Consider the following 57,671-nt stretch of genomic DNA (forward strand, 5'->3'; position numbering starts at 1 on the left):
TTCGGTCGCAGACGATTCCCGTCGCAACGCGCCTGCGCCTCGACCGCACGGTAATCCCACGATCCACCGTTCCGCGCGATCTCCCGAGCGATCGTCGAATGGTGCCGCCCGAGCAACCTTCCGATCGTCCGAGCTGACACCGAATCACCGCCCCGGCTCAACTCCCGCGAGATCGTTTCTCGCTCCTCAACCGTCAACGGAGAAGACCCGCTCATCTACCACCCAATCACTCGACACCCAAGATCATTTTACCGGGTGTCGCCATGACCGTTTGACTCCGCCCATCTACTCATCAGAAGGCACAATAATTAGCACCCATACCGCGTTCTAAAATTGTTTATGAAGGTTTCAATTTGCTCAACAACGAAAGGCGGCTCCTTGCGAGCAAGACTTTCGAGTTTTCGAATATACTCCGATGCCGATCTCAGATCACCACACTCGACATCTATGACAGCCAATCGACCTAAGTCAAAGTGTGTGCTCGTCTTCTTTGTCCGAATTTCACGAGCGACATCGCGAATATCCTCGTATGCCTCCATGTAAGGAACCGCATGCGCATCCAGGTCCGCCTTGACCAAGTCGACAACCATGTCGATTCTGTCGCTGGGAAGAACAACCCAGCGCGGAAGCTGGCCTCCTTCGCGCCCTTCTGCATCGAATAGGTCAGCCAGGGTTGCGCCAACGAGCCAACCACCGTCAGAAAGTCCATAGAGTTCACCGACTAGGTGTGAGATTTGGTCATGGCGGATTCCAACAGAAGGATTTAAGGAAAGGCCATATTTTCTAACTGAAAGATCGAACCCTACCAGGAAGCTCAGACCACCGCGCTTCCGCTTCTCAAAAACAATATACTCTTCGTCGCCGGAAGATGACTCGACCCAGCCCGATTGAGCGAGCATTTGGCCGACGCCACGCTTAACTTCTTCCGCTAGGATCCGCATGCAGGACACTTCCAAACATCAAACTGGACACCCATTGTCACCCTTGCTCCCTTGGGTATGCCGTGCGCCGACAATTTAGTTGTATCTACAACCGCGCCAGTCGACTCCAGCTCTGGATAGCCGGTCCGCTGTGCCGGACTAATTGTAGCGCCTCGCCCCGTCTTGGCCTCCACGGCAACCCATGCTCCACTCTTGTCTTTGCCAACGAAGTCGGCGATAAATACATCGCCGTTCCCATTCAAGAACCGAACTTGGCTCTCAATGTTCGTGAATCCATCTGCCAACATCCTACGGTAACTCGCGGCCTCACCCATTGCACCGTGAGGCAGCCCAGTTACTGGGCAGGCCCCGACACTTGTATTGTGAGCGAGGACTGGGGTGTTGCCAGCGAGTACATAGTACGTGTGGATGTCGGCGATGGTGAGGTTGTGGACCGTACGGGTCTCGGACCACTGACGCACGGCGGTGACCTGGACCCACGTACCAGCGGAGGTTCGCAGCCACTGCCCGGCCTCAAGCTCGGCAGCGTCGAGCCACTCACCCACCTCCGGCACCCAGAACGGGTGACCTTCGGTCGCGACCACAACACCTTCGGCGTCACCCCGGCCACCGTCGGTGTCGACCGTGATCTCGACCAGATCCTTGACCCCGTGCCCGACGATCGTGGCAACCACCGGCTTGACAGCCGTCTCACCGGACTCCGGATCAGACGCCACCACCAGATCACCCACGTCGAGATCCTCGATCGGCTTCGACGAACCATCCGCCAACAGCACCAACGTTCCCGGTACGAAACTGTTGCAACCAGGCGCCGCCGCCTCAGCCTTGTCCAGAGTCTTACGACTCCGCATCCACGTACCGACTGCGTCCTTCAACTTGCCGCCCAGGTTCCACAACCGCTCCCCGAGCGCCTTCAGCCTCATCGGCTTCAACCCGTAACGGGCCAACAACTTCCCCGCGGCGCCACCAACCGCCGTCAACACCACGTTCAACGCCGTCATCGCACAAGCGCCCATGTCGCCGTTGATGAAACAGTCGACCGCGTCGGTGATCCCCAACTCGTCCATCAAAATCTGGCCGAGCTCCTTCGCCACCGCCACCACGACCTGCTTCGCGTCCTCCACATCCCGACGCGCCTGCGCCACCTCCGGCGGCACCGTCGACACCGGCGGCGGCCGGGGCACCACCGTCCAACGGTTCGACGACATCGAGTACACCAACTGCTCACCGCGCTTCTTCCAGTACGCGTCCTCCTCCGCACCACCACCCGTCGCCAACGGGCGCAACCCATCCGGATCCGTAAACGACACCGGCGAATTGTTCGCATACGCGTACCCGTGCATCTGCTGCGGATCACTCACATCGATGATCGGATCCACCGAGATGAACCGACCAGTCTGCGGGTCATACTCCCGCGCACCCAGATGCGTCAACCCCGTCGACACATCCTGCGTACCACCGACGAAGCCCTTCTCACCCAACCACTGACCAACCCCCGGCTGAGTGCCACGCGCAGTGCCGAACGGCGCCATCCGCCGATGCGTGATCTGCCCCGTCGCCCCGTCCACCGCGGCCTGCCCGGAACCGTGATGATCCGCAGCCTGCACCTGCACACCCGCGACCGTTCGCACCACCGTCAACTGACCGCCGACCGGGTAGTAGCGCGTCCCATCGACCACCGAGTTGGAGCGGTTCAGCTTCAACTCCATGTTCGGCAGATACACCGTGATCGAATCCGGATCCTTCCGGACCAACCGACCGCCATCGGCGTCGTAGACGAAACTGGTGGTCTTCCCGTCCTCGGTGACCGACTCCAGCCGACCCTCGGCGTTCCAGACCAGGTCCTGCTCCTCGCCGACCCGGACCCGCTTCGTCGTGTTGCCCGCCGCGTCGTACTCGTACGAGTACAACCGGTCACCGGCCGACGTCTCCTCGACCACCTGCGACAACGTGTGCGGCTGTGCCTGACCCGGCGGTGGGTACGAATACGTCCGCTCGACCTCGTCGGCCCCACCCGCAGCGTGGATCGTCTCGCTCAGCCGGTTACCAGCCAGGTCGTAGCTGTAGGAGTGGTGGTACGGCGCCGGCCCGCCCACCCCGCTGGTGCCCGGCCCACCCGCACACGGGTCACTCGCCGTGGTCGCCGTGCTCCACGCCCGCGTCATCCGCCGCAGATAGTCGTACTGGAAACACTGGATGTCCCGCACTCCGGAGCCCGGCCGGTCAGCGATCGACAGCACATTACCGGCGTCGTCGTACTCGTAGTGCTGGTCGATGTCGCTGGTCGGCATTGCCGGGTTGTCACCCTCAATCGGCTGCCGGCGCAGCATCGATCGGATCAGCCGGTTGGTGCCCTCCTCGTAGGTGTAGGTGCCGAAGACCTTACGGCTACCGGCGCTGACCTGCGCCCTCTGAAGCTCACCGGTCGACGTGTAGGTAGCGTCGCTGAGATATGACTCGTCACCAGTAATCCTTGTGACCCGCTGTAGGCTGTCGTAGGTGTAACTGACACCTTCGACCGACAGACCGCCCCCCTCTGGGAATGTCGTACCCTTAACAGTGCCGTCGTCGTTGTAAACGGTGAGGAATTTGTAGAATCCGCCGAGCTCGGCATCCGTGTCGCCTGCGGGAATGCTGTATCGCACTTCGGTCACTCGATAGTGGGCATCTCGAGCAACGTAGACGGTGTGATACTTGTGGCCGCCGTCTACGATGCGGGTGGCGAAGTAAAGCTGTCCCTTGGCGACGGTGTCGTATCCCCACTCCGCAAGCTTCGTACCGGTCTCGACCGAGCCCTGGTAGGTGCCGGTCTTTCGGCCGAGCACGTCGTAGGTGTGGCTGACAGTGACGCCCCGACCGTCCGTGGTGGAGGTCAACTGGTCGTAGTCGTTGTAGGTGAAGGTGCTGGTTCCGCTGTCCGGGTCGACCGCTTCGATCTTGCGACCCCGTTGGTCGTACTCGTAGGTCCACACGTTGCCGGCCGGGTCGGTGACGCTGGCCTGCTGACCGGCAGGGGTATAGGTGTACGTGGTGCTGTCGAAGCTGCCACTCGGCCCGGCACCGTGGTACTGCCGTAGCTCGACGACCTGACCACGGGCATCGGTGATGGTGGTCGTCGGGGTGCCGCCCGTCGGCGGGTCGACATGTACCCGGTCGCCACCGTAGGTGGTGACCGTTCGCCACTTCTCGTCCAAGGCGACCAGGGTGATGGTGTCGGTGACCCGGTCCACGCCGTCGTACTGATACACCGTCTGCAGGTCGACGTCGCCGTTGACCGTCTTCAGCAGCGTGCCTGACGGGGCACCGGAGGCGTGGAACTTGTCGTTGAACTTCGCCACCTTGCCGGTGGCGGTGTAGAAGGTTTCCGAGACGAGCCGTCCACCATCCGGTCCGGGCACCTGAATCTGCCGGGGGCGGAGGAAGCCGTCGTAGATGGTGTATTCGGCGTTCGATACGCCGTTGACGATCTGCTCCTTCTTCACTGATACAGGCGCGTTGTCCTGGTTCTGGTACGTATACCGGACACTCGGCTCGTTGGGGTTACTCGCCTTGGTCTTGTCCGGTAGCCAGACCCGCACGGTGCGGCCCAGCTTGTCGTACTCGACGTCGGTGCGCTTGCCGTTCCAGTCGATCTGGGTGACCGGCTGTCCCCATGCCGGGTGGTAGTCGGTGGTCGCGATGAACCGGGTGTCGGCGGTGCCGACCCGGATCTGCGGCCCGGTCTCCATCTTGCGGGTGGTCAGACCGTTCGTCTCGGTGTAGGCGATGTTGGTGACCGCGCCGGAGCCGTCCTGCGCCGTCAGCGGCCGGCCGTACATGTCGAAGGTGCCTTCACCGACGGTGACATAGCTCGCGGCGGAACCGCTGTGGCTGGCGAGCTTCTCGATCCGGGTGGCGTTGCCCTTGGTCGGCGTCGCACCGTATGCCTGGCCGTCGTACGAGGTCCGGTTGTCGGTCAGCAGTTGGGTGGCCAGGTCGGGGTTGGTGACCGAGCAGGCGACCGACACGGTCTCCTCCCGGGCGACCAGGGTCCGTAGCCGCAGGCTGTGGTTGTCGGCGTAGGTGGTCCGGGTGCACTGGTCGTCGGCGGCGGTGCTGACGTCGCCGAAATCTTCGACCTGAGTGACCCGCCCGACCGGGTCGGTGTATCCGCTGGTCGCCGGGTCGTAGGTGGTGATCGACTTCGTTTCCCGCCAGCCGCCGCCAGCCAGCGCGGTGAAGCCCCGACTGACCCGCGGCTTGACGAAGAACGCCCGATCGGTGCCCCACGGCCGGCTGTAGCTGGCGGTCTCGTAGCGCCACGGGCTGGTCACCGATTTGCTGCTGACCTGGGAGCCGTTGTAGACGGCGGTCTCGATCTCGAAGCCGGCGAGTTCGTCGTAGTCGGTGTGGGAAGTGCCGACCGAGTCGGTACGGGCGACCGTGCGGGTGCCGCCGGCCGGGTTCTTGTCGCCGTGCATGCCGCGCAGATAGGTGTGCTCGGTGCGGGTGGTGAAGGTCTCGCCGTCGCCGCGCCGGACGCGCACCTTCTCGTAGCCGCGCCACTGGTTCCAGGTCAGCAACTCGGTGTCACCGATGCCGTCCGGGTCGGCGTGCCGCCAGGCCGCGTCGCCCAGATACTCGTAGCTGGTCACCATGTCCGGGGCCAGGGCGGTGCCGGGCTCGACGTTCGTGCGGTCCGTTTCGGTGACCGACTCGACGACGTACTTGTGGAACCAGTCGGTGATCGGATTCACCTCGCCGCTCGGCGACCACTTCACGGGGTAGCAGCGGCGGGTGCTGTTGCCGGGGGTCGGCAGCGAGTTGGCCGAGCAGTCCGGCGACTTGTAGGTGACATCGACCTGACCGCCGGAGTCGGTGTAGACGGTGGTCAGTCGAGGCCGGATCAGTGGGGCGACGTTGTCGCCAGGGATGTCGATCCGGTTGGGCAGCTGCAGCGGGCCCAACTCGACCGAGGGCACGGTCAGCGGGTCGCCGCCACCGTAGCGGCCCTGGTGGTCGATCTTGTGCAGCCACAGCGACCGGCTGCCGTCGGCGTTGTTGGTGAACAGGTGGGTCAGGTTCCACGAGTCGACCGGCGTCCATCCGCTGGTGGTGCGGATCTCGGTGGTGATCTGGCTGACCCGCTTGCGGGTCCAGAAGCTGGGTGACGACTGGCCGGCTGTGCAGTGCGTGCCGGCAGCGCAGTTGCGGTCCCACGGCACGTCCGGCCAGGAGTTGGCCGTGCTGTTGTTCAACTGACCCGGCGCGCAGGTGATACTGCCGCTCGGGATGCACCGTTCGGCGTCGGTGAACACCACCCGGGCCGGTGCCGGGGTGGAGTAGACCGCGTTGTGCCGCTGGCCGTAGTCGATCCGCTTGAGCCAACCACCCCGGTGGTATGCGGTGCCGTTGACGGTGGTCTGCGCCCGCAGCGCGTAGTGGTTCGTCTCCCGCTCGTAGAAGTACGAGGTGACGTTGCCGTGCCGGTCCTTGACGTAGTCGAGGTTCCACCGCCAGGCCTGGTGGCACCAGGCGTTCGCCAGTGTCGAGTTGTAGCAGGGTTCGCCGCTGTCGTCGCCGAAGACCGGCACCGTCCACACCGAGTTGGTTTCGGCGTTTCCGGACGCCCATCCGGGCAGCCGGTTCAGCCCGAAGTAGTGCTCGGTGCCGTCGATCGTGGTGACCTTCCAGAACTCGCGGTCGTTGTCACCATTGACGGCGCCGTCGACCGTCCCGCTGTACCGCTCGATCTTCGACCCGTCGTCGTTGGCGAACCGCCAGGTGCTGCCGGTCCGCACCAGCGTGCTGGACCGCCCGTTGAGCATCAGTACGGCGTTGTCGTGCGCCCAGCACAGGTCGCCCATGCCGTCGCGGCCGTCGTCGAGGCAGGTGTTGTAGCGGCGTTCGACGTACCCGGGGTCGTAGCTGAAGCCCTCGCCCAGCCAGGAGCCCTGGTTGTTGGTGGTCGCAGTCCGCCCGTCGGTGGCCTGCGAGTTGTAGCCGAGCACCACCGACGGGGTCAGCCCGCCCGGCACCGGCGGCACCCGCATCGGGTACGACCAGTTGAACGCACCCGATGACGGTGACACGTTCCACTTCGACGACGGCGCGAACTCGGTCGTGCCGAAGCTGCCCTGCGCCGAAGCCTCCGAAGCGACCATTGCGAACAGCGCCGAGCCGGCACCGACGTCGATCGTGGCGGTAAGGGTGTCGGTTCCCGCGTTGTTGACCGCCGGTACCGGCTCCGGCGCACACGCCGACGCGTCCGGCGTGGTCAACGCGCAGTCGGGCAACCGGACCAGCCGCAGTCGGGCACCGAAATCGCCGCCGTACGCATCGGCGATCCCGGCGTAGCTCAACGCCACCCGGACGGTGCCGGCACCGGTCTCGCCGGCAGCCCGCCCGATCCGGGTGACCGGTCCGTCGACCTTCGCTTTCGTCGACACCGCGCGGTCGAGGGTCTGCACCCGCACTCTGCTCGGCGGCGCGGTGCCGGCCGCACGGCCCGCCCCGCTGGTCGGGCTGGCCACCGGCGTCGCCGGCACCTCCACCGTCCCGGCCGCCGGCCAGGCAACCTCCGGTGCGGTACGCAGCGCCGCCTGCACCACCGGGTTCGGCTCACGGGGCGGCACCGGAGCCGCCGGGCGGTCCGGAGCCGGTTCGTCATGTTGCTGGACCGGGGGTGCCGCGGAGGACGGCTCGGCCCGGGCCGGGCTCTCCACCCCCTGCAGCAGCCCGGCTGCGACGACGACCGCCGTCGCCCAGGTGACAGCGGCGGTCAGCCGTCGACGGCGGTCCGGGGTCGTAGCCAGAATCCGGGAACTCATCACCACTCCAAGGGGGGAAGGAGGCGAAGCGGACGGGAAATCGGCGATTCACAGGTACGGATTCGGCTCAGGAAGGACAAGCCGCTGAATCGACCCGTCGTCAGCGACCCCGGTATAGGCGCGTACCTCGTCGACGACACCGCCGAGGTACTGGCCGAAGGCGCCGTTGTGCAGCGCCCGGCCCACCTGCAGCGGTCCGCCCGCCCGCCAGCCGGCGGTGTAGGTGGCGGCGGCGGTCACAGCGACCTCGCCGTTGATGTAGAGCCGCACCTCGTTGCGGAATGCGTCGTAGACCACCGCCAGGTGCTGGCCGTGCTGGTCTGCGCTCGGCAGCAGATCGACGTCGAAGACCACCGTGGCCTGCGGGTCGTTGGTATCGCTGTGCGGTAGCACCAACTCCCAGCGGTTGGCGCTGCCACAGCGGATCACGAATCCGCTCGCCGCAGTGCCAGCCTGGGAGAGCACCGCCTGGTCCCGGTCGCCACAGGTCGGGCTGGGCAACCGGACCCGGGCGGCGACGGTGAAGCTGCCGTCGGTCACCGCCACCGGCGCGTCGGTGCGGGCCCGGCCGTCGACCCCGTCGAGCACCAGATGTCCGCCGCCGACCAGCGGCAACTCGACGAAAGGATCCTCGTCGACGTCCGGTGCGTACAGGTGGGCACCGCCTTCCAACAGCAGCTCCTGGCCGTTTTCGTCGTAGGCGGGGCTGCGGTCGCCGGAGACGTCGTCCAGCGGCCAGTAGCCGAGGCGGATCGGCCGCAGTGTGGACAGTTCGCTGACCTCCCGGTGCACCAGCACCCGGTCGTAGACGGCGATGTCGGCCAGCTCACCGGCCCAGCCGGCGGTGTGGCCGCTGCGGGCGTACACCCGACCGATCTGCACCGCGCCCCGGGACTTCCACGCCGACCGACGCTGCACCGTCGGCTGGACGTCTCCGTTGACGTACAGCGTCATCGTCTTGAGCTCGGGGTCGTACGCGGCCGCCAGATGAGTCCATTCGTCGCGAATCGCCGGGGCGGTGCTGGTCACCGACCAGCCGCCCAGCGACAGCACGTCCGTCGACGGGATCGCGAACTCCCACTTGCCGGTGGCGGCGTCGAAGCCGAGGGTGAAGCCGGGCTCGCCGCTGCCGTCCTGGCTGACCGCGACCCGGTCGGTGGTGTCGTCGGTGAGCCGCACCCAGGCGCTGGCTCCGAACCCGGTCGACGTGTCGATCAACGCCGAGCTGGTGGTGGCCAGGTAGCTGTCGGCGGCGTCGCCGGTGAACTGGATTGCCCGGTCGAACTGGCACTCGGAGCCGGAGTCACCGCAGCCCGGCCCGGACACTCCGAACGTCACCCCGGCTCCGGCGACCGCCGGATGGTTGCCCCGGGCGTCCTCGGCCGACGCGGCACCGGCTGCCTCGCCGAGCCCCCATTCGCCTGCCGCCAGCCGGGTCGGCACGGAGAACACGCAGGTGGCGATCGCCGACCGCAGGCCGGACTGGTCGACTGCCTGCACCGTGACGATGTTCGGGGCGTCGTCGCCTGGCATCCAGCGCAGTGACACCGGGCCGCCAGGGCTGGTCGGCACCAGTTCGTTGTCCGGCAACGGGTTGGTGTTGAATCCGTACAGGTAGCGGACGGTGTCGGTGGAGACCGAGTCAAAGGTGAAGGTGCCGTAGATGCCGACCCCGCCCCGGTGCTGGTCGTCCTCGACGCAGGCGCTGGTGTGCTCTCCGGCGTCGAGTGGCAGATACTCCGGAGAGTCGATGTCCGGCGCGGCCGGCGCGGTGGAGTCGTAGACGAACTGGCAGGCGGTCTGAGTGCTGCCTTCCCAGCTCCACGGCCCCCAGACCTCCGAGTCGCCGGCCCGGACCTCCCAGGTGATCGGCGTGTTCTGCGGGATACTCGATGGCAGGGTGTGCTGGAAGCGGGAACCGCTGGCCTTCCACCCGGTGGTGACGTAGTTGTTGACCCGGGTGCCGGCCGAGTCGTACCAGTAGTAGAGGATCTGGCCCCGGACATCCTCGGTGTGCGACGAGCTGTGGTCCGGGTCGCGTAGCACCATGAACAGCGTCGGCGGGGTGTCCACGTACGGTCGGTTGGTGCCGGTGACGCACTGGCCACCGGGTGACATGGTCAACTCGGACTGCTTCGGTTGGCTCGGTGTCCGGTTGTAGTGCACAGCCAGGAGCGCGTTTCCGCAGAACCGCTTGAACGCCGTCTGGTCGTTCTCGTCCGTGGCGGCGAGCCCGAACGTGGTCGTCGACCAGCCCTTGGTCACAGCTTCCCGCACCGCCGCGGTGGCGGTGAAGCCGACGTTCTGGTTCGTCGAGGTGCAGGAGTTCTTCTTCGCGGTCGGTGCCTTCGTCTGCAGCAGGACGCCGAGCGCCGGTTTGTTGTTCCAGTTCGTGCCGGAGCTGATACCGGACGACGCCCGGTACAACGAGACGTTCTTCGGGGTCGAGTTGTACGTGTGGGTCATCGTCACCCGGAACTCCGCGCTCAGGATGGTCCGCCCCGCGTACGGCGTGGGCAGCGCATAGTAGATCCGCTTCTTCCCGACGTTGTTGCACTGCCCGGAGTTGACCGGGCAGTTGCCGACGCCTTCGGTGCCGGAGAACTTGTGGTACGACATGTGCGGGTAGCCGCTGGCAACCATCGCCCAGTCGCTCCTGCGGGTGTCCTGCCAGACCGGGTCGATGTAGACCGGCCAGCGGGTGTCGGGGTCGGTGAGCATCGCCTGGTCGGGCAGCAGGGTGAGGGTGTCGCCGTCGATCCGCCAGCCGATCGGTGCCTGGCTGGCACCCGGCGGGGCGGACTCGGTGGCGTCGACACCGGTCGCGTCTCCGGCGTCGGGAGCGGTCCGGCCCGGCGTCGCGGCGTCGGTGCCGGCGGGGTCGTCACCCGAGTCCCACATCGCCGGTGCGGCGGCCTCCAGCACCGGCGCGCCGGACACCGTGTCGACGGCGGCCAGCCCACCTTCGAGGCCGTCCTGCACGGTCAGCCCGGCAGTGGCCAGGCCGAACTCCAGCTCGGCCAGTTCTGGATGCTGTGCCGCCTCCGGGGTCTTGACCACGAGTACGTGTGAGAAGCCGGTGACCTCGACATCGACCACCAGGTCCACGTCGGGCAGCACCTCGGCGTAGACGGCCTGGTCACCGTCGACCGTCGGCTCCGGCAGGGCACCGGGCCAGTCGAGGGTCATGCTGCGGCCGGCGCGCTCCACCCGTACCAGCGGGGTGTCGCCGCCGCCGGAGAGCCGCAGCCCGAGGGTGGCGGCCCGGGGGCCGATGCTGCCGTCGGCGGCGGTGACCAGGGTCGCGTCGGTCGGCACCCATTGGCCGTCGCGGACCACCCGGAACGGCTGGGCGTGCTGCACCGAAGTCAGCGTGCCGTCCGGGTTGGCGAACGTCTGGGAGCTCTCACCCTGCAGGGCGCCGATCTCGACCCGCTCACCGATGTCGACGGCGTGGGCGAACGCCTCGGCTTCGGTCTGCCGGACCGGCTCCGCGCCGTCCACAGCCGTTGCCGGTGCCGGTTCGTCCAACTCCGCCGCCGGTTCGGGGGCGGCCTGCTCCGTCCGGTCCGGGGCCGCCGTCGCCGGGCTGGCCACCACCGCGTACGCGGTCAGCAGCCCGGCCAGGCCGAGGCTCAGCCCGAGCCGGCGTCGGCCACTGAGCTTCGTGTTGCCACCGATCATGTCGCGGTCCTCCCCCGTCACGCCGTTCCACCTGTCGATGGCCATCAGTCGACCGCCGCCCCGAAGGCGACCGCTCCGGCGGGGAAGCCGTCTTCACCGGCCCGCCACACGTGCTCGGGCGTCGCCGACCCGGCGGCCAGCATCGACCAGGGGATGGCGTAGACCGCCTGGTCGGAGTACGGGCTGGCGACGTACAGATGGGTCTGGTTGCCGGCGATCGCCAGGCCGAGTAGTTCCTGCGCGGCCGGCGCCCCGGGCAGGGCACCGGACACCCGTTCCACGGTCGCGTAGCCGGTGATCGGGTCCGCGGCCGCACCGAACACCCGGATCACGCCGGCGTCGGCGGCCGACCCGGTGTCCTCACCGGGGGCGCCGACGGCCAGCAGCAGATTCTGCGCGGTCGCGGCCGATCCGGGTGCCAGGTTGACGAGGTGGACCCGCTCACCGAAGTAGTCGCCCTCCTCGTCGCCGCTGGGTACGCCGACGATGTGCTGGGCGAGGACCGGCAGTTCGGTGAATCCGCTGTCGGTGACGTGGAACCGCTGTACGACGCCGGTGTCGGCGATGTCGGCGGCACCGTACTCCTTACCGGGAGCGCCGACGGCAAGGAACGAGTCGGTCCCGCCGGCGGGCGCACCGGCCGCCCGGTAGTCGACCATGGACAGCGACTTGCCGAACGTGTCGTTCGCGGTCGAGGTGCCCCACACGCCGGCTCGGTCCTGGTCGATCGCGCCGACCAGGGTGGGGCGGCCGGAGGTGTACTGGTGGCGGAAGACGTTGACCGCGCCGGCGAAGACCTCGGCGCCGATCGCCTCGCCCGGCGAGCCGATGGCGAAGTGGTGGCTTGACGCGGCCAGCGCATAGCCGGTTCTGTCGTCGTTCTCCAGCGCGCCGACCACACCGTTGCCGCCCTGGCTGAGCAGAATGTTCGCGGTGCCCCGCAGATAGTGCACCACGCCGGTGTCGACTGCGGTGCCGACGTCCTCACCGGGCGCGCCGATCAGCAGAAACGGCTCACCGACCACGGTGTGCCCGGCGGCGAGGGAGAACCCGAACCAGTCGCCGGCCTCGGTTGTCTCCGGGAACTCCGACTGACTCTGGTGCAGCATGATCGACGACGGGCCACCGGCGAGCCCGTCCGTGGAGCCGAGCAGCAGGTACACCAGGCCGCCGTCGGCCTGGCCGCCGAGATCGTCGTACGGCACCCCGACGGCCAGGTCGGTGCAGCCGTCGTTGTTCACGTCGTAACTGGCCAACGCCGCGCCGAACTGGTCGCCGGCCCCGGCGGCCCCGGATCCCTGGATGTTGTTCTCGTGCAGGGTGTCGACGGCGCCGCTGCCGCCGTAGCGCACGTGCACCTGGCCGGCCTCGGCCTGCCCGGCGACGGTGGCTTCCGGGTCGGCGATCGCCACGTCGGCCACTCCGTCGCCGTCGTAATCGTTGGCGACTCCGCCGACGCAGCCTTCCGCTGGTGGCACGGTCACGTAGACGGTCATCTCGCAGAAGTCGGACCATACGGCGCTGCCGGTGACGCCGTCGTCGGCCCGCACCCGCCACTGGTAGCGGCCGCCGTCGAGGAACGCGCCGGCCGGCACGGTGACGCTCGCGGTGGCACCGGAGGGGACGGTGCCGACTGTCTGGCCGCCGAGCGGCGCCGAGGCACCGACCGCCCACCATTCAAACTCGACCGACATCGCGGTGCCGTCGTCGTCGGCGACGCTGGCCTGGAGCTGCGGGGTCAAGGTGTTGACCAGTGGCCGGTTGGTGCCGGTGGCGCAGGCGGTGGCCGGCACCGTCGACCGGGCGGTCACCGTCGGCCACGAGTTGTACGTAACGACGGCGTACGGCACCTGTGAGGAAGCGGAGGTGTCCCGGGAGCGGAACTGCTTGAAGGTGGCGGTGTCGGTTTCGTCGGTGGCCCGGATGCCCATGTGGGCCTGGCTCGCCCCGGCGGTCGCGGCCCGCTGGAAGAACCCGGTGCCGCTGATCGTCGACCAGCCGTCGTCGCAGCTGGAGTCGTAGCCCTTGGTCATGGTGGAGCTGGCTTCGTGGTGCAGCCACTGCGGCTGGTTGGTCCACCGGGTGGCGGTGCTGGCCGCGCCGGTGGACCAGATCTCCCATGCCTTCGGGGTGCAGGTGTGCGACCACCAGTTCCAGAAGTGGACGGTCGCCGAGTTGATCTGCTTGCCGGCGAGCACCGCCGCATCCCAGGTGACGAACGACCGGGTGATCGTCGGTGGACTGGTGGCAAGCAGCCCGATCTGCAGGTCGTCGGTGCCGCTCTGGTTCGTGGTGACGCTTTCCCGGACGTACGCGTCGAAGGTGGTGGACAGTGGGTCGACCGTCGGGTCGAGGGTGACCGGGTAGACGGTGTCGGGCGAGTCCAGCCAATCGGTGGCGGGGCGCAGCACCAGGTCGACGCCGTCGGCGCGGGCGGTGACCGTGGTGTCGATCGGTGCCGTGCGAGCTGGTGTGCCGGCCGGGGTGGTCTGCGCGTCCCACATAGCGGGTGCCGGGACGGTGGCGATGGGGTCACCGTCGGCACCGGTCAGGGTGATGCCACCGAGTTCGTCGTGGCGGTGCCCGGCGATGCCCGGTCCGGTCAGCGTGAGGGGGATCTCGCGGACCCAGTCAGCCGCGTCGCGGTGGCGCACAGTGAGTAGTTGCTCGAACCCGGTCCGGGTGGCCCGCACCACAAGGTCCACATCGGGCAGTACGTCGGGGTAGGTGGCGACGGGCCCGTCGAGCCGCGGCTCCGGCAGTGCGCCGGTCCAGCTCATCGCGATTCGGGCGTCGTCGTGGCCGACGGCTGCCAGCTCGTGGGTGCCGGCTGGGCGGGCACCGGAGATCCGCAGGTCGTTCGGGTGTGCGGCGGGCGCGATGCTGCCGTCGGCGGCCCGGCTCAGCCGCAGGTCGACCGGCAGCCAGGCACCGTCGCGGCGAACCCGGACGACGTCGGCGGCGATCCGTGCCTCGAGGTGGCCCTCCGGACGGGCCCACACCTCGGTGGTCTCCGAGGTCTGCCCGTCGACGCGGACCGGCTTACCGCTGTTCCGGGCGGCCTGCAGTGCCTGCCCCTGTGCCGTGGTGGGTGCGGCGAGCACGGTATCTGACCGCACTGGATCCTCGGCGGTGACGGTCGCCGCCACAGCCAGCAGTACCGCTGCAGCGGTCAGCGCTGCGGTCCATCGTGGCGCATCGTTGGACGCGCGCCATCGACCCACGGCCATGCGGCCCTCCCCCGTGCGAGACCCTCAAGTTGAGTGGTCTGTGACGCTACGGGGTCAATTCCTGACTGTCAATGAAAGTCGATGGGGCAGCAGCTCGACACAGCGACCAGCAGCTATAGTCCACGATAGACGTATGTAGTCAGATCGTCGTCGCTTGGACCGTAGTCCTCGAAGTCCATGTTGGCCAGTGTCAGGTTGCCGTGCACGCTCAGCACCGTCTCAGGGAGCAGCCGAAACGGCTGGTCGCGGGTCGGCTCCACGAACCCGTCGTCGTCCTCGTCGCCCTCGTCCGGAGCGTCGTCCTCGTCGTCCGGGACCTTGACGGCGAGCAGCGGCTGCTCGCCGCGCATGGTCACAGCATCGGCGACGAAGAACACCGCCGGGCTGTCGTCCGCCGCGATCGCCGCCAGGACCTCCTCGACAGTGGCGCCGTCGAAGGCCGGGTCGTCGACGACCGTCGCCGCAGGGAGGTCCGTAGAACGTACCGGGTCGTTGTTCAGCCGACGCAGAATTTGCTGCCAGGCCGCCTCATCGGAGAAGTCAGTCCGCACCACGCACGGCTCGAACTCGAGGTCATCGGTCCGGACGATCAGCGGACGGGTAGGCATCTCGGTTTGGCTCCCTCGGATCGGCGGCATGGTAGCGGAATCGGTCCGATCGGTCGGGCGTGCGCTTCACCCCCACACCACGCTTCGCAAGTGGACGTACGGACGGCCGTCCGGGTCGTCGTCGACCTGTGCGTGGACCTCGTAGACCTCGGCGATCCGGGCCGGTGTGAGCACCTGTGCCGGTGAGCCGGCGGCCACCACCCTGCCGCCGTTCAGCAGCACGATCCGATCGCAGAACCGCGCCGCCAGGTTGATGTCGTGCAGGGCTGCTATCACCGTCGGCGGGCCGGCCGCCAGCCGTTCCAGCAAGTCCAGCTGGTAGCGGACGTCCAGGTGGTTGGTCGGCTCGTCGAGCAGCAGCACCTGCGGTTGCTGCAGCAGGGCACGGGCGATGTCGACCCGCTGCCGCTCCCCGCCGGACAGCGTCGACCAGCGCCGGTCGGCGAAGCCGGCCAACCCGGCGTCGACCAGTGCCTGCTCGGCGGCGGCGACGTCCCCGGCCGAGCCGGCCGCCAACAGCGGCCGGTGCGGGATCCGGGCCAGCAGCAGCACGTCCAGCACCGACATGTCCGCGTCGGAGGCGTGATGCTGGGTGACCACGGCGAGCCGCCGGGCCAGCACCCGGCGCGGCATGGACCGGGTGTCGACCCCGTCGAGCAGCACCCGCCCGGCGTCGGGTCGCTGCAGGCCGGCGAGCACCCGCAGCAGGCTGGACTTGCCGGAGCCGTTCGGGCCGAGCAGCCCGATCAGGGTGCCGTCGGGCGCGTCGAGGGTGACGTCGGCGAGCAGCGGCTTTCCGCGTACCGCCCAGGTGATCTTCTCGGCGCGGATTCTCATGTCGGCGCCTGCCGGCGGCGGATGAGCAGCGCGAACGCCGGCACCCCGAGCAGCGCGGTGACCACCCCGACCGGCACCTCCTGCGGCGCGAACACCGTTCGGGCGGCGGTGTCCGCCCAGATCAGGAAGGTGGCACCGATGACGGCGCAGGTGGGCAGCAGGATCCGGTGCCGGGAACCGACCAGGTAACGGGCGGCGTGTGGCACGGTCAGCCCGACGAAGCCGATCGCGCCGCTGGCCGCGACCAGCACCGCGGCCAGTAACGCGGTGGTGCCGAACAGCAGCGCCCGCACGATGACCGGGGAGAATCCCAGCGACTGGGCGACGTCGGTGCCGAACGCGAACGCGTCCAGCGCCGGGGTGGCCGCCCAGCAGATCAGCAGCGCCCCGGCGGCCACGGCTGCGGCCAGCGCCACCGTCGACCAGCCGGCCATGGTCAGCGAACCGAGCAGCCAGAAGGTGACCCCCCGGGTCTGCTGCGGTGACGCGGCGGAGACCACGATCAGGCTGGTGACGGCGGCGAACAGTTGGCCGACGGCGACCCCGGCGAGCAGGATCCGGGACGGTTCGGTCCACCGTCGACCGGCCAGGGCCAGGGTGGCGAGGAACGCGGCGACCGCACCGGCGAACGCGCCGCCGGTGAGCGCACCGGCGCCGACGCCGAGCCCGAGGACCAGCACCGACACCGCGCCGGTCGAGGCACCGGCGGAGATGCCCAGCAGGTACGGGTCGGCGAGCGGGTTGCGGGTCAACGCCTGCAGCACCGCGCCGCAGACCGCCAGCCCGCCGCCGACCAGCCCGGCGAGCAGCACCCGGGGCGTCCGCAGGTTCCACACGATGCTGTCGGCCAGTGCGGGTAGCGGTTCCAGTGGCAGCCCGAGGTGTACGCCGTGGGTGCGGAACACGTCGGTGACGGTCAGGTCGGCGGTGCCGATGGTGGTCGCCCCGGCGACGCTGAGTGCCAGCACCGCGAGGGCGAGGACGAACACCGGTGTCCAGGTGGTCGGCGGTGTCCGCCAGGGGGTGCGGGTCATCGTCGGGCGAACACCACGTGGTCGTCGAGGTACTGCCAGACCGTGCCGACCTCGGTGAACCCGGCGGTACGCAGCGCGGCGAGGTGAAACTCCAGTGGCGCGTCGGGCGGCTTCGGGCGGTCGGCGAACCGCCGTTGCCGTTCGGCGACCAGCGCGGCGAGGGCCGGTACCCGGGCCGCTTCGGTGTGCCAGTCCTGGTAGCGCAGCGCCCCGGCGGCGAAGCCGGCCTGCTGGGTGCGTTCGTCGTGCCGCTGTGCGACCGCCGCCAGCGTCGGATGCTCCGGCCCGAAGTGCAGGTGGTCGGCGTTGAGCAGGATGCCGCCGGGACGCAGCAGCCCGGCGGCGGTGGTGTAGACGGCGAGCAGTTGTGTCGGGGTGAGCCAGTGCAGGGCGGTGGAGCTGAGCACCGCGTCGACCTGGTCGACGCCGAGCCGGTCGGCCCAGTCGTCGGCGACCAGGTCGACGTCGCGTACGTCGATCCGGTCGCCGTGACCGGCGAGTGCCCCGGCGGCGATGCGCAGCAGAACCGGGTCGTAGTCGACGGCGACGCACCGGGCCCGGGGCAGCGCGGCGAGCACCCGGGCGGAGATCGCTCCGGGCCCGCAGGCCAGGTCGAGCACGGTGATCGGCCGGTCACCGAGGTGCAGGCTGAGCAGGTCGAGCAGCACCTGGAAGCGGTTTTCCCGGTAGGCGACGTACGCGGACTGCTGGGTGTCCCACAGGTCGAGCAGCCGCCGCGCCTCGGCGGGGTCGAGCGGCGGCGCGGTGGTCGGGTCGGGTGCGGGTTCGGTGGTCAGGTCGGTCACTGGTTCAGCTCCTTGAGGCCGGCGGCGACCGCTTCGACGGCGGTGACGCTGCGTACGGACGGGTCCATCGACGAGCCGGGGACGGTGATGAACCGGCCGGCCTTGACGGCGTCGAGTGCGGCGGTGGTCGGGTTGCTCCGCAGGTAGTCGATCTTCGCCTGGGCGCTGTCGCCGTCGCCGCCGCGGGTCAGGTCGGCGAGGACGATCACGTCGGGGTTGCGGGCGGCGATCTCCTCCCAGTTGCCGGCCGGCCAGGTCTGCTCGGCGTCGCCGTAGGCGTTGGTCACCCCAAGTTCGGCGCTGATGGCGGCGGGCACCCCGCCGGCTCCGGCGACGTACGGGGTGGCGGTGCCGGAGTAGTACCAGAGCAGGTCGGTGTCGGCCGGGGCGTCGGCGGTCGCGGCGGTCGCGGCGGCCAGCCGGTCACGCTGGTCGACGACGACCTGCTCGCCCCGCTCGGCGACGCCGAAGATGGTGGCGATCTCGGTGATCTCGGCGAAGATGCCGTCGAAGTGGAATTCGGTCTCGCCGGTAGCCGGGTCCTCGCAGGCGAACCGGGACAGGTAGGCGGGGACGTCCAGGGCCGCGAGGTCCGCGCGCGGGCCGGCGGCGTCCGGGCCGTACGCGGAGGTGAAGGTGGAGTAGACGAAGTCGGGTGCGGCGTCGAGGACGGCTTCGCGGTTGGGGTAGAGGTCGGCGAGTACCGGCACGGCAGCGTAGTCGGCGGCCAGTTCGGGCAGCACCGGGTCGGTCTGGTAGCTGGTGCCGATCATGTGGTCGGCCAGCCCGAGGCTGAGCATGATCTCGGTGGCGTTCTGTTCCATGGTGAGGGCGCGGCGCGGCGGTTCGGTCACGGTCAGCGTGGTGCCGCAGTTGGTGATCTCGACGGCACCGGTTTCCGGGGACGCAGCGGCCTCGGCATCGACATCGGGGCTGGCGGTGGCGCAGCCGGACAAGCCGACCGTCAGCACCACTGCTAGCCCAGCGAAAACGGTAACGGTTTTCATGTCGGCAAGCTAGCACGGCTCCGCCGCAGGTCAACCAGGGGGTACGGGCTCCGAACGCACCGCCGGCGCTGAGTTGTGAGTCAGGAACCTGGGACGAACCGGACCCGGAACAACGCCGGCCAGTACTTGCCGGTGATCAGGAACTCGTCGGTGCCGGGCACCGCCGCGATGCCGTTGAGCACGTCCACCCCGGCCCGCTCCGCACCGGCCAGCAGCCCACCGGCGTCGACCTCGGCGACGACCTGCCCGGTCGCCGGGTCGATCCGGACAATCTCGTCGGTCCGCCAGACGTTCGCCCAGACCTGGCCGTCGACGCATTCCAGCTCGTTGATGTCACGCAGCGCCGTACCGGCGCGGGTCACCGTGACCGACCCGATCTGGTCGAAGGTGGCCGGATCGCGATAGGTGAGCCGGTCGGTGCCGTCGCTCATCACCAGCCGGTCCGCCGCGTCGTCGTGGCAGATGCCCCAGCCCTCGCCGTCGTAGGTCACCTCGCGCAGCACGTCGAGGGTCTCCCGGTCGCGCTCGTACGCGACGCCCTCCCGCCAGGTGATCTGCCAGATGCGCGACTCGAGCACGGTGATGCCCTCGCCGAAGACGGTCTCCGGCAGACTCACCCGGCGTCGTACCGTGCCGCTGGCCGGGTCGACGACCCGCAACTCGGACTCGCCGTACTGGCCGGTGCCCTCATACAGGTCCGAACCGACCAGCTCCAGCCCCTGGGTGAACGCCACCGTGTCGTGCGGGTAGCGGGCCAGCACCTCCACCCGCAACTGTTCGACGGGCACGACCGCCGCAGAACGACCATCGACGAGCGGCACCGTCGCCGGCCCGGCGGACCGCGACCCGGCATATGCCGCGGCGGCGGCCACTGCGACGGCGGCCAGCACCACCACGCCCCGTCGCCGACCCAGCATGCCACCCACCTCCGCTCTGCGCACGGCTGCACCCCCGCGTACGGCTCCGGTCCGCCGTCGGGTCGTCGACAAGTGTCGCGCACCGGCGGCCGGGTGTCCGCACCCGGCGGACGGGCCGGGACGCCCGAGCCGGCCAGCGCGTGTCGATCATGAGCCGGCCGGGGTCACCTCGACCACGATCTTTGACCGGGGATGCTCCTCGACGAAGTACCGCACCGCCTCGGCCGCGCGGTCCAGCGGAAACGTCCGCTCCACCGGGAGGACCATCCGGCCGGCCTCGATCAGCTCGGTCAGCTCCCCCAGCGGCTGCCGCCCCGGCCTGGCCAGGAACCCGGTCACCCGTTGGCTGACGAACGGCGCCCAGACCTTCGACCGCAGCAGCCGACCCACCGGGCCGAACCAGCGGCTACCCGTACCGCCACACAGGACCAACGTCCCGCGCGGGGTCAACGCCCGCCGGCAGTCGGTCAGCCGGTGCCGACCTGCCACGTCGAAGATCAGATCCCACTGCCGGCCCGACCTGGTGAAGTCCTCCCGGGTGTAGTCGATCACGTCGTCCGCGCCGAGCGAGCGCACCAGGTCGACGTTGCGGTCCCGGCAGACCCCGGTGACCTCGGCACCGAGCGCCTTGGCGAGCTGCACCGCGAAGGTGCCGACCCCGCCGGAGGCCCCGTTGACCAGCACCCGTTGACCGGGCTGGAGCCGGCCGTGGTCCCGCAACCCCTGCCAGGCGGTGACCCCGGCGAGCGGCACCGTCGCCGCCTGCACCGGGGTGACGTTGGCCGGGGTACGCCAGGCCCGGTCGGCGGGGACGGCGGCGTACTCGGCGAAGCTGCCGCTGTCGATCTCGGCGTACACCCGGTCGCCGGGGCGGAAGTCGGAGACCGCCGCGCCGACCGCGACGACCTCGCCGGCGACGTCGCGCCCGCGCACCTTCGCCCGCGGGGCGGACAGGCCGAAGGCCAACCGGGCGAGGTACGGCTCACCGGCGACGAACACCAGGTCGGCATAGTTGATCGAGGCGGCCTGTACCCGTACCAACAGCTCCTTGTCCGTGATGGACGGACACGGCAGCTGCCGCACGGTCAGCACCTCGGCGGACCCGTAGCGGTCCTGGACGATCGCCCGCATGGTGTCGGTGACCGGGGTGGTCCGACCGGCGCTCATTCGACGGTCCGCAGAATCTGCTCGATGGCGCTGGTCCGGGTCCGCAGCTCGGCCAGGTCGGCCGCGACCCGCTGCTGCGTGTCGACCGAGTTCTCAGCGAGTTGCTCGTAGCGGCGGACAACCTGACGCATCGCCTCCTCCTGGCTGGCGAGCAGCTTCGTCTTGCGGAACTCGTGCAGAGAGGCGACGACCACCACGATCAGGAACACGCCGAGGGTCAGTACGCCGAGGATGAACACGACATCTGGCCAGGTGTTGCCGCCCTCGGCGGCGAAGACGTACATCAGGACTTCTCCTTACGCGCGGGGCCCGCTGCCGACGGGTCCGGTCCGGTGAGGGTGGTCGCCGCCGCGGCGAGCGTCGACGGGGTCAGGTGCAGGGTGAAATCGGCAACCTCGTAGTACTTCATGGCTTTTCCGTCCTCGGACAGCTCGAGACTCCCGACGATCAGGCCGGCGGCTTCCAGCCGCTGCAGGTGCATGTGCAGCAGCGGACGACTGATGCCGATCTCGCGGGAGAGGTGACTGACGTAGTCCCGACCGGCGGCGAGCCGGCCGAGGATCCGCAGCCGCAGCGGGTTGGCCAGCGCCGCCAGCTTCTCGACCAGATCGTCACCGGAGGGCGTGGCCGATGTCATCGCTCTCCTTCATGTGTCATGTTTATCTGACAGGTGAAAGCGTAACAGGTCGGGACCACCCCGCCAACGGACGCTGAGCAGTCGCAGTCGTCCGGCCACGCGAACGTCGGTGCCCGGCTGGCCTAAGGTCGACCCATGGCCAGCATCTCCTGGGCGGATTCGTACCTCGGGCAGCTACGGGCGCTGGCCGGCGACCGTACCCTGATGTTCGTCGGTGCCCGCTGTGTGGTCCGCGACCCCGACGACCGGGTCCTGCTGATCCGGCGGTCGGACAACGGGCTGTGGGCGCTACCGGCCGGCGCGATGGAGCTCGGCGAGTCGATCGCCGGCTGCGCCGCCCGGGAGGTCTACGAGGAGACCGGGCTGCGGGCCGCCGGGGTCACCCCGTTCGCCATGCACACCGGGGCCGACTACACCTTCACCAACATGTTCGACGACACGTACCAGCTCTTCGTGGTCTGCTTCCGGGTCGACGGCTTCGCCGGCGAGCTGCTGACCGTCACCGACGAGACCACCGACGCCGGGTTCTTCGCACACGCCGAGATGCCGGCCCCGTTGGCCGGCACCGTCGGCGAGACCCTCACCGATCTGGCCGCCTTCGAGCACTCCGGCCAGCTGGTGTTGAAGTAGACCCGGACGCCTGCGGGCTATCCGGCGAGGTCGGCGGAGGTGGTCTGCGACTCGACCTCGCCGCGCAGCTCCCGGTCCGGCAGCACCAGCGTGATCAGCACGGCGACAACCGCGACCAGGCCGGTCACCAGGAACACCGTGTGCAGCGACTCCACGAAGGCGTACTGGATGGCGTCCCGGACCGGGTCGGGCAGCGCCAAAATCACCGCCGGCTGGTCGATCGAGATCTCCGCGCCGCCGGCGGCGGCGATGTCGGCGGCCTGCTCCGGCGGCAGCTGGGCGATCGCGGCCGGCATCCGGTCGGCCAGCTCACCGGTCAGCCGGGCGTTGAGCACCGCGCCGAGGATCGCGACCCCGAACGAGCCACCGAGCGTCCGGAAGAAGGTCACCGTGGAGGTGCCGGCACCCAGGTCGCGCAGCGGGATCGCGTTCTGCACGGCGAGCACCAGCGACTGCATGGACAGCCCGAGCCCGACGCCGACCGCCACCATCACCAGGAACGCCTGCCAGAGCGGGCTGGTCACCTCCAGCTGAGTGAAGAGCAGACCACCGGCGACCAGCGCCCCCGAGCCGGCCACCGGGAACCACTTGTACCGGCCGTACCGGGTCATCGCCCGTCCGGCGGCCACCGAGGTGACGATGATGCCGGCCATCATCGGCAGCATCAGCAAACCACTGGCCGTCGGTGAGGCGCCCTTGACGATCTGCAGGTAGAGCGGGATGAAGATGATCGAGCCGAACATGGCCAGACCGAGCACGAAGCCGGCGGCGTTGGCCAGCGCGAAGGTCGGTTCCCGGAACAGCCTCAGCGGCAGGATCGGCTCGGCGACCCGGGACTCCTGGACGAGGAAGAGCGCAGCGAGAACCACGCCGACGGCGAACAGGCCGATGATCACCGGAGAGCCCCAGGCGTACTCGCCGCCGCCCCAGCTCAGCGCCAGCAGGATCGCGCTGACCCCGGCCACCAGCAGGGTCGCGCCGACCCAGTCGATCGCGTGGTCCCGGCGCCGGAACGGGATCAGCCGCATCACGTACCAGCAGATGACCATCGCGATGATGGCCAGCGGCACGTTGATGTAAAAGATCCAGCGCCAGTTCGTCTCCGCGAAGTAGCCACCGGCCAGCGGCCCGGCCACCGACGACAGGCCGAAGACCGCACCGAACAGGCCCTGGTAGCGCCCGCGGTCGCGGGGCGACACCACGTCCGAGATGATGGTGAACGCCAGGGTCATCAGGCCGCCGGCACCGAGCCCCTGCAGGCCCCGGGTGACGATCAGCTGGGGCATGTTCTGCGACATGCCGGCCAGCAGCGAGCCCAGCAGGAACATGCCGATCGCGAACAGGAACACCGGTCGGCGGCCGATCAGGTCGGCGGTCTTGCCGTACAGCGGCGTCGACGCGGTGGACGCCAGCAGGTACGCGGTGACCACCCACGAGTAGTGGTTGATTCCGCCCAGTTCACCGACGATGGTGGGCAGCGCCACCCCGACGATGGTCTGGTCGAGTGCGGCCAGCAGCATGCCGGTCATCAGGCTGGCCATCAGCAGCAGGATCTGCCGGCGGCTGAGTGCCGGCGCGACCCGCTCCTCGGTGGTCGTCATTGCGGTGTTTCCCCTTCCCCCCGCGGACAGCGATCCGCCGGATCGGTGCCCCCGTAGCGGGTGGTGATCGTCTCGTTGAGCCGGGTCAGCAGTCGCCCGAACTCGCTTATCTCGGCCGGTGTCCAGTCGGCCAGCAGGTCCCGCATCGCGCCCACCCAGACGGCCCGATTGCGGGTGTAGATCTGCACGCCGAGCTCGGTCGCCGCGATCACGCTGGCCCGCCGGTCGGTGGGATCCGGCGTCCGGGTGGCCAGCCCGGCCGCCTCCAGTGCGGCGACCTGGCGGCTCACCGTGGACAGGTCCAGGCCGAGTCCGTCGGCGAGCACGCTGAGCCGGGCCGGCCGGTCGCCGGCGATCCGCACCAGCAGGGTGTACGCCGCCCGCTCCAGCGGCGGGTCGAACCGCAGCCGTTGGTAGAACATGTGCACGGACCGGTGGAAGACGCCGAACTGCTTGCCGAGGGCGATGAGCTCCGCGTCGGGACCGGTCGGCGGGTCGGTGTGCACCGCCGATCTCACCCCATCCGATAGTTGCTTGCTACAAGCATTCTGCCATGCCGGGGCGGATAGCCAACCGATTTACCTGTGATCCCCGACATGTACCGACCCGCACGTTTGACCGCGCCCGTCCCGGGCACCCGCTGCCCCATGCGGCCCTCGTCCAACGACCAGCGGCACCGCACCGGCAACGACCAGCGGCACCGCACCGGCCTGGCTGGCCTCACCGGTCCCGCTGGCCCCGCCGTCCCGGCTGACGGCACCGGCCCTGCCGACCTCGTCGAGCGGTGGTCCGGCCGCCCCGTCCTGGTCGTCGGGGACGCGATGCTCGACGAATGGCGGTTCGCCACCTCCACCCGACTCTGCCGGGAGGCACCCGCCCCGGTGCTCACCCTGGACCGGCGCCAGATCGCCGCCGGCGGTGCCGCGAACACCGCGGTCAACCTCGCCGCGCTCGGCGCCCGCCCACTACTGGTCGCCCCGATCGGCGTCGACCAGGTCGGCGACCAGGTGGCCCGCTGCCTGCACCAGGCAGGCGTGCAGGACCGGATGGTCGCCCAGCCGGGCACCCGTACCCCGGTGAAACGCCGACTGCTCGCCGCCGACCAGATCCTGCTCCGCGAGGACGACGGCGGGCCGGCCGGTCCACTCCCCGCCGAACAGGTCGAACGGCTGCTCGCCGCGCTCGTCGCCAGCACCGAGGAGATCCGCCTCGACCACGCCGAGAAGATCCGGCCCGGCCCGGCCCGCCCCGGTGTCGACGGGGCCCGGCCCGACCTGGTCATCTGCGACTACGGGCTCGGCGCGCTGCCCGACCGGATCCGGCAGTGGCTGATCCGGCACCGGGACCGCTACGGCACCGTCGCCCTCGACACCCACGACCTCACCCGGTGGGCCGGGCTGCGGCCGACGCTGATCACACCCAGCATCGCCGAGGCCGCACCGGCCGTCGGCCAACCCACGCCCGACCGCGACCGGGTCGCCGCCGCCCGGCGACTGCTGCCCCGGCTGCACGCCGCCACCGGGGCGGACCTGGTGGCAGTTACCCTGGACACCGACGGCTCGGTGGTCGGCGACCGTAGTGGCGCCACGCACCACTGCCGTACCGAACCGGTCGCGGCCAGCCGGGCGGTCGGCGCCGGCGACGCCTATCTGGCCGCTCTCACCCTGTCGGTGGTCGCCGGTGCCACCCTGCCGGTCGCCGCCGGACTGGCCCAGCTCGCCGCCGCGCTGACCATACGCGACTGCGGCACCTGTATCTGCCACCGCGACGCGCTGACCGCCGCGCTGAGCGAGTCGTTCCCGGCCGCAGCCTCGGGCGGCGGCCGGCGGGTCACCACCCCGGCTGCGACCCCGGCCGCCGGGACCGACCCCGCCAACCTGGTCGAGCAGGTACGCGTACAGCGTGCCGCCGGAGCCCGGATCGTCTTCACCAACGGCTGCTTCGACGTGCTGCACCGCGGTCACGTCGGCTACCTGGCGGAGGCCGCCGCCCTCGGCGACCTGCTGATCGTCGCCGTCAACTCGGACCACAGCGTGCGGCGGCTGAAAGGGCCGGACCGGCCGGTCAACCCGGTCGAGGACCGGGTCGCCGTGCTCGCCGCGCTGACCAGCGTCGACCACGTGGTGGTCTTCGAGGAGGACTCCCCGGCCGGGCTGATCGAGCGGATCCGGCCGGACGTCTACGTCAAGGGCGGCGACTACCCGCCGGACATGGTGCCCGAAGCGCCGCTGGTCCGCCGGCTCGGCGGGGCGGTGCACATCCTCGGCTACGTCGCGGACCGGTCCACCTCGGCGGTCATCAACCGGATCCGGTCGGCTGCCGCCCCGGCCGGCCCGGCCGGCGGGCGGGCTGGCCGGCCCGGAACGCACCCGACACCCGAAGCACACCAGGAACTCGAAGCACATCCGGAAGGAGCCCGATGAGCCGACCGCTGCCGCCCGGGGACCCGGTCGAGTTCCGCCGCAACCGGCTGCTCGACGTACTCGTCCCGACCCGCAACCGACCCGCCGAGCTGGCCGCCACCCTCGCCGGGCTCGCTGCACAGGACGCCCCCGACGGGTTCGGCGTGGTGATCAGCGACCAGTCCGACGGCGGACCGGCGTGGGCCGACCCGGCCGCCGCCACCATGGTCCGGGCGCTGCGGCACACCGGTCACCCGGTGCTGCTCACCCGGCGGCTGCCCCGGCACGGGCTGGCCGAGCACCGGGCGTACCTGCTCAGTCTCTCCACCGCCCGGCTGGTGCTGATGCTCGACGACGACGTCTGGCTCGCCCCCGGCACGGTCGACCGGCTGGTCACCGCGATCGCCGAACTGCGCTGCGGCTTCGTCGGCAACGCCGTACACGGATTGTCCTACCTGGATGACGTACGGCCGCAGGACCACGACGGGTACGTCGAATGGGACGGCCGGCCGGAGCCGGAGCGGATCCGCCCCGGTACGCCGCAGTGGTCGCGCGCCCGGCTGCACTCGGCCGCCAACCTGCTGCACGTCACCGAGCGGCTCCAGCTGGGCGAGGGCCAGTGGCGGGCGTACCGGGTGTCCTGGATCGGCGGGTGCGTGCTGTTCGACCGGGCCAAGCTGGTCGCCGCCGGCGGTTTCGACTTCTGGCGTCGGATGCCGGTCGACCACCAGGGCGAGGACGTCGCCGCCCAGCTGGCGGTGCTCAGCCGCTACGGCGGTGCCGGCATCGTGCCCAGCGGCGCGTTCCACCTGGAGTCGCCGACCACGGTCACCGACCGGCGGGTCGAATGCTGGCAGCTGCTGCTCGACGAGGAGGACGCGGCCGGGTGCGCCCCGGCGGCGGCCGACAGCGGGTCACGGCATCAGCGGCAGGAGGTCGGACCGTGACGGTACGGTTGGTCCGCCCGACCACCACGATCTGGCAGTTGGACGTGGCGGTGCTGCGTACCCTCGTCGAACTGCTGCCCGACGGCGAGGCGGCGCTGCTGGTCGACGCGCTGCCGCCGCTGCTGGCGATGGCGGCCCGTCCGGACCCGGAGCACCGCCCGGACCCGGAGCACCGCCCGGACCCCGAGCAGCGGCCGGAGCGGTTCGACGCCGCCGAGCTGGTCCGGCGGGTCCGTCGGCGGACCGGCCGGTACGACGCCGACGACCGGACGGTTCGCGACGGTGTGCGGTCCGCGTTGGACCGCGTCGTGGGCTACTGCCCGGCCGGGGTGCTGTACCGGGTGCAGCTACCGTTGCCCGACGACGTCCGGAAGTTGTTCCCCTCGCCGGTTCAGGTGCACGCCGCCGGTGCCGGCTGACTCCCCCCAGCCGCCAGACACCGCAGGGGCCAGCTCCAGCACCGCGTCGACCACCTCGGCGACCGGCACGTCGGTCACGAACGACTCCTGATGGCCACAGCTGTCCCCGCCGCCCCGGGCCGGGAAGCCGACCGTACTGACGTCCATCCCGCACACCGGGCAGTGGATGGTGAACGCGGCCAGCGGGCGGTGCCGGCCACGTACCGGCGGGGCACCGTTGAGCAGGTTGCCGATCCAGTAAATACCGACCGTCGGCGCGCCGACCGCCGCCGCCAGGTGCAGCGGGCCGGTGTCGTTGGCGACCAGCACCGCGCAGCCGGCCAGCAGCCCGGCCAGGCCGCCCAGGCTCAACTCGTCCACCACGGTCCGCACCGGCCGGGCCGTCGCCACACTGACCTCGGCGACCACGTCCCGCTCCAGGCCGGTGCCGGTCACCAGCACCTCGAAACCACGGTCGGTCAGCGCGTCGGCGACCGCCGCGAACCGGTCCGCCGGCCACCGTCGGCGCGGGTCGCTGGCCCCCGGATGCAGCACCGCCCTGGGCTGCCGGGCCGGGCCGAGCACCCGGTCCGCCTCGGCCCGGTCGGCGCCGGTCACCGGCACCGTGGGCTGCAGCGTCACCGGTTCGGCGCCGACCAGCCCGGCCACCTCCAGATAGCGGAACACCTCCGGCTGGTAGTAGACGTACCGGATCCAGCGGTCCAGCGGCGGCGCGTCGGCCGCCCGCAGCCCGGCGGTGACCCGCGCCCCCAGCGCCGCGACCAGCGGATTGCTGTTGCGGCCGCCGCCGTGCAACTGCACCGCCAGGTCGAACGACTCACGCCGGGCCCGGTCCAGGAACTGGCTCATCGTGACCGGCTCGTCGTCGGACTGCGCCGCCCGGATACCGTCCGCGGCCGGCACCACCAGCACCCGGTCCACCGGGCCCGGCCGGTCGGCCACCGGCCGGGCATCCAGCCAACGGGCATGCCAGGGCGCGCCGAGCAGCACCAGCTCCGCCTGCGGGTACGCGGCCCGCAACGCGGTCAACGCCGGTACGGCGAAAATGAAGTCACCGAGCGCATTGGCGCGCAGCACCGCGATCCGGTGCACGTCCGGCACCAGCCGGTCACCGGCCGCGTCGGCGGTCAGGCCCAGCGTGGCCGGCCGGGCCGGTTCGGCGTCCAGGTCCGGCGTGGCCGGTCGGGCCGGCTCGGCGGTCATCGGGCGGTGCTGGCCTGCTGCCGCTGCGGGTCCGCCTCACCCGCGTACGGATGGTGCATCTCCCGGTCGGCGGCCGGATCGATCTCCTCGGCGGCGATCCCGGCACCGTCCGTGGTGATCCGGACCTGTTCGGCGCGGCCGGACCGGGCAGCGGCCGAACCGGCGGTCGGCTGCTGGTGCTGCGGCCGGCCCACGGTGATCGACCGGCGGCCGCCCGGCTCGGCCCGGGGCATCGTGACGGTGAGCAGTCCGTGGTCCATCACCGCGTCCATCCGGTGTACGTCCACCCCGCTGGGCAGGCGCAGCCGGTACTCGAAGCCGCGCTCGGTCGAACCGGTGTCCGGTAGCCCGTTGTCGACGTTGACCTCCTGCTCGGACCGGCCCCGCAGGCACAGGTCCGCGCCGTCGATCTCGACCGCCACCTCCTCCGGTGCGACGCCGGGCAGCCGGGCGACCACCCGCCAGCCGTCGTCGGTGTCCAGCAGCTCGACCTCGGGTACGCCGGCGTCGCCGCCGAAGACCCGGCCCAGCTCCGACCAGAGCGACTGCAGACTGCCGATCGGATCCCAGCCGCGTTCCTGCATCTGGTCGCGGGGTTGGCTCATCGGACACCTCCCGTGCGGTTCGGCCGGGCGGGAGGGTGGACCCGCCCGGTCAGTGGGGCAGCATCCCCGGCGCGTACCCGCGGATCGGGGCGGCAAACCCGGTGCGGCGCCGGCGCTCGGCGGCCGGGGCTAGGGCCGGGCTTCGGCCCGGACCGGCGGCGGCGGGGCCGGGCCCGGGGTGGGTTAGGGTCGTTGCCGTGGCGGAACTCGATGTCATCACCGAGCGGTCGGATCCGGCCGTCCAGCGAATCATCGACGTCACCAAGCATTCGCGATCCGTCGTGCGGACCGTGCTGATCGAGGACGCCGAGCCGCTGGTGCAGGCAATCCACGCCGGGCTGGAGTTCATCGAGGTCTACGGGGTGCAGACCAGCCCGCTGCCCGACGAGGTGATCACCGCATGCCGGCGGGAGGGAATCCCGGTCCGCCTGGTCGCGGCCCCGATCATGAACGACCTGTTCCGGACCGACAAGAAGCCCAAGGCGTTCGGGATTGCCCGGGTCCCGAGACCGTGGAGCTTCGACGAGCTGTCCCGTACGACCGGCGACCTCGTCGTCCTGGACGGGGTGAAGATCGTCGGCAACATCGGGGCCATCGTGCGGACGTCGTTCGCGCTCGGCGCCGGTGGCATCGTGCTGGTGGACAGCGACCTGACCACCATCGCGGACCGGCGGCTGATCAGGGCCAGCCGGGGTTACGTCTTCTCGCTGCCGATCGTGCTCGCGTCGCGGGCCGAGGCGACCGGCTACTTCCGGCGTACCGGTATTCCGTTGATCGCCTTCGACGCCGACGGTGACCTCGCGGTCAGCGATCTGCGTGACGCGGACGAGCAGCTGGCGCTGCTGCTGGGGAGCGAGAAGACCGGTACGTCGCGCTCCTTCGAGAGCGTTTCCCGCCATTCGGTGTCGATCCCCATCGACCCGGCCGCGGAGTCGCTGAACGTCTCCGTCTGCGCCGGGATCGCACTCTACGAGCGTTACCACTGGAACCTCGCCGACCGGCGGCGCCCGCCACAGGTTCCGGCGCCTAACCAGCAGCAGCCCGCCAAACGCCGGGCCAGAAGGCCTGCGTCGTCGTCCGGCGGGCCGGGCCGGCGCCGCTGAGTCGTCTCAGCAGGTAGGTTTCGACCCGGGCATTCTTCACATTCGCCGGCAGCAATGCGGCTGCTCGGCATCCGCGGCGCGGACATTGACGAGTGGTCCCGCACCCGTCTGGTGGGAGCCGCGTGGAAATCACGCCCCCGCCATGGCCTGACGAGTTGGTGGTGGGGCCGGGGCCGGACCGGCCCCACCACCGGTCAGAGCCGACGGGTCGAGGCGGGGTTCCGTGGCCGGCGCGGCGTTGGCCGGCCACCGCCACTGGGCCGGGCCGGGCCGGCCAGCTGCCACAGGGAGGCCCACTCGTGTACGTCGAGGTCCTTCGGGAGCAGGTTCGGCCCCACCCGGTTGGCCCGCATCCAGTCCTGCAGGTCGGGTCGGCTGATTCGCCCCGACCGCTGGATGATCTCCGCGAGGCCATGTCCTCGACCGGTGAAGACCGTCCGGACGAAGTCCTGGTAGCCCTTGCGGTCGGTCACCAGCGGAGTCTCCCGACGAACGATGGTAAACAGTCCACCGTCCACCGAGGGCACCGGCCGGAAAGCTCGCGCCGGCACCCGGGAGTGCAACTCGAAGTCGTACCAGGGCCACCAGCTCGCGGTCAGCAGCGTCGCGCCGCCGACACCCGCCCGGCGGCGGGCCACCTCCCACTGCACCAGCAGCACAGCCGCGTGCCAGTGGTCGGCGGCGAGCAGGGTCCGGATGATGGAGGTAGTCATGTGGAAGGGGACGTTCCCGACGACCACGTGGGGATGCTGGGGAAACCGGAAGCGCAGGATGTCGGCGCAGACCACGGTGACGTTCTCCGGGGTCTGTCGGCCCAACCGCTTGGCGCGCTTGGGGTCGATCTCCACGGCGGTCACTTCCCTGTCCTGCCGGCTCAGCGGAAGGGTGAGGGCGCCGTCGCCGGCTCCGATCTCGACGATCGGGCCCTCGGTCCGGGCGACGAGGTCGGTCAGATCGGTGACCACCGAGCGGTCCACCAGGAAGTTCTGGCCGAACTCGTGTCGTCCGACGTGCTCGTGGTAAGGCATGTGCGTGCTCCGCGATTATCGTTTCGGAGCCGGTCGGCTGGAGATAACCGCACCGGCGGTGAACCGTTACGCGGCGGAGCTCATCGAGAAGAGCGATAGTCCGCCGCTATACGCGGCGGAACCTGATGAAACACACAATACCCATGCCCGGCACTATACCCGACTCTGCGCAACACGTGGGCCCGGACGCGGCGCAACCGCCGGGTACGTCGGTTTCTTCACATTAGTCGCCCGCGCCGCCGCCGATCTCCGTCAGCGGAGAAAACCGCGTCGTACCCCCCACCCGTCAGCGATGTCGGTCTCCATCTGGTTCAACCGCGCGGTCACGGCCTGGTCGAATCCGTCCAGGAAGTACTCGTCGTCCGCCTGGGGGGTGACCGTCGCGCCGCTGGTCACGAAGGACTCCGTCACCTCGGTGAGGGTGGTGTCCGGCCCCACCGTTCCGATGCGGTAGCGGTCCGCCCCAGCCAGGCCGGGGAAGCCCGCCTCCCGATAGAGGTAGACGTCCCCCAGCAGATCCACCTGCACCGACACCTGGGGGTGCGCGGTGGGCCGCATGGTCTCCGGCCGGATTCGGACCAGTTGCACGTCGGCGCCCATCATCAGGCTGTGCAGGGCGTAGCCGTAGTCGACGTGCAACGTCGGGGTACGCTGCGCCGCCTTCTCCCGGAACCGGTTCAACTCGTCCTGGAGTTCGGCACGCTCGTCCGGGGAGAGCTTCCCGTCCGGCCGGCCACTGTAGTCCTCGCGTAGGTTGATGTAGTCCAGTGGGCGGTCCGGTGCCGCCTCGTTGAGCTCGACGATGAAGTCGACCAGCGCGCTCAGCCGCCCGGCGCGGCCGGGCAGGACGATGTAGCTGAGCCCGAGGCGGATCGGCGCCTCCCGCTCGGCGCGCAACTGCTGGAACCGCACGAGGTTGTCCCGGACCCGGCTGAACGAGCCCTGCTTGCCGGTGGTGGCCTGGTACTCCTCGTCAGTCAGCCCGTACAGCGACGTCCGGATGGCGTGCAGGTCCCACAGGCCCTGCTCACCCTTGAACTTCTGCTCGGTCAGCGCGAAGGAGTTGGTGTAGAGGACGATCCGGAAACCCCGCCCGGCTGCCCGGCTGACCAGGGCGCCGAGTCCGGGATTGGTGAGCGGTTCCAGGCCTCCGGAGACGTACATCGCGTCGCGGTTGCCGGCGGGAACTTCGTCGATGACAGCCGCGAACATCTCGTTTCCGCCGGACAGCGAGGAGGCCTGGTACCGGGCACCGGTGACCCGGACGCAGAAGTGGCAGCGGAACATGCAGGTAGGCCCGGGATATAGACCGACAAGATGCGGGAACGTCGGCTTTCTGGCGAGCACGGCGTCGAAGGCACCCGCCCTTTCCAGGCTCAACACGGTGTTCGTCCAGTAGCGGCCCGAGGGGCCGTTCTCGACGGCGGACCGCAGCGCCGGGATCCGGGTGAACAGTTCCAGCAACCGCTCGAAGCCGGCCCGGTCCACGCCGAGTTCGTGGCGCGCCTGTTCGAGCGGCACGAAGGGTGCGTTCCCGTAGATGCGCGCGAGTGCCGCCAACCGGTGAGCGGTCGGGCCGATCTCGGCCGGCGGCACGAGCCCGGTGCCCGTCACCTCCTCGTGCAGTGCCTGCGCTACCGCCGTCAGATCGCTGCCAGGTATCGCGGAGTTCGTCACGGACATCTCTACCGTCATGGGCCCTCCCCCACGTTCATCCGGTACCGGTCGGTCAGCCGGCCGGCACCACGCCCTGTCCACCGGCCCCGGACTGCTGGTGCCACCGGGCGGTCAGTTCGGATCCCCGGGTGGCCGCCAACCGCACGATGTTGCACACCCTGCGGATGTCCTCACGGGAGATCATGGATCCGGTCGGCAGCGCCACGACCCTCGCCGAGAGGCGCTCGGTATGCAGCAGGTGCAGCACCTCCTGCCGGGACCGGTACGGTTCGATCTGGTGGCACGGCGGGGAGAAGTAGCGCTGCGCGACGACGTTCTCCGCCCGCAGCAGTTCGACGAGCAGGTCCCGGGGGAGCCCGGTGATCTCCTCGTCGATCTCGACGATCACGTACTGATAGTTGTGCCGCTCATCGGGATCGATCTCGATCACGCTGAGGCCGGGCACCCGGGCCAGCTCGCTGCGGTACTGCTCGTAGTTGTCCCGGTTGTGGCGGGCCACCTCGGGGAACGCGTCGAGCGAGGTGAGCCCCATGGCGGCGGACGCCTCGCTCATCTTGGCGTTGGTGCCGCCGGCCGCGCTGGGGGTCCGCAGGTTGAAACCGAAGTTCGCCAGGCTGCGGATTCGGTGGGCCAGGTCGTCGTCGTCGGTGACGATCGCCCCGCCCTCGAAGGCGTTGACCACCTTGGTCGCGTGGAAGCTGAACACCTCCGCGTCGCCGAAGCTCCCCAAGGGTCGCCCCTGCGAGGTGCAGCCGATGGCGTGGGCGGCGTCGAAGAACAGCCGCAGACCGGTGTCGGCGGCCAACTTCTCCAACGCGTCCACGTCACAGGGGCGCCCCCACAGGTGGACGCCGAAGATCCCCGACGTGCGGGGGGTCACGGCGGCGGCCACCGCCGCCGGGTCGATACCCCCGGTACGCGGATCGATGTCGCAGAAGACCGGCTCCAGGCCGAGCCACCGGACCGCATGCGCGGTTGCGGCGAAGGTCAGCGACGGCATGATCGCCTCGCCGGTCAGCTCCGCCGCGTGCACGAGCAGTTGCAGGGCCACCGTCGCGTTGCAGGTGGCCACGCAGTTACGGACCCCGGCCAGGTCGGCCACCCGCTCCTCGAACTCCCGCGCCAGCGGCCCGTTGTTGGTCAGCCACTGGTTGTCCAACGCCCAGGACAGGCGGTCGAAGAACCGCGTCCGTTCGATCCGGTTGGGCCGCCCGACGTGGATCTGCTGGAGGAAGCTGGCGTGCCCTCCGAAGAGCGCCAGGTCCCCGAGATCGCGCTTCATGGTCCTGCCTCCTTCCGCGGTTCACGGCTGCGTCCGGCCCCGGGCGCCCCCGGACCCGGCTCAGGTCCTGGCGTACTCGCCCAGATCGGCGGCCAGGTCGGCGGCCACCCTGGCCCGGAGCACGGTGCCGTCGGCGGTGTGCTCCTCCGCCAGCACCTCGCCGTAGGCGTGGATCCGTGCGACGAGACCACCCGCGGTGTACGGAATCAGGACGTCGACCTGCACCTCCGGATGCGGCAACGCGGTGCCGACGGCCGCCCGGAGCGTGTCGATGCCCTGCCCGGTACGGGCCGAGACGACGACGTGCCGGGGCTCGGCCTCCGCTAACGCGGCCAGAGCCGCCGGGGTGGCCGCGTCGGCTTTGTTGACCACCACAAGCTCCGGCACGTCGCCCGCGTCGACGTCCCGGATGACCGCGCGGACCGCAGCGAGTTGCTCCAACGGCGCGGGGTGCGAGCCGTCCACGACGTGCAGCAGCAGGTTGGCCTCGGCTACCTCCTCCAGGGTGGAGCGGAACGCCTCCACCAGGTGGTGCGGCAGGTGGCGGACGAACCCGACGGTGTCGGTGATGGTGTACGCCCGACCGGCCGGGGTGATGGCCCGACGCACGGTCGGGTCGAGGGTGGCGAAGAGCGCGTTCTGCACCAGCACGCCGGCCCCGGTGAGCCGGTTGAGCAACGAGGACTTCCCCGCGTTGGTGTAGCCGGCGATGGCGACCGACGGGATGCTGCTGCGCCGCCGCTCCTGGCGCTTGAGTTCCCGGCCGGTCCGCATCTCGGCGATCTCCCGACGGAGCCGGGCCATCTTCTCGTGGATCCGCCGCCGGTCGGTTTCGATCTTGGTCTCGCCGGGTCCTCTGGTGGCCATGCCACCACCGCCGCCACCGCCCATCTGCCGGGAGAGCGACTGACCCCAGCCGCGCAACCGGGGCAGCATGTACTGCATCTGGGCCAGTGCCACCTGCGCCTTGCCCTCGCGGGACGTGGCGTGCTGAGCGAAGACGTCGAGGATCAGCGCGGTGCGGTCCACCACCTTCGCGTCGACGACCTGCTCCAGGCGTACCAACTGGGCGGGACTGAGTTCACCGTCGCACACCACCGTGTCAGCGCCGGCCGCCCGGACCATGTCCCGTAGTTCCCGGGCCTTGCCGGACCCGAGGTAGGTCCCCGGGTCGGGCCGGGCACGGCGCTGGATCACCCCGTCGAGCACCATCGCTCCCGCCGTCTCAGCCAACGCCGCCAGTTCGGCCAGGGACCGTTCGGCCTCGTCGAGCGTGCCGGCGGTCCAGACCCCGACCAGCACCACCCGCTCCAGCCGGACCTGCCGGTACTCGACCTCGGTGACGTCGGTCGTCTCGGTGGACAGGCCGGCGACCCGCCGCAGCGCGGCCCGGTCGTCCCGGTCGAGTTGCGCGCCGTCGACGTCCCCGGCGCCCGGCCGGACATCGGCGCTGTCCATCAGGGCGTCAGCCGTCGCCGAGTACCGAGGGCGGTGCGCTGCGGAGGTCATCGGGGTCCTTAGCAGGTCGGTGGGGGCGGCGGGTCGCGGGTAGGACCCGACAGGGCTGGAACCCGGGGGGCAGGACCGACACCTGCCGCACATCACGACGATTGCCGATCTCCTAGAAGGTTTCCGGAGAGTGGCGCGGGATGCGAGGTTCGCCGGTCACACATTTCGCTGCAGTCCGGGCCGTGAGGTGTGGTGGCGTCACCGGGTACCGGGACCGCAATCGACCGACACTCTCGGATGTACACCCAACTACGTTCGGTACGCAACCACCATCGATGGTCAAGTGTGGTTCCAACTCACCTGGGCAACACCGGGCCACCGGGCGATCGTGGGACGAGGGCCGGGCCCTGGCCGTGATCAGCGCATCGCCCCACCAGCAGCCGGAGGAGAGTGCCGATGCCCGACGTCCAGGAGAAGAGCCGAACGCGACGGGCCGATCTGGACACGGTGTCCAGGGTGTGCGGCACCCTGCTGGCCTCGCTGCCCCGCGCCGACCAGCGGCGCAAGGGCGAGATGTACGTCCGGGGCCTGCTGACCTCACCTGGCCGCAAGACCATGCGCAACCTGGCCACCAGCACCGACGATCCGGCGGCGGCGCAGAGCCTGCACCACTTCATCAGTTGCTCCACCTGGGAATGGACGATCGTCCGCGCCTCCCTCGCCCGCCATCTGGACCGGCTGCTGTCGCCCCGGGCCTGGGTGGTGCGGTCGATGTTGGTGCCGAAGACCGGCCGGCACTCGGTCGGGGTGGAACGTCGGTACGCGCCGGCGCTCGGCGAGACGGTGAACAGCCAGCAGAGCTACGGGCTCTGGCTCGCCTCGGAGACGGCCGCCGCGCCAATCAACTGGCAACTCTCCATCAGCAAAGGGTGGCTCCAGGACAACCGGACCCGGATCCGCGCCACCGTCCTTGCGGACGAGGACGGCACGACCGGCGACGGAGCGGCGGTGCAGGCAGTCCTGAAGGCCGCGGCCTGGGGCATCGAGCCGCGTCCGGTGGTGATGGACGCGCGGTACTCGGCGCTGCCCCCGCTGGTGGAGGCGTTCACCGCGGCGGGGTTGCCGTTCCTGCTGCGGGTCAGCGGGGGCTGCACCCTGCTGGCCGCCGGGGTCGGCCAGGGCAAGACCCGGGTCTCGGCGGCCTCCGCCGAACACCTGCTCGGCCTGGCGCGGGCCCAGCGCCGCCCGGTGGAGTGGATCGACCCGGCCAGCCCTGGGGCCCGGCGCACCAGCCTGGTGGCGCCCTTGCAGGTGTACTGGCCGGGTACGCCGGACGCCCGCCCGCCCGGCTCGTACGCCGGATCCGCCGCCGGGTCGATCCGGACGGCCGCCCTCGGGCTACCGTTGACGCTGCTCGGCACGTGGCAGACGTACGAGCGCGGGGTACGGCAGGTGTGGCTGACCAACATGACTGGCGCCGGGTACGGCCCGCTGCTGCGGCTGAGTCGGCTCACCCGCCGGGTCGAGGCCGATTTCTCCGACATCAGCCTCGACGTCGGGATGCAGGACTTCGAGGGTCGGTCGTACCCGGGCTGGCACCGGCACGTGACCCTCGCGTCCGTGGCGCACGCCCTGCGGATGCTGGGGCACCAGGAGGCGTCGGTAGGCCCGTCCGGCGGCCCGGGTGCCGCCCACCGGGCCGGGAGCGGGGCCTAGTCGTCGCGTTCCGCGCAGAGCAGGTCCCGGACCCGGTGCAGGCGCAGGGCGAGCTGCATGTCGAGGGCCCGGTCCGGTCTCTGCCAGTCGTCGCCGAGGAGCTGGGCGATGCGGTCCAGCCTTCGGGAGACGGTGTTCGGGTGGACGTGCAGCATCTCCGCCGCGCGGGTTCGGCTGCCGCCCGAGTCGAAGTAGACCTCCAGGGTCTCGGCGAGGTTGGCGAACCGCCGGGCGTCGTAGTTCAGCACCGGCCCGAGGACCCGGTCGACGAAGCCGGGGACGTCGCGGCCGTCGGCCACCAGCAGCCCGAGGAAGCCCAAGTCCCGCGAGCAGGCCGCCCGTCCCGTCGCGTCCAGCGCGGCCAGGGCGTCAACGCACCGGGCCGCCTCCTGGTAGGTACCTCTGACCGCGTCGGCGGTCCGCACCGGGCCGGCCCCGCCGGCGGTGACCGGCAGGCCGAGCAGCCCGCCCAGTTCGCGGGAGACGTCCCGGGCCCGGGCTCCCGGGTCGTGCCCGGGCAGCAGCAGCACCGCGTGTCCGTCGCGCATCGCCTTCATCCCGTCCAGCCCGTGCGCGACGGAGACCGCCCGTTCGACCACGCCGGGCGGGGCGGTGCCCTCGGGCCGGGCGACCACCACCACGTACGGCCGGTCCAGGTCGAACCGGGTCCGGCGGCCATGTTTGCCGTCCCGGTCCAGTTCCGGCCAGGGACCCAGCAGATCCTCCAGCAGCTGGTCGCCCGGACGACCCCGGATTCCGACGGTCTGGGTCAGCAGCAGTGCGACGGACTGGGCGACAGCCGGCAGGATCGCCATCCGCTCGGCGTCGAACGTCTCGTCGGGGTGGAACAGCACACAGCCGAGGTCGTCGGCGCTGGCGGTCACCGGCACCACCCAGGAGCCGGTGCTCAGCCGGGCGGGCCGGCCGGTGGTGCGGGCGCCGAGCCGGGCGCGGGACACTTCCCGCTCGTCGGGTGCAGGGAGGCCACCGACCGCGGCCAGCGCGACACCGGTCCGGTCGCGGACCTGCAACGCCCCACCCAGCCGACGTACCGCGCTGGCGGCCAGGTCGTCCAGTCCGCCGCTGTCGAGGACAAGCTGGACCAGTTCGGGTTGCAGGCCGCTCACCTCCCGGACCGCGCTCAGCTCGGCGCGGGCCTGGGCGGCCTCCTGCTGGGCCTGCTTGAGGTCGGCCAAGGTGTCGCAGAGCACGCTGATCCGGTTCACGGCGGTCGCCGCGAGGTCGGCAAGCAGGCGCAGAGCGGCCACCTCGTCCGGGGCGAAGTGCCGGATCTGCCGGTGGCCGACGTGCAGGTCCCCGAGGTGCTGGCCGTCCACCCACAGGGCCACCGACAGGACGGCGTGCAGCCCTTCCGCGCGGATCAGGCCGTCGGTGACCGGGTGACGTTCGAGCCGCTCGTCGGTAAGGTATTCGGCCGTCCAGGAGATCGGCTCACCGCCGCCGACGGGGACGAGCAGGCCGCGCCGGCGGGGCAGCCGGAAGCCGTCGTTCAGTGTGGTGGCCGCGCCGACGGCCGAGGCGATGTAGGAGTCGCCGGTCACCTTGTCGACCAGGCTGACGAACGCCACGTCGATGGCGAGCAGCAGTTGCGCCCGCCGGACGACCAGGTGCAGCCCGGCCTCCAGATTCGGGGCCCCGGCGAGGTCCCGGGCGGTGTCGACGAGGGCGGCCAGTTCGGCTCCGCGCCGGCACCGCCGGCCGACGGTCTCCCGCAGCTCCAGGGCGAGCCGCTTGGCCGTCACTATCCGGTCGAGCGCGGCCCGGTCCACGCCGTCGCGCTGCGCCTGCTGCACCAGTTCCTCGTACCGTGGGACGGGCGCCTCCCGGGCCAGGAGTTCGAAGAACTGAAGTTCGTGGTCTCGCGACGGAGAGCCGGAGCCAGTCATGCGTCCCACCACCTCGCACACAACGCCTACGGACAGGGGCCAGGAATCCGGGAATCTCCGTTTGCGGCCATCGATACACCTATCGTATCCCGCGAACCGCAACCGATCCCGCACAATCCTTTGTCGACGCTCTGGCGTGCACGGGTACCGCACTGCGCCCTGCCACACCCGCGCAGAGCTGGTCTTTCGCCGTCGGCACCGGGCGGACAGGCCGGCCAGGTCCGGCCCGTGCGAGGTTGCAGACACTTCCTGACTCTCCTATTTGTCCCCGACCGTCGTGAAAGGTCTCACTCCGGCACGCGGAACCGGTTGATCTCGGGTAGGTGGCGCTCCCGCAGCTCGACGTTCCGCACCCCGAGCCCGGACCGTGGCGCGAGTGCCAGGACACCCACCTTGCCCTGGTGGAGGTTGTGGTGCATGTCGTACACCGCCTGGCCGATCTCCTCCATCGGGTAGCAGCGGGACAGCGTCGGGTGGATCTTCCCCTTCACGACCAGCCGGTTGGCCTCCCACGCCTCCCGGTAGTTGGCGAAGTGGGTACCGATGATCCGCTTCAGAGACATCCACAGGTACCGGTTGTCGTAGACGTGCTCGAAGCCACTCGTCGAGGCGCAGGTGACCACGGTGCCGCCCTTGCGGGTGACGTAGACCGAGGCGCCGAAGGTCTCCCGGCCGGGATGCTCGAAGGCGATGTCGACGTCCTCGCCGCCGGTCAGCTCCCGGATCTGCCGGCCGAACCGCTTCCACTCCCGGGGGTTCTGGGTGTGCTCGTCGGACCAGAAGCGGTAGTCCTCGGCGACCCGGTCGACGATGGCCTCGGCGCCCATCCGGCGGCAGATCTCGGCCTTCTGCGGACTGGAGACCACGCAGACCGGGTTGGCCCCGCCAGCCAGCGCGAGCTGGGTGGCGTGCGCCCCGAGGCCGCCGGTGGCGCCCCAGATGAGGACGTTGTCGCCCTGCTTCATCCGGGCCCCGTTGCCGGAGACGAGCTGCCGGTAGGCGGTGGAGTTGACCAGCCCCAGCGAGGCGGCCTCCTCCCAGGTCAGGTGGGCCGGCTTGGGCATCAGCTGGTTGGCCTTGACCAGCGCGATCTCGGCGAGCCCGCCGAAGTTGGTCTCGAAACCCCAGATGCGCTGCTCCGGGTCGAGCATGGTGTCGCCGTGGCCGTCGGCGGACTCCAGCTCCACCGAGAGGCAGTGCGCGACGACCTCGTCGCCCGGCCGCCAGCGGTTCACCCCCGGTCCGACGCGCAGCACCACGCCGGCCAGGTCCGAGCCGAGGACGTGGTACGGCAGGTCGTGTCGCCGGGCCAGCTCGGACAGACGGCCGTACCGCTCCAGGAAACCGAAGGTGGCCAACGGTTCGAAGATCGACGACCAGACGGTGTTGTAGTTGACCGAGCTGGCCAGCACCGCGACGAGGGCCTCCCCGGGACCGAGTTCGGGGACAGGCACCTCCTCGACGTGCAACGACTTGCGCGGGTCCTTCTCCTGGCGGGAGAGGCCCGCGAACATCTCCGTCTCGTCCTTGTGCACGGTCACCGCCCGGTACGAGGGCGGCAACGGCAGGGCGGCCAGCTCCCGCGCGTCCGGCTCCGGAGCGAGGATCGCGTCGAGGATGCGGTTCATTTCGGTGGTGTCTCGCACCTGTGTCTCCCAGGAGTCGGGTGGGCGGGAAGGGGTCAGGTCACGTTCCGGCGTCCGGGGCCGAGCCCCGGGGGGCCGGGCCGGGCGGTCAGGGGTGGACGCCGACGAAGAGGCCCCGGCCGGACGGGCCGGGCGTCAGGTACTCCGTGGTGAAGCCGGACCGCGCGAAGGCGCGCTCGTAGTCGGCCCGCTCGAAGAGGGTGATCAGATGGCTCTCGTCGAAGTGCCGGATCCCACCGTCGGCGCTGGCCACCAGGTAGTGCACGGTGATTCGGGTGGTGCCGCCCTCACGCACCGAGTGGGAGACGCGGGAGATGGTGCGGCCGTCGACCTCCAGCAGGCTCGCGCCCACGTACCCGGGCGTGAACGTCTCCGGGAACCACCACGGCTCGACGATCACCACACCCCCGGGGGACAGATGCGCGGCGAACCGGGCCAGCGTCGCGTCCAGCTCGGCTGTTGTCCCCAGGTGGCCCACCGAGCTGAACATGCAGGTGATGACGTCGTAGCGATGTCCCAGGTCGAAGGTACGCATGTCTCCGAGGTGCAGGGCCGCGCCGGGGTTGCGCTGCTGGGCGATGCTCAGCATGTCCGGGGCCAGCTCGACGCCGCCCACGTCGTCGAAGAGCCCGGCGAGGTGCCGCAGGTGCAGGCCGGTACCGCAGGCCACGTCCAGCAACGTCCGGGCACCTGGCCGGCGGGCCCTGGCCAACGCCGTCAGCTCCTCCGCCTCCGCCGCGTAGTCCTTGCCTTTCCCCTGATACACCAGGTCGTAGACCTCGGCGATGGCGTCCGCGTACATCATGGATCGTGTCAGCCCTTCACGAGTGGTCGGTGGCAGTGCCGGCCGGACGGCCGGACCGGTGCGCTGCGATGAGGGACTCCAGGATCCGGACCACCTCGGCCGGCGACGGTGCGGCAAGCAGCTCGTCGCGTTGCCGACGGGCAGCGGCCGTGATCGACGGATCGCCGAGGACCCGGGCCACGGCGGCACGCAGGGAGTCGGCGGTCAGCTCCTCCGGCCGGATGGCGATGCCCGCCCCGAGCCGTTCCGCCTGCTGCGCCTTGAGCGGGGCGTCCCACAACGACGGGATCATGATCTGCGGGACGCCGTAGAGCGTCGCCGTCGACCAGGTGCCCGCGCCGCCGTGGTGGATGATCACGGCGCAGCTCGGCAGTAGCACGTCGAGTGGCACGAAGTCGCAGATCCGGACGTTGTCCGGAAGGTCGCCGAGGTGGTCGCGCTGGGCGTCGCTCAGCGTAGCCACGACCTCCACGTCCAGGTCGCCGAGGGCGCCGAGCAGCTCCTGGAAGGAGACCGCGTCCTTGCCGTACGTCTCCCGGCTCGACACCCCCAGGGTCAGGCAGACCCGGGGCCGCTCGGCCTTGGCCACCCACTCGGGCACCACCGACGGACTGTTGTACGGCACGTACCGCATGGCCACCCGGCGACCGGGGACGGGCAGGCCGGTGCTCCCTGGTGTGGGGTCGACGGTCCACTCGCCGGTGACCAGGGTCTCCACCTCGTCCTCGCCGATCTGGCAGCCGTACCGGTGCAGCGTCCAGCGCAGCCATTCGGCCATCGGGTCCTCGCGCTGCTCGGCCGGCAGCCCCGCCAGCGCCTCGGTGAACAGCCGCCGGGAGTTGCCCACCACGTCGGGCCCCCAGAGCAGCCGGGCGTGCACCGCCCCGACGACCCGGGCCGCGACCGGCCCGGCGTAGGTAAACGGCTCCCAGAGAACCAGGTCCGGCTGCCAGGAGCGGGCCAGCGCGACCATGTCGTCCATGGTGGAGTCTCCGTTGAGCGGGGCGAAGCACAGCGCCGTGAGCATCGTCTGCTGGCCGAGCAGGTACTCCCAGGTCAGCACCTCGGGCCGGGTCTCGGTGAAGTCCAGGCCCCGCTGGTACGGCACCAGGTCGCCACCGATCTCGGTAAGCAGGTCGATGATCGCCTGGTCGTCGCCGACCGGGACGGCGGTCAGCCCGGACGTCACGATGGTGTCGGTGAGCGAGGGCTGGCTCGCCACCCGGACCTCGTGGCCGGCCGCACGCAGCGCCCAGGCAAGCGGTACCAGGCTGTAGTAGTGGGTGTTGTGCGCGAAGGACGTGATCAAAACCCGCATCAGGTGGCCTCTTTCGTCGCCGGGCGGTCATCGGGCTCAGGGGTGCCGCCGTCCCGGGTGACCGGGAGCCGGGCGTGGCCGAGCAGGACGGGCGAGCGTCGCCACCGGACCCCGCGCCCGGCCGGCCGCAGCGTGGGTGCCGCCTCGGCCAGGGTCCGCAGGGCGGTCGTGACGACGAGCCGAATCAGTTCCCCCGCCCCGGCCAGGTGCGGCACCCCGACGAGTCCGAGCGCCGGGGCCGCCGGGCGGGTCAGGTCGAAGCCGTCCCGGCCGGGGTCGCCCGCCGCGAGCACCGCCCGGTTCGCGGCGGCGACCAGCACGACCAGGTGACCGTCCGCCGGGACGAGCTGCCCGACGACGGTGACGTCCTCCAGCGCGACCCGGCTCTCCAGACGCACCGGAGGGAACCAGCGCAGGGTCTCCTCGACGGCGACGGCGGCCAGGTCGGGGTCGGCACGGAGCAGGGCCCACTGCGAGGGCCGGTCCAGCAGTGCCCGGACCGCGCTGCAGAGCAGGGTCGTCGCCGGTTCGGCGGTGCCGACCGCCAGGGCAAGCCTGGCGGTCACCCGGTCGTCGGCCCGCACGTCAGTGGCCGGGCCGGCCGCGGACGCGCCCTGGGTCGCTGCGGACGCCTCGGCGAGCAGGCCGGCCAGTTCGGCGGTGGCGGCCGCCATGGCCAGGGCGTGCGCCACGGTCTGCGGGCAGAGCCGGCTGTCCAGGGTCCGACCGGCGGCGGCCAGGGTCTGCTCGAACCGGCCCTGCCGACCGGCCGGCACCCCGAGCAGGTCGGCCAGGACCGACGCGGTCAGTCGGCGGGCCAGGGTGGCGAGGTCCACGTCGGTCCCGGCCCCGTCGAGCAGGGTCAGGGTGCTCTTCTCGACCCGGATCCGCAGCCCTTCGGCGTCGGTGCGCAGGACCGGGCCGCCGAGCCCGGTGAGCGCGTCGAGTCGCCGCCGCGTCTCCGGCCCGTAGTCCAGCGCGGTACCGGCCAGCGGCAGGGTCTGCTCGGCGGGGCGGTGCCCGGACCGGTTCAGCCAGCCGAACCGGTCGTCGGTCAGCACCTCGCCGGCCAACGCGGCGTCCCCGGTCACCCAGGTGTCCAGGTGGTCGCTGCGGAACAGCGGCCCGTGCGCGACCACCTGTTGCTCGTACCGGGTGGGGTCGTCGGTCTCCGCCCGCAGGATCAGCGCGTACGGGTCGCCGTGGTTGCCGGCGAACCACTGCGCCGCGCGGGTCAGTTGCAGCCGGCGAGCCCAGGTCGCGGGGTCTCCGTCAATGAGGGCTGTGGTCATCTGCGTTTCCTCCTGCTGTCGTCGGGTCAGCGGGGACGGACCGGACCGGACGGGTCACGGCACGCGGTTCGGGCACACCTCGTCGAGCCACGTGTGCACGGTCGCGGCGGTGACCGCCGCGTGTTCGGTCATCATCGAGAAGTGGGTGCCGGGCACCTCGGTGCTGGTGTGCGCGCCGGCCCAGTGCGAGCGCCAGTCCTGCCTGGCGTCGTCCGGCCAGGTGCCCATCGGCTCGCCGGCGTACAGGTGCAGGACGGGCGCCCGGGTCGGCCGGGGCACCCAGTCCAGGAGCATCCGGTGGTACGCGCCCATGGCGGTCAACCGGGTGTCGTCGACCGGCAGGACGGACCGTTCGGTGGCCCAGGCCAGCATCTCCTCCCGCCACATCCCCATCGCCCCGGGGGCGGCGGGCGTGTAGATGTCCATCAGCACCAGGGCCACCGGCCCGCTGCACCGGGCCTCCAGGTGCAACGCCAGCGCGTGTGCCATGTTCGCCCCGGCGGAGTGGCCCACCAGGACGAAGGCTCTCCCGGCGGCGTACGCCCGGACGGCGTCGGCCTGGGCGTCGAGCAGGGCGTCCAGCCCGGCGGGCAGCGGCTCGCCGGGCAGGAAGCCGGTCTGCGGCAGCACGGCGACGTCGCGCTGGCCGGCCAACGCCGCGGCGAAGGCCGTGAACTCCCGGGGGCCGGACGCCACGGCGGTGCCCGCGCAGCAGATCAGCAGAGGGCCGCCCGCCCCGGTAGCGAGCGGCACCGGCGTCGGCTGCCGCCCGTTCAACTCAGCCGGGCTGGTGAAGAGGGGACGGAAGGTGGCGACGGTGCCGAGGACCGTCACCGCTTCGCCGGCCCGACCGTCGCCGACCGCCCGCCGGTACATGCCGACCAGGGCGCTCTCAGCCGCCGACGGGGCCGCTGCGCCGGCCACGTCCGAGCCCAACCGGTGCAGATGCGCGGCGAGGGCGTCGGGGGTGCCGTGGTCGAAGACCACGGCACCCGGCAGATCCAGCCCGGTGGCCGCGGCGAGCCGGCGGCGCAGGTGCACGGCGGCCAGAGAATCGACACCGAGGGCGGCGAACTCCGCGTCGGCCGGGACGTCGTCGGTGCCGTCGTGCCCCAGCACCTCGGCCGCCTCGGCGAGGACCAGGGCCAGCAGGGCGGCCCGGTCGGCGGTCGCCGGCAGGCGTCGCGGGGGCACGTCGGCGGGTGCCGGGTCGGCCGGGCCAGGCTCCCCGGCCGGCAGATCAGCCAGCAGCGGGGCGGGTCGGGCGGCGGCGAACCCGGCGGCGAACCGGGCCCAGTCCGTGTCGGAAACAGTCACCCCGGTCTCGTCGGCGTCCAGGATCCGCCCGAGTGCGGTGAGCGCGGCCCCCGGGGCCATCGCGCGCACGCCCCGCCGGCGCAGGTACTCCTCCCCCACGCCCTCGCCCATCCCGGCCCCACCCCAGACGCCCCAGGCGACGGAGGTGGCGGGCAGCCCGGCGGCGCGGCGGCGCGCGGCGAGCGCGTCGAGGGCGGCGTTGGCTGCCGCGTACGCGCACTGCCCGCCGCTGCCCCACACCCCGGCGGCGGACGCGAAGGTGACGAAGGCGTTCAGGTCGCCGGTGAGGTCGTGCAGGTGCACCGCCCCGGCGACCTTTCCGGCGCAGACCTCGGCGAACGACTCCGCGCTGGTCTCGCACAGTGGTGACACCTGCGGCACGCCCGCCGCGTGGAAGACCGCGGTGAGCGGCGCGTCGGCAGGCAGATCGGCGAGCAGGTCGGCCACCGCCGCCCGGTCGGCGACGTCGCAGGCGACCACGGTCACCGAGGCGCCGAGCGCGGTCAGTTCCGCCCGCAACGCGGCGGCACCGGGGGCGTCGTCGCCCCGGCGGCTGGTGAGCACGAGGTGCGCCGCCCCGGCGCGCGCCAGCCAGCGGGCGGTGTGCGCGCCGAGCGCCCCGGTGCCGCCGGTCACCAGCACCGTGCCGTGTGGACGCCAGGACCGCGCGGCCGCTGGCGGCGGGGCGGGGACCAGCCGGCGGGCGTACGCGACGCCGGCCCGGACCGCCACCTGGTCCTCCGCGCCGGTCAGGGCGGCCCGGAGCCGGTCCCAGTCCTGGTCGTCCGGCTCGGCCGGCAGATCCACCAGGCCGCCCCAGAGCCGGGGCAGTTCCAGCGCGGCGACCCGGCCGAAGCCCCAGAGCTGGGCCCCGGCGACTGACGGACCCTCGCCGGCCGTCACGGCGACCGACTGCCGGGTCACACACCACAGTGGCGCGGACGCCGCCCGGTCGGCCAGGGCCTGGGTGAGGAACAGGGTCGCCAGCACCCCGCTGGGCACCGCGACGAACCGGGGATGCGGCCGGTCGTCGTCGCCCAGCAGGCTGAGCAACCCGTCCGGACGGGTGCCGCCGACGGCGTCGGCCAGCAGCGCGGCGAGGGTGTCCCGGTCGACGTCGGAGGCGTCCACAGTCACCGGGGTCACCGTGGCACCGGCGCGCCGCAGGGCCGCCTCGGCCGCGCCGGGCAGCGACGGGCGGCCCGGGTGGGTGGGCGCCAGGAGGATCCAGTGCCCACTCCGCGAACCGGGGTCGACGGCCGGCGGCGGCAGAGACCGCCAGTCGATCCGGTACCGCCAGTCGTCGACGCGCGGGACCGGCGGGGCGGGCGGGGACACCCAGTACCGCCGGTGCTGGAAGGCGTACGTGGGCAGCTCGACCCGGCGGGCGCCGGTGCCGGCGAAGAGCCGGGACCAGTCCAGTTCGGTGCCGCCCGCGTACGCGGTGGCGAGCGCGGTCAGCAGGGTGACCGCCTCCGGCCGGCCGGGGCGCAGCAGCGGTACCAGCACCGGCTCCCGCCCGGTGTCGGTGTCGGTGTCGGTGTCGGTGAGGCTCTCCTCGGCCAGCCCACACAGCACCCCGTCGGGGCCGAGTTCGACGAAGGTGGCGACACCCCGGTCCCGGGCCGCGTGCACCCCGTCACGGAACCGGACGGGCCGGCGGACGTGCCGGACCCAGTACTCGGGGTCGCGCAGCTCCTCGGCGGTGGCGAACCGACCGGTCACGTTCGACACCACCGGGATACGCGGGGGGTGGTAGGTGAGGCCCCGCGCCACCTGCCGGAACGGCTCCAGCATCGGGTCCATCAGGGGCGAGTGAAACGCGTGGCTGACGGTGAGGCGCTTCGCCTTGTGGCCGAGGGCGGCGCAGCGCTCGGCGACGGCCAGCACGATTTGCTCGTCGCCGGAGAGGACGACCGCGCGAGGCCCGTTGACCGCAGCCACGGCGGCCCGGTCCCCATGCCCGGCCAGCAGCGGCGCGACCTCGGCCTCGGTGGCCCGGACCGCCACCATCGCGCCGCCTGGCGGCAGCTCGCCCATCAGCCGCCCGCGCGCCGCGACCAGCGCGCACGCGTCGTCGACGGCGAGCACCCCGGCAACGTGGGCAGCGGCCAGTTCGCCCACCGAATGGCCGAGCAGCGCGTCGGGGCGCACCCCCCAGCCGTCGAGCAGCCGGAACAGCGCCACCTCGACGGCGAAGAGGGCGGCCTGCGCGTACCGGGTGCCGTCCAGCAGCCGGGCGTCGGCCGAGTCCGGCTCGGCGAAGAGCACCCGCAGAAGGGGACGGTCGAGGTACCGGTCCAGCCCGGCGACGAGCTGGTCCAGGGCGGCGGCGAAGGCCGGGTAGGCCCCGTACAGCTCCCGCGCCGCACCCACCCGCTGGCTGCCCTGCCCGGTGAAGAGGAAGGCGGTCCCGCCATCGCGCCGTACCGTGTCCCGGACCAGGCCGGGTGCGGGGCCGCTGGCGGCCAGCGCGTCGAGGGCGTGGCGCAGGCCGTCCCCGTCGGGTGCCAACAGTACCGCCCGGTGGGCCAGGGCGGCCCGGGTGGTGGCCAGGGAGAACCCGACGTCCAGTGGGTCCGGTTCGGTGGCCGCAGCCAGGTGCGCACGCAGGCGATCGGCCTGGGCGCGCAGCGCGGCTTCGGTGCGGGCGGAGAGCACCCATGGCATCAGCGGCAGGGCCGTCGGAGGGGCCGCCCCGGCGGGCGGGGCCGGGGCGGCGGTGGAGGGTGCGGGCGGCTGCTCGACGATCACGTGGGCGTTGGTGCCGCTGACGCCGAACGCGGAGATCGCGGCCCGTCGGGGCGCCCCGGACACCGCCGGCCAGGGCACCGCCCCGGTCGCCAGCCGGACTGCCCCGGTGGACCAGTCGACCAGCGGGGTCGGCACCTCGGCGTGCAGGGTGGGTGGGATCGCCTCGGCCCGCATCGCCATCAGCATCTTGATCAGTCCGCCGACGCCGGCCGCCGCCTGGGCGTGGCCGATGTTGGACTTCAGTGAGCCGAGCCAGAGCGGCCGGTCCTGGTCCCGGTCGGCGCCGTAGGTGGCGAGCAGGGCCTGCGCCTCGATCGGGTCGCCGAGCCGGGTACCGGTGCCATGCGCCTCGACCACGTCGACCTGGTCGGAACCGAGCCTGGCGTCGGCCAGGGCCAGCCGGATGACCCGCTGCTGGGCCGGGCCGCTCGGGGCGGTCAGCCCGTTGCTGGCACCGTCCTGGTTGACCGCCGAGCCCCGAATCAGCCCCAGCACCCAACGGCCGTCACGGACGGCGTCGGAGAGGCGTTGCAGAACCAGGACGCCGACGCCCTCCGCCCAGCCGGTGCCGTCCGCGCCCGCGCCGAAGGCCTTGCAGCGGCCGTCGGCCGCCAGGCCCCGCTGCCGGGAGAACTCGACGAAGGCCGCCGGGTCCGGCATCACGGCCACTCCACCGGCCAGCGCCAGCCCACACTCCCCGCGGCGCAGCGCCTGCACCGCCAGGTGCACCGCGACCAGCGAGGACGAGCAGGCCGTTTCGACGGTCAGCGCCGGGCCCTCCAGCCCGAGTACGTACGAGATCCGTCCGGACAGGACGGCGTCCGCGCTGCCGGTCAGCCGGAAGCCCGCCGACCCCTCGGGCACCTGCGACGGGTCGGTCGCGTACCCCTGGTGGGCGGCGCCGACGTACACCCCGGTCCGGGAGCCGCGCAGGCTGCGCGGATCCGTCCCGGCGCGCTCCAGCGCCTCCCAGGACACCTCCAGCAGCAGCCGCTGCTGCGGGTCCATCACGATCGCCTCGTGCGGGGAGATCCCGAAGAAGGCGGCGTCGAAGTCGCCCGCCCCGGTGAGGAACCCGCCCTGCCGGCAGTAGGTGGTGTGCGGCGACTCGGGATCCGGGTCGAACACCGCGTCGACGTCCCAGCCCCGGTCGGCGGGGAAGTCACCGATCGCGTCGGTGCCCGACGCGACCAGCCGCCACAGGTCCTCGGGGGAGGCCACCCCGCCCGGGTAGCGGCAGGCCATCCCCAGCACGGCGACGGGCTCGTGGAGCGCTGCGAGCAGTTCCCGGTGCTGTCGGCGCAGCCGCTCGGTCTCCTTGACGGAGGTCCGCAGCGCCTCGATCACCTTGTCGGGGGGCATGGCCATGGGTGGGCTCCTTGAGGAAGGGGTCGGGCGGGTCAGGAGCCGGCGCTGTCCAGCGCCATACGCACCAGTTCCTCCGAGTCGAGGTCGTCGATCTCGTCGGTGACCGGGTCGGGCCGGGACGGCACCGCGTCGTCGCGCAGCCCGGCCAGCGCGAGCAGGCCGTCCAGCAGCCCGGCGTCACGCAGTCGGGCCAGCGGCAGGGTGGCCAACGCCCGCCGGACCTCGGCCTCACCGGGTTCGCCGCCGGTTGGCGCGGGCGCCACCAGCCCGTCCAGATGCCCGGCGACCGCCGTCGCGGTGGGATGGTCGAAGACCAGCGTCGCCGGCAGCGGCACGCCGACCGCGGCCTTGAGCCGCTTGGCCAGGTCGACGGCGGTGAGCGAGTCGAAGCCGATCTCCCGGAACGCGGCGTCCGGGCCGACGTGCTCCGGGCCGGGGTGCCCGAGGACGGCGGCGACGTGCCGGCGGACGAGGTCGAGCAGGATCCGGTGGCGTTCCTGCGGGGCCGCCGCGGCGAGCCGCTGCGGCAGGTCGTTGTCGGCGGGTGCCGCCCCCGGCGACACGGCGGCGGCCAGCGCGGCACCGACCTCCGGCAGGTCGCCGATCAGCGCGCTGGGCCGGAACGCGGTGAACCCGGCAGTGAACAGGGCCCAGTCCACATCGGCGACGGCGACGAAGGTCTCGTCCCGGTCCAGGGCCGCCAGCAGGGCGTCCACGCCCCGCTCGGGCGGCATCGGCCGCAGGCCCCGGCGGCTGAGGTAGTCCCCGGCGGCGCCGTCCCCCATGCCACCCGCGCCCCACAGGCCCCAGGCGACAGAGGTGGCGATGTGGCCCTCGGCGCGACGCCGTTCGGCGAGCGCGTCCAGGGCCGCGTTGGCCGCCCCGTACGCGCTCTGCCCGCTGCTGCCCCACACGCCCGCGTTCGAGGAGTACAGGACGAAGGCGTCCAGGTCGTACCGCCGGGTGAGCTCGTCGAGGTGCCGGGCCCCGGCGACCTTCCCGGCGAACACCTCGGCGACCTCGGGCAGACCGGTCTCGTCGATCGGCACCGAGTGCGCGACGCCCGCCGTGTGGAACACAGCGGTCAGCGGCGGGTCGGCGGGCAGGCCGGCGAGCAGCTCCGCCACGGCGGCCCGGTCCGCGACGTCGCAGGCGGCCACGGTCACCTCGACGCCCAGCGCGCGCAACTCCTCGACCAGGTCGGACGTGCCCGGGGCGTCCGACCCGCGCCGGCTGGTCAGCACGAGGTGCGCGGCCCCGTCGGCGGCCAGCCGGCGGGCCACGTGCGCGCCGAGCGCGCCGGTGCCGCCGGTGACCAGGACGGTGCCCCGGGGCCGGTACGCGCGCTTCTGGGGCAGCGTGGGCGCGCGCCGCAGCCGACGGCCGTACGCGACCGCGCCACGCAGCGCGACCTGGTCTTCCGCGCCGGTCAGCAGGTCGACCAGCAGGTCCCAGACCGGCCCGTCCGCCGCGGTGGGCAGGTCGACAAGTCCGCCCCACGACCGGGGCAGTTCGAGCGCTGCGACGCGGCCGAACCCCCAGACCTGCGCCTGGTGGTCGTCGGCGGTCTCGGTCGGCGCGACGGCGACCGCGCCCCGGGTGACGGTCCACAGCCGGGCCGCAGGCAGGGCGTCAGCGACGGCCTGGGTGAGCAGCAAGGTCGCGGTGGTGGCGACGGCGACGGCCGGGTGCTCGGGGTGCGGACGACGGTCGGTGCCGAGCAGGGACAGCACGCCCTCGGTGTCCGGGCCGGCGGTGGTGGTGAGCAGCGCGGCGAGGGCGGCCCGGTCGGCGGTGACCGGATCGACGCTCAGGTGCCGCACCTGCGCGCCCCGCGCGGTGAGCGCAGCCGTGGCCGCCTCGACCGGCTCCGCCGGCTGGTCCCCGGCGGTGACCAGCAGCCACCGTCCGGTCAGCGGGCCACCGGTGTGCGCCAGCCGCTTCCAGCCGACCCGGTACCGCCAGCCGTCCACTGTCGTCGCGGCGGTGGCCGGAGCGGCGGGCTCCAGCCAGTAGCGCTGCCGCTGGAAGGCGTAGGTGGGCAGGTCCACGGCGGTGCGGGCGGTACCGGCCAGGGCCCGGGACCAGTCCACGGCCACCCCCTGGGTGAACGCTTCGGCCGCCGAGGTCAGGAACCGGGCCAGGCCGCCCGCGTCCCGGCGCAGCGACCCGACGGCCACCACCCGGACGCCGGCCGCGTCCGCGATCTGCTGGATGCCGGGAACGAGGACGGCGTGCGCGGCGGCCTCCACGAAGGTGCGGTGCCCGGCGTCGAGCAGTAGCCCGACGGTCTCCGCGAAGCGGACCTGACCGCGGAGGTTCCGGTACCAGTACCCGGCGTCCAGGGCGGTGGTGTCGATCCGGGCGACATCCACTGTGGAGTAGAAGGGGATCTGCGCCGGGCGGGCGGCCACGGGGCCGAGGGCGGTGAGCAGGTCGTCGCGCAGCCGCTCGACGTGCGCCGAGTGGGAGGCGTAGTCCACCGGGATCCGCCGGACCCGGACCTGCTCCGCCTCGTACGCCGCGACCAGGGCGGTGACCGCGTCGGCGTACCCGGCGACCACGGTGGACTGCGGCCCGTTGACGGCAGCCACGTCGAGCCGCCCCGCCCAGTCAGCCAGCCGAGGCGCGACCTGGTCGGCCGGGAGCTGGACCGAGGCCATGCCACCAGGGCCGGAGAGCACCCGGCCGATGACCTGGGACCGCAGCGCGACCACCCGGGCGGCGTCGGCCAGGGTCAACGCGCCGCACACCACGGCGGCGGCGATCTCGCCCTGGGAGTGGCCGACCACCGCGTCCGGCTCGACGCCGAGCGAGCGCCACAGCTCGGCCAGGGACACCATCACCGCCCAGGAAGCCGGCTGGAGCACGTCGACGCGCTCCAGCGGCGGGCTGCCGGCAGTGCCCCGGACCACGTCGCCTAGCTTCCAGGCGGTGTACGCCGCCAGCGCCTGCTCGCAGCGGGCCATCGACTCGGCGAAGACCGGTGCCTCGTCGAGCAGGTCGGCGGCCATGCCGGCCCAGTGCGTGCCCTGGCCGGGGAAGACGAAGACGGTCCGCCCGGTCGGCGCGGCGAGACCGGTCGTCACGGTGGGGCCGGGTTCGCCCGTGGCCAGCAGATCCAGCGCGTCGAGCGCCGGTTGCCGGTCGGTGGCCGTCACCACCGCCCGGTGGTCGAAGACGGACCGGGTGGTGGCCAGTGCGAGGCCGGTGGCGGCCAGGTCGGGGGCCGGGGTGGCCGCCAGGGTGTCGCGCAACCGCCGGGCCTGCCCGGCCAGCGCCGCCGCCGACCGGGCGGAGAGCACCAGCGGCACCACCGGCAGCGGGGTGCCGGTCGTGGCGGTCGGATCGGCAGACGCGGGGGCCTGCTCAAGCACCACGTGGGCGTTGGTGCCGCTGACCCCGAAGGAGGAGACCCCGGCGCGGCGCGGCCGGTCCGTCTGCGGCCACGGCCTCGCCTCGCGCAGCAGGGCAAGCTGACCGGTCGACCAGTCGACCTCGGTGGTCGGGGTGTCCACGTGCAGGGTCGGCGGCAGGATCCCGTGCCGCATCGCCAGCACTGTCTTGATCACCCCACCGACTCCGGCGGCGGCCTGGGTGTGGCCGATGTTCGACTTCAGTGAGCCGAGCCAGAGCGGCCGGTCGGCGGGCCGGCCGGCACCGTAGACGGCCATCAGGGCCCGCGCCTCGATCGGGTCGCCGAGCCGGGTACCCGTGCCGTGGGCCTCGATCACGTCGACGTCCGCCGCCGGCACCTGGGCGTCAACCAGCGCCTGCCGCAACACCCGTTCCTGGGCCGGGCCGCTGGGCGCGGTGAGCCCGTTGCTGGCCCCGTCCTGATTGACCGCTGTGCCAGTGACCAGGGCCAGCACCCGGCGCCCGTGCCGGACAGCGTCGGAGAGCCGCTCCACGACCAGCATGCCGACTCCCTCGGCCGGCCCGAACCCGTCCGCCGCGTCGGCGAACGCCTTGCAGCGGCCGTCTGGGGCCAGCCCCCGTTGCCGGGAAAACTGTACGAACACCGCCGGGTCGGCCAGCACCGTGGCCCCGCCGGCCAGTACCAGGTCGCACTCCCCCTGCCGCAGCGCCCGTACCGCCAGGTGGAGGGCCACCAGCGACGACGAGCAGGCGGTGTCCACGGTGACCGCCGGGCCCTCCAGGCCCAACAGATACGAGATGCGCCCGGAGGTGAAGCTGACCACGCCGCCGGTCAGCAGGTGCCCCTCCAGTTCTGCCGAGGGTTGCCCGGCCAGGTCGGTGTAGCCGTTGTGCCAGGCCCCGACGAACACTCCGGTACGGCTGCCACGCAGCAGGTCAGGGGGGATACCGGCGCGCTCCAGTGCTTCCCAGGAGGTCTCCAGCAGCAGCCGCTGTTGCGGGTCCATGGTCAGCGCCTCGCGGGGCGAGGTGCCGAAGAAGGCGGCGTCGAAGTCACCGACCCCGTCGAGGAAGCCACCCTCCCGGCAGTAGGTACGCCCCGCGGCCGCCGGGTCCGGGTCGTACAGCGCGTGGCCGTCCCAGCCATGGTCGTCGGGAAACGGGGAGATCGCGTCCGTACCCGAGGCCACCAACTCCCACAGCTCCTCCGGGGAGCTGACCCCGCCCGGGTAGCGGCAGGCCATCCCGACGATCGCGATCGGCTCGTGCGCCCGCGACTCGACCGCGCGCAGCCGGTCGGAGACCCGGGTGAGTTCGGTGGTGGTCCACTTCAGGTACTCGCGGAGCTTCTGCTCGTCCGACATGCCCAAACCCATCCTTGTCCGTCGGTTCCGTCCGTCTCGTCGCCGTCCCGAGCGCCGGTCAGGAGGTGCGGAACCGCTCATCGATGAACGCGAAGATGTCGTCGTCGGCGGCGGACTCCAGCATCTCGGCCGCCTCGGCGCCGTCGGGTTCGGCCGCGTCGTCCCAGATGGCACCCCACCGGCCGGGCAGCGCCGCGAGCCGGACGCCGATCTCCCGCCGCACCAGGTCGTCCAGCTCATCGAAGATGGCCCCGTCGGTGCCGGCCAGGGCTGCCTCCAGCCGGCTCAACTCGGCCAGCAACGGCACCTGCGCCGTGGCCGGCTCGGGTGCGAGGGCGGCGAGCAGGTGCGTGGCGAGAGCATCCGGGGTGGGGTGGTCGAAGACCAGCGTCGCCGGCAGGCGCAGCCCGGACGCGGTGGCGAGCCGGTTGCGCAGTTCCACCGCCGTCAGGGAGTCGAAGCCGATCTCCCGGAAGGCCCGGTCGGCGTCGACGGTCTGCGGATCGGTGTGCCCGAGGACAGCTGCGGCGTGCCCTCGGACGGTCTCCAGCACCACGTCCCGCTGCTCGTCGGCGGTCAGCCCGGCGAGCCGGTCGGCGAGGGTGCGCTCCCCGTCGTCGCGGGCCACGGCGCCGGCCGCGCTGCCGGTCGCCGCAGTCGGCACCAGGTCGGACAGGAACGCCGGGACGGGGCCGGCGGCCCGTAGCGCGCCGACGGTGAGCCGGATCGGGACCTGGAGCGCCTCGTCCACCCGCTGCGCGGCGTCGAACAGGGCCAGGCCCTGGTCGACGTTGAGCGGCAGCACGCCGCCCCGGGCCATCCGGCGGCGCATCCCCTCCTGGTCGAGGTGCCCGGCCATCCGACTGCTCTCCGCCCACAGGCCCCAGGCCAGCGACACCGCCGGGAGTCCCTGCGCACGCCGGTACTGGGCGAACGCGTCGACGAACCCGTTGGCTGCCGCGTAGTTGCCCTGACCGGGGCTGCCGAACAGGGCCGCCGCCGAGGAGAACAGCACGAACGCGGACAGGTCCAGATCCCGGGTCAGCTCGTGCAGGTTGATCACCGCATCGGCCTTGGGCCGCAGCACGGCGTCCACCTGCCCGGGGGTCAGCGCGGTCATGGTGGCGTCGTCGAGGGCACCGGCGGTGTGCACGACGGCGGTGAGCGGGTACGCGGCCGGGATGCCGTCGAGCAGGCCGCGCAGCGCCTCCCGGTCGGCGACGTCGCAGGTGACGACGACGGCCGACGCGCCGGCCGTAGCCAGCTCCTCGACGAGCGCGGACGCGCCCTCGCCGGCAGGTCCACCCCGGCTGGCCAGCACCAGGTGCCGGACCCCGTGCCGGGCGACCAGGTGCCGAGCGACGGCGCTGCCGAGCGTACCGGTACCGCCGGTGATCAGCACCGTGCCGTACGGGTCGAACGCGGGCGGCATGGTCAGCACCACCTTGCCGACGTGCCGGGCCTGGCTGATCAGGCGGAACGCGTCCCGGGACCGACGCACGTCCCGGACGGTCAGCGGCAGTGGCCGCAGCACGCCCGCGTCGAAGAGCGCCATCAGCTCCCCGAGCAGCTGCCCGACCAGCTCCGGCCCGGCCTGTACGAGGTCGAACGCCCGGTAGTCGACGCCCGGGTGCCCGGCGGCGATCCGTTCGGGGTCACGGATGTCGGCCTTGCCCAGCTCCAGGAAGTGACCGCCGCGCGGCAGCAGCCGCAGGGAGGCGTCCACGAACTCCCCAGCGAGGGAGTTCAGCACCACGTCCACGCCCCGCCCGCCGGTGGCCGCCAGGACCTGGTCGGCGAAGTCGAGGCTGCGTGAGTCGGCGATGTGCGCGTCGTCGAGGCCGAGGCCACGCAGGACCTCCCACTTGCCCCGGCTGGCCGTGGCGTAGACCTCCACGCCCAGCTGCCGAGCGAGTCGGAGGGTCGCCATGCCGACCCCGCCGGCGCCGGCGTGCACCAGCAGCGACTGTCCGGGGCGGATCCCGGCGAGCCGGGTGAGTGCGTAGTGGGCGGTGAGGAACACGGCCGGCACGGACGCGGCCTCGGCGAACGACCAGCCGGCCGGTACCGGGGCGACCATCCGGGCGTCGGCGACGGCCACCGGGCCGAACCCGCCGGTCCACATGCCCAGCACCCGGTCGCCGGGGGCGATCCCGGTCACGTCCGGCGCGACCTCGGTGATCACCCCAGCGCCCTCCGCGCCCAGCACCGGGTTGCCCGGGTACAGGCCGAGGGCGATGAGGGTGTCCCGGAAGTTGACCCCGGCGGCGCGGACCGCGACCCGGACGTGGCCGGCCGGCAACGGCGCCTCGGCGTCCGAGGCCGGCACCAGCGCCAGGCCGTCCAGGGTGCCCTGCCCACCGGCGGCGAGCCGCCAGGCGACGTCGGTCGGGGGCGTCAGCGGGCCGTCGGGCCGGGGCCGGGGCCGGGTCAACCGGGGCACGTACGCCGTTTTGGCGCGCACCGCCACCTGCGGTTCCCCGGTGGCCAGCGCGGCCGGCAGGGCCTGCGCGGCGGCCGGGTCGGCGTCCACGTCGACGAGGACGAACCGGTCCGGTTCCTCGGACTGGGCGGACCGCACCAGCCCCCACACGGCGGCGGGGACCGGATCGACCTGCTCGGGTCCGTCGCCGACCGACACGGCCCCGGTGGTGACGAACGCCAGGGTGGCCGCGCCCAGCCGGCCGTCGACCGCGAGCCACGACCGGGTCAGCTCCAGGGTCCGGAGCACGACCGCGCGGACCGCGTCCGGCCCGACCGGCGCCCCGGCGGCGACCGGCACG

35 protein-coding genes and 1 pseudogene (1 of these 36 running past the window's edge) are annotated in these 57,671 nt (G+C 71.8%); 6 read left to right on the top strand and 30 right to left on the bottom strand.

Annotated elements, in window-relative coordinates; translation table 11 throughout:
* The 14 genes from ACFHWS_RS22915 to ACFHWS_RS22980 form a co-directional block, all read right to left on the bottom strand.
* Positions 1-215: helix-turn-helix domain-containing protein (locus tag ACFHWS_RS22915; RefSeq protein WP_416569014.1), on the bottom strand; the 215-nt coding region annotated here is incomplete at its 3' end.
* A gap of 93 nt (positions 216-308) precedes the next feature.
* Complete coding sequence (locus ACFHWS_RS22920; RefSeq protein WP_416556485.1) at positions 309-941, bottom strand: hypothetical protein; 633 nt, start codon at positions 939-941, stop codon at positions 309-311.
* Positions 929-7,750: a polymorphic toxin-type HINT domain-containing protein gene (locus ACFHWS_RS22925; protein ID WP_416569015.1), complete on the bottom strand. Its 6,822-nt coding sequence runs from the start codon at positions 7,748-7,750 to the stop codon at positions 929-931. Before ACFHWS_RS22925 ends, ACFHWS_RS22920 begins: the two co-directional genes overlap by 13 nt.
* 48 nt (positions 7,751-7,798) lie before the next feature.
* On the bottom strand, positions 7,799-11,455 hold the full coding sequence (locus tag ACFHWS_RS22930; protein ID WP_416569016.1) for a LamG-like jellyroll fold domain-containing protein: 3,657 nt from the start codon (positions 11,453-11,455) through the stop codon (positions 7,799-7,801).
* A gap of 23 nt (positions 11,456-11,478) precedes the next feature.
* Positions 11,479-14,664 (bottom strand): hypothetical protein, encoded by a 3,186-nt coding sequence (locus ACFHWS_RS22935; RefSeq protein ID WP_416569017.1) that lies wholly within the window; start codon positions 14,662-14,664, stop codon positions 11,479-11,481.
* A gap of 113 nt (positions 14,665-14,777) precedes the next feature.
* On the bottom strand, positions 14,778-15,272 hold the full coding sequence (locus ACFHWS_RS22940; protein ID WP_416556481.1) for a DUF6924 domain-containing protein: 495 nt from the start codon (positions 15,270-15,272) through the stop codon (positions 14,778-14,780).
* A gap of 66 nt (positions 15,273-15,338) precedes the next feature.
* A complete protein-coding gene (locus ACFHWS_RS22945) occupies positions 15,339-16,109 on the bottom strand; it encodes an ABC transporter ATP-binding protein (protein WP_416556480.1) in 771 nt (256 codons plus the stop codon).
* Entirely contained in the window at positions 16,106-17,143 is a 1,038-nt protein-coding gene (locus ACFHWS_RS22950; RefSeq protein WP_416556479.1) for a FecCD family ABC transporter permease, read from the bottom strand. Before ACFHWS_RS22950 ends, ACFHWS_RS22945 begins: the two co-directional genes overlap by 4 nt.
* Positions 17,140-17,949 carry a class I SAM-dependent methyltransferase gene (locus tag ACFHWS_RS22955; RefSeq protein ID WP_416569018.1) on the bottom strand — a complete coding sequence of 270 codons (810 nt, stop codon included), beginning with the start codon at positions 17,947-17,949 and terminating at the stop codon, positions 17,140-17,142. The genes ACFHWS_RS22950 and ACFHWS_RS22955 overlap by 4 nt, the downstream gene beginning before the upstream one ends.
* A complete protein-coding gene (locus tag ACFHWS_RS22960; protein WP_416569019.1) occupies positions 17,946-18,956 on the bottom strand; it encodes an ABC transporter substrate-binding protein in 1,011 nt (336 codons plus the stop codon). Before ACFHWS_RS22960 ends, ACFHWS_RS22955 begins: the two co-directional genes overlap by 4 nt.
* Before the next feature lie 80 nt (positions 18,957-19,036).
* The gene (locus tag ACFHWS_RS22965; protein WP_416556476.1) at positions 19,037-19,873 is read right to left on the bottom strand and encodes a glutaminyl-peptide cyclotransferase; all 837 of its coding nucleotides are present in this window, start codon (positions 19,871-19,873) and stop codon (positions 19,037-19,039) included.
* Positions 19,874-20,020: 147 nt separating this feature from the next.
* Entirely contained in the window at positions 20,021-21,004 is a 984-nt protein-coding gene (locus ACFHWS_RS22970) for an NAD(P)-dependent alcohol dehydrogenase (protein WP_416569036.1), read from the bottom strand.
* 32 nt (positions 21,005-21,036) lie between these two features.
* Positions 21,037-21,324, bottom strand: a complete 288-nt coding sequence (locus tag ACFHWS_RS22975; protein WP_416569020.1) for a hypothetical protein — start codon at positions 21,322-21,324, stop codon at positions 21,037-21,039.
* Positions 21,324-21,677 (bottom strand): ArsR/SmtB family transcription factor, encoded by a 354-nt coding sequence (locus tag ACFHWS_RS22980; protein WP_281552041.1) that lies wholly within the window; start codon positions 21,675-21,677, stop codon positions 21,324-21,326. Before ACFHWS_RS22980 ends, ACFHWS_RS22975 begins: the two co-directional genes overlap by 1 nt.
* 135 nt (positions 21,678-21,812) lie before the next feature.
* Here ACFHWS_RS22980 and ACFHWS_RS22985 point away from each other — a divergent pair, with 135 nt between their 5' ends.
* Positions 21,813-22,307: an NUDIX domain-containing protein gene (locus ACFHWS_RS22985; RefSeq protein ID WP_282233348.1), complete on the top strand. Its 495-nt coding sequence runs from the start codon at positions 21,813-21,815 to the stop codon at positions 22,305-22,307.
* A 17-nt stretch (positions 22,308-22,324) separates the two neighbouring features.
* On the opposite strand, the gene ACFHWS_RS22990 is transcribed toward ACFHWS_RS22985, so the two are convergent.
* Both ACFHWS_RS22990 and ACFHWS_RS22995 read right to left on the bottom strand, forming a co-directional pair.
* The gene (locus ACFHWS_RS22990; RefSeq protein ID WP_416556474.1) at positions 22,325-23,908 is read right to left on the bottom strand and encodes an MDR family MFS transporter; all 1,584 of its coding nucleotides are present in this window, start codon (positions 23,906-23,908) and stop codon (positions 22,325-22,327) included.
* Positions 23,905-24,426 carry a MarR family winged helix-turn-helix transcriptional regulator gene (locus ACFHWS_RS22995; RefSeq protein WP_416556473.1) on the bottom strand — a complete coding sequence of 174 codons (522 nt, stop codon included), beginning with the start codon at positions 24,424-24,426 and terminating at the stop codon, positions 23,905-23,907. The genes ACFHWS_RS22990 and ACFHWS_RS22995 overlap by 4 nt, the downstream gene beginning before the upstream one ends.
* Positions 24,427-24,555: 129 nt before the next feature.
* On the opposite strand from ACFHWS_RS22995, the gene rfaE2 reads away from it, so the two are divergent.
* From rfaE2 to ACFHWS_RS23010, 3 genes are read left to right on the top strand one after another with little or no spacing between them, the layout of a single operon-like run.
* Positions 24,556-26,331 (top strand): D-glycero-beta-D-manno-heptose 1-phosphate adenylyltransferase, encoded by a 1,776-nt coding sequence (gene rfaE2 / locus ACFHWS_RS23000; protein ID WP_416569021.1) that lies wholly within the window; start codon positions 24,556-24,558, stop codon positions 26,329-26,331.
* A complete protein-coding gene (locus tag ACFHWS_RS23005) occupies positions 26,328-27,257 on the top strand; it encodes a glycosyltransferase (RefSeq protein WP_416556471.1) in 930 nt (309 codons plus the stop codon). Before rfaE2 ends, ACFHWS_RS23005 begins: the two co-directional genes overlap by 4 nt.
* Positions 27,254-27,676, top strand: a complete 423-nt coding sequence (locus ACFHWS_RS23010) for a DUF2267 domain-containing protein (RefSeq protein ID WP_416569022.1) — start codon at positions 27,254-27,256, stop codon at positions 27,674-27,676. Before ACFHWS_RS23005 ends, ACFHWS_RS23010 begins: the two co-directional genes overlap by 4 nt.
* A gap of 30 nt (positions 27,677-27,706) precedes the next feature.
* Here the strand turns inward: ACFHWS_RS23010 and ACFHWS_RS23015 are convergent.
* Together ACFHWS_RS23015 and ACFHWS_RS23020 are read right to left on the bottom strand one after the other, a co-directional pair.
* Positions 27,707-28,879 (bottom strand): annotated as a pseudogene (locus ACFHWS_RS23015) (glycosyltransferase family 9 protein); the annotation flags it as partial.
* Positions 28,876-29,484: an Hsp20/alpha crystallin family protein gene (locus tag ACFHWS_RS23020; protein ID WP_416569023.1), complete on the bottom strand. Its 609-nt coding sequence runs from the start codon at positions 29,482-29,484 to the stop codon at positions 28,876-28,878. The pseudogene ACFHWS_RS23015 and the gene ACFHWS_RS23020, both read right to left, overlap by 4 nt.
* Positions 29,485-29,681: 197 nt before the next feature.
* On the opposite strand from ACFHWS_RS23020, the gene nshR reads away from it, so the two are divergent.
* Positions 29,682-30,587 (top strand): NshR/TsnR family 23S rRNA methyltransferase, encoded by a 906-nt coding sequence (gene nshR, locus ACFHWS_RS23025; RefSeq protein WP_416569024.1) that lies wholly within the window; start codon positions 29,682-29,684, stop codon positions 30,585-30,587.
* 194 nt (positions 30,588-30,781) lie between these two features.
* Here nshR and erm read toward each other — a convergent pair whose 3' ends face one another.
* The 4 genes from erm to hflX all read right to left on the bottom strand — a co-directional run bounded on the left by erm (position 30,782) and on the right by hflX (position 36,032).
* The gene (gene erm / locus ACFHWS_RS23030) at positions 30,782-31,615 is read right to left on the bottom strand and encodes a 23S ribosomal RNA methyltransferase Erm (protein ID WP_416569025.1); all 834 of its coding nucleotides are present in this window, start codon (positions 31,613-31,615) and stop codon (positions 30,782-30,784) included.
* A gap of 252 nt (positions 31,616-31,867) precedes the next feature.
* The gene (gene desII / locus ACFHWS_RS23035; RefSeq protein WP_416569026.1) at positions 31,868-33,310 is read right to left on the bottom strand and encodes a dTDP-4-amino-4,6-dideoxy-D-glucose ammonia-lyase; all 1,443 of its coding nucleotides are present in this window, start codon (positions 33,308-33,310) and stop codon (positions 31,868-31,870) included.
* Positions 33,311-33,344: 34 nt separating this feature from the next.
* Positions 33,345-34,574: a dTDP-4-dehydro-6-deoxyglucose aminotransferase gene (locus ACFHWS_RS23040; protein ID WP_416569027.1), complete on the bottom strand. Its 1,230-nt coding sequence runs from the start codon at positions 34,572-34,574 to the stop codon at positions 33,345-33,347.
* A gap of 60 nt (positions 34,575-34,634) precedes the next feature.
* The gene (hflX, locus tag ACFHWS_RS23045; RefSeq protein ID WP_416569037.1) at positions 34,635-36,032 is read right to left on the bottom strand and encodes a GTPase HflX; all 1,398 of its coding nucleotides are present in this window, start codon (positions 36,030-36,032) and stop codon (positions 34,635-34,637) included.
* 447 nt (positions 36,033-36,479) lie between these two features.
* Here hflX and ACFHWS_RS23050 point away from each other — a divergent pair, with 447 nt between their 5' ends.
* Positions 36,480-37,739, top strand: a complete 1,260-nt coding sequence (locus ACFHWS_RS23050; protein ID WP_416569028.1) for an IS701 family transposase — start codon at positions 36,480-36,482, stop codon at positions 37,737-37,739.
* Here ACFHWS_RS23050 and ACFHWS_RS23055 read toward each other — a convergent pair.
* The 8 genes from ACFHWS_RS23055 to ACFHWS_RS23090 all read right to left on the bottom strand — a co-directional run.
* Complete coding sequence (locus tag ACFHWS_RS23055; RefSeq protein ID WP_416569029.1) at positions 37,736-39,646, bottom strand: helix-turn-helix domain-containing protein; 1,911 nt, start codon at positions 39,644-39,646, stop codon at positions 37,736-37,738. The genes ACFHWS_RS23050 and ACFHWS_RS23055 overlap by 4 nt on opposite strands.
* Positions 39,647-39,933: 287 nt before the next feature.
* On the bottom strand, positions 39,934-41,274 hold the full coding sequence (gene ccrA / locus ACFHWS_RS23060) for a crotonyl-CoA carboxylase/reductase (protein WP_416569038.1): 1,341 nt from the start codon (positions 41,272-41,274) through the stop codon (positions 39,934-39,936).
* A gap of 106 nt (positions 41,275-41,380) precedes the next feature.
* Positions 41,381-42,097: a class I SAM-dependent DNA methyltransferase gene (locus ACFHWS_RS23065; RefSeq protein ID WP_416569030.1), complete on the bottom strand. Its 717-nt coding sequence runs from the start codon at positions 42,095-42,097 to the stop codon at positions 41,381-41,383.
* Between the two features lie 16 nt (positions 42,098-42,113).
* Positions 42,114-43,415 carry an activator-dependent family glycosyltransferase gene (locus ACFHWS_RS23070; RefSeq protein WP_416569031.1) on the bottom strand — a complete coding sequence of 434 codons (1,302 nt, stop codon included), beginning with the start codon at positions 43,413-43,415 and terminating at the stop codon, positions 42,114-42,116.
* Positions 43,415-44,707 (bottom strand): P450-derived glycosyltransferase activator, encoded by a 1,293-nt coding sequence (locus tag ACFHWS_RS23075; protein WP_416569032.1) that lies wholly within the window; start codon positions 44,705-44,707, stop codon positions 43,415-43,417. Before ACFHWS_RS23075 ends, ACFHWS_RS23070 begins: the two co-directional genes overlap by 1 nt.
* A gap of 54 nt (positions 44,708-44,761) precedes the next feature.
* A complete protein-coding gene (locus ACFHWS_RS23080; RefSeq protein ID WP_416569033.1) occupies positions 44,762-50,146 on the bottom strand; it encodes an SDR family NAD(P)-dependent oxidoreductase in 5,385 nt (1,794 codons plus the stop codon).
* A 32-nt stretch (positions 50,147-50,178) separates the two neighbouring features.
* Positions 50,179-54,888 carry a type I polyketide synthase gene (locus ACFHWS_RS23085; protein ID WP_416569034.1) on the bottom strand — a complete coding sequence of 1,570 codons (4,710 nt, stop codon included), beginning with the start codon at positions 54,886-54,888 and terminating at the stop codon, positions 50,179-50,181.
* 58 nt (positions 54,889-54,946) lie between these two features.
* Positions 54,947-57,671, bottom strand: partial view of an SDR family NAD(P)-dependent oxidoreductase gene (locus tag ACFHWS_RS23090; RefSeq protein ID WP_416569035.1) — the 3' portion only. Its footprint extends 5,636 nt past the window's final position; 2,725 of the gene's 8,361 nt are visible here — the last part of the coding sequence; its start codon lies beyond the right edge, outside the window; the stop codon is at positions 54,947-54,949.

This window comes from Micromonospora sp. LOL_013 (assembly GCF_048060315.1).
In the GTDB taxonomy this organism is placed as follows: Bacteria; Actinomycetota; Actinomycetes; order Mycobacteriales; family Micromonosporaceae; genus Micromonospora_E.

Coding starts and splice junctions, on each gene's coding strand:
- ACFHWS_RS22920 (WP_416556485.1), bottom strand. CDS start 941: ATGCGGATCCTAGCGGAAGAAGTTAAGCGTGGCGTCGGCCAAATGCTC.
- ACFHWS_RS22925 (WP_416569015.1), bottom strand. CDS start 7,750: ATGAGTTCCCGGATTCTGGCTACGACCCCGGACCGCCGTCGACGGCTG.
- ACFHWS_RS22935 (WP_416569017.1), bottom strand. CDS start 14,664: ATGGCCGTGGGTCGATGGCGCGCGTCCAACGATGCGCCACGATGGACC.
- ACFHWS_RS22940 (WP_416556481.1), bottom strand. CDS start 15,272: ATGCCTACCCGTCCGCTGATCGTCCGGACCGATGACCTCGAGTTCGAG.
- ACFHWS_RS22945 (WP_416556480.1), bottom strand. CDS start 16,109: ATGAGAATCCGCGCCGAGAAGATCACCTGGGCGGTACGCGGAAAGCCG.
- ACFHWS_RS22950 (WP_416556479.1), bottom strand. CDS start 17,143: ATGACCCGCACCCCCTGGCGGACACCGCCGACCACCTGGACACCGGTG.
- ACFHWS_RS22960 (WP_416569019.1), bottom strand. CDS start 18,956: ATGAAAACCGTTACCGTTTTCGCTGGGCTAGCAGTGGTGCTGACGGTC.
- ACFHWS_RS22965 (WP_416556476.1), bottom strand. CDS start 19,873: ATGCTGGGTCGGCGACGGGGCGTGGTGGTGCTGGCCGCCGTCGCAGTG.
- ACFHWS_RS22970 (WP_416569036.1), bottom strand. CDS start 21,004: ATGCGGGCGATCGTCCAGGACCGCTACGGGTCCGCCGAGGTGCTGACC.
- ACFHWS_RS22975 (WP_416569020.1), bottom strand. CDS start 21,324: ATGTACGTCTTCGCCGCCGAGGGCGGCAACACCTGGCCAGATGTCGTG.
- ACFHWS_RS22980 (WP_281552041.1), bottom strand. CDS start 21,677: ATGACATCGGCCACGCCCTCCGGTGACGATCTGGTCGAGAAGCTGGCG.
- ACFHWS_RS22985 (WP_282233348.1), top strand. CDS start 21,813: ATGGCCAGCATCTCCTGGGCGGATTCGTACCTCGGGCAGCTACGGGCG.
- ACFHWS_RS22990 (WP_416556474.1), bottom strand. CDS start 23,908: ATGACGACCACCGAGGAGCGGGTCGCGCCGGCACTCAGCCGCCGGCAG.
- rfaE2 (WP_416569021.1), top strand. CDS start 24,556: ATGCGGCCCTCGTCCAACGACCAGCGGCACCGCACCGGCAACGACCAG.
- ACFHWS_RS23005 (WP_416556471.1), top strand. CDS start 26,328: ATGAGCCGACCGCTGCCGCCCGGGGACCCGGTCGAGTTCCGCCGCAAC.
- ACFHWS_RS23020 (WP_416569023.1), bottom strand. CDS start 29,484: ATGAGCCAACCCCGCGACCAGATGCAGGAACGCGGCTGGGATCCGATC.
- erm (WP_416569025.1), bottom strand. CDS start 31,615: ATGCCTTACCACGAGCACGTCGGACGACACGAGTTCGGCCAGAACTTC.
- desII (WP_416569026.1), bottom strand. CDS start 33,310: ATGACGGTAGAGATGTCCGTGACGAACTCCGCGATACCTGGCAGCGAT.
- ACFHWS_RS23040 (WP_416569027.1), bottom strand. CDS start 34,574: ATGAAGCGCGATCTCGGGGACCTGGCGCTCTTCGGAGGGCACGCCAGC.
- hflX (WP_416569037.1), bottom strand. CDS start 36,032: ATGGACAGCGCCGATGTCCGGCCGGGCGCCGGGGACGTCGACGGCGCG.
- ACFHWS_RS23050 (WP_416569028.1), top strand. CDS start 36,480: ATGCCCGACGTCCAGGAGAAGAGCCGAACGCGACGGGCCGATCTGGAC.
- ACFHWS_RS23055 (WP_416569029.1), bottom strand. CDS start 39,646: ATGACTGGCTCCGGCTCTCCGTCGCGAGACCACGAACTTCAGTTCTTC.
- ccrA (WP_416569038.1), bottom strand. CDS start 41,274: ATGAACCGCATCCTCGACGCGATCCTCGCTCCGGAGCCGGACGCGCGG.
- ACFHWS_RS23065 (WP_416569030.1), bottom strand. CDS start 42,097: ATGATGTACGCGGACGCCATCGCCGAGGTCTACGACCTGGTGTATCAG.
- ACFHWS_RS23070 (WP_416569031.1), bottom strand. CDS start 43,415: ATGCGGGTTTTGATCACGTCCTTCGCGCACAACACCCACTACTACAGC.
- ACFHWS_RS23075 (WP_416569032.1), bottom strand. CDS start 44,707: ATGACCACAGCCCTCATTGACGGAGACCCCGCGACCTGGGCTCGCCGG.
- ACFHWS_RS23080 (WP_416569033.1), bottom strand. CDS start 50,146: ATGGCCATGCCCCCCGACAAGGTGATCGAGGCGCTGCGGACCTCCGTC.
- ACFHWS_RS23085 (WP_416569034.1), bottom strand. CDS start 54,888: ATGTCGGACGAGCAGAAGCTCCGCGAGTACCTGAAGTGGACCACCACC.